General features: G+C 72.9%; 50 protein-coding genes (1 of these 50 running past the window's edge). 19 read left to right on the forward strand and 31 right to left on the reverse strand.

What is annotated here, in order from left to right; genetic code table 11:
- The 7 genes from RZ50_RS28190 to RZ50_RS28220 all read right to left on the reverse strand — a co-directional run.
- Positions 1-1,063 (reverse strand): LacI family DNA-binding transcriptional regulator (locus RZ50_RS28190; protein ID WP_254803350.1); only part of this gene is annotated, 1,063 nt, incomplete at its 3' end.
- Between the two features lie 18 nt (positions 1,064-1,081).
- Positions 1,082-2,794 carry a glycoside hydrolase family 36 protein gene (locus RZ50_RS28195; protein ID WP_196951423.1) on the reverse strand — a complete coding sequence of 571 codons (1,713 nt, stop codon included), beginning with the start codon at positions 2,792-2,794 and terminating at the stop codon, positions 1,082-1,084.
- 2 nt (positions 2,795-2,796) lie between these two features.
- Positions 2,797-3,624: a carbohydrate ABC transporter permease gene (locus RZ50_RS28200; protein ID WP_196951424.1), complete on the reverse strand. Its 828-nt coding sequence runs from the start codon at positions 3,622-3,624 to the stop codon at positions 2,797-2,799.
- Positions 3,621-4,532, reverse strand: coding sequence for a carbohydrate ABC transporter permease (locus RZ50_RS28205; protein ID WP_196951425.1), 912 nt, complete (start codon positions 4,530-4,532; stop codon positions 3,621-3,623). Before RZ50_RS28205 ends, RZ50_RS28200 begins: the two co-directional genes overlap by 4 nt.
- Positions 4,529-5,872: an extracellular solute-binding protein gene (locus RZ50_RS28210; RefSeq protein WP_196951426.1), complete on the reverse strand. Its 1,344-nt coding sequence runs from the start codon at positions 5,870-5,872 to the stop codon at positions 4,529-4,531. Before RZ50_RS28210 ends, RZ50_RS28205 begins: the two co-directional genes overlap by 4 nt.
- A gap of 201 nt (positions 5,873-6,073) precedes the next feature.
- Positions 6,074-7,300 (reverse strand): radical SAM protein, encoded by a 1,227-nt coding sequence (locus RZ50_RS28215; protein WP_196951427.1) that lies wholly within the window; start codon positions 7,298-7,300, stop codon positions 6,074-6,076.
- Between the two features lie 20 nt (positions 7,301-7,320).
- A complete protein-coding gene (locus RZ50_RS28220) occupies positions 7,321-8,052 on the reverse strand; it encodes a hypothetical protein (protein WP_196951428.1) in 732 nt (243 codons plus the stop codon).
- A gap of 323 nt (positions 8,053-8,375) precedes the next feature.
- On the opposite strand from RZ50_RS28220, the gene RZ50_RS28225 reads away from it, so the two are divergent.
- Complete coding sequence (locus RZ50_RS28225; protein ID WP_254803353.1) at positions 8,376-9,224, forward strand: helix-turn-helix transcriptional regulator; 849 nt, start codon at positions 8,376-8,378, stop codon at positions 9,222-9,224.
- On the forward strand, positions 9,221-9,436 hold the full coding sequence (locus RZ50_RS28230) for a DUF397 domain-containing protein (protein WP_196951430.1): 216 nt from the start codon (positions 9,221-9,223) through the stop codon (positions 9,434-9,436). The genes RZ50_RS28225 and RZ50_RS28230 overlap by 4 nt, the downstream gene beginning before the upstream one ends.
- A gap of 49 nt (positions 9,437-9,485) precedes the next feature.
- Here RZ50_RS28230 and RZ50_RS28235 read toward each other — a convergent pair whose 3' ends face one another.
- On the reverse strand, positions 9,486-10,070 hold the full coding sequence (locus RZ50_RS28235) for a hypothetical protein (RefSeq protein WP_196951431.1): 585 nt from the start codon (positions 10,068-10,070) through the stop codon (positions 9,486-9,488).
- A gap of 204 nt (positions 10,071-10,274) precedes the next feature.
- Here RZ50_RS28235 and RZ50_RS28240 point away from each other — a divergent pair, with 204 nt between their 5' ends.
- A complete protein-coding gene (locus RZ50_RS28240) occupies positions 10,275-10,763 on the forward strand; it encodes a hypothetical protein (RefSeq protein ID WP_196951432.1) in 489 nt (162 codons plus the stop codon).
- Positions 10,764-10,950: 187 nt separating this feature from the next.
- On the opposite strand, the gene RZ50_RS28245 is transcribed toward RZ50_RS28240, so the two are convergent.
- On the reverse strand, positions 10,951-12,357 hold the full coding sequence (locus RZ50_RS28245) for a GDSL-type esterase/lipase family protein (protein WP_196951433.1): 1,407 nt from the start codon (positions 12,355-12,357) through the stop codon (positions 10,951-10,953).
- A gap of 194 nt (positions 12,358-12,551) precedes the next feature.
- On the opposite strand from RZ50_RS28245, the gene RZ50_RS28250 reads away from it, so the two are divergent.
- Together RZ50_RS28250 and RZ50_RS28255 are read left to right on the forward strand one after the other, a co-directional pair.
- Positions 12,552-13,277, forward strand: a complete 726-nt coding sequence (locus tag RZ50_RS28250) for an alpha/beta fold hydrolase (protein WP_196951434.1) — start codon at positions 12,552-12,554, stop codon at positions 13,275-13,277.
- 139 nt (positions 13,278-13,416) lie between these two features.
- Positions 13,417-14,280: an alpha/beta fold hydrolase gene (locus RZ50_RS28255; RefSeq protein WP_196951435.1), complete on the forward strand. Its 864-nt coding sequence runs from the start codon at positions 13,417-13,419 to the stop codon at positions 14,278-14,280.
- Between the two features lie 151 nt (positions 14,281-14,431).
- Here RZ50_RS28255 and RZ50_RS28260 read toward each other — a convergent pair whose 3' ends face one another.
- On the reverse strand, positions 14,432-15,253 hold the full coding sequence (locus tag RZ50_RS28260) for a MerR family transcriptional regulator (protein WP_196951436.1): 822 nt from the start codon (positions 15,251-15,253) through the stop codon (positions 14,432-14,434).
- A 123-nt stretch (positions 15,254-15,376) separates the two neighbouring features.
- Between RZ50_RS28260 and RZ50_RS28265 the strand changes: the two genes are divergently transcribed.
- Entirely contained in the window at positions 15,377-16,156 is a 780-nt protein-coding gene (locus tag RZ50_RS28265) for a class I SAM-dependent methyltransferase (RefSeq protein WP_196951437.1), read from the forward strand.
- Between the two features lie 16 nt (positions 16,157-16,172).
- Here RZ50_RS28265 and lysA read toward each other — a convergent pair whose 3' ends face one another.
- Together lysA and RZ50_RS28275 are read right to left on the reverse strand one after the other, a co-directional pair.
- Positions 16,173-17,492, reverse strand: a complete 1,320-nt coding sequence (gene lysA / locus RZ50_RS28270) for a diaminopimelate decarboxylase (protein WP_196951438.1) — start codon at positions 17,490-17,492, stop codon at positions 16,173-16,175.
- A gap of 47 nt (positions 17,493-17,539) precedes the next feature.
- Positions 17,540-17,725 (reverse strand): hypothetical protein, encoded by a 186-nt coding sequence (locus RZ50_RS28275; RefSeq protein ID WP_196951439.1) that lies wholly within the window; start codon positions 17,723-17,725, stop codon positions 17,540-17,542.
- A gap of 301 nt (positions 17,726-18,026) precedes the next feature.
- Here RZ50_RS28275 and kdpB point away from each other — a divergent pair, with 301 nt between their 5' ends.
- Positions 18,027-20,210 (forward strand): potassium-transporting ATPase subunit KdpB, encoded by a 2,184-nt coding sequence (gene kdpB / locus RZ50_RS28280; RefSeq protein WP_196951440.1) that lies wholly within the window; start codon positions 18,027-18,029, stop codon positions 20,208-20,210.
- A 223-nt stretch (positions 20,211-20,433) separates the two neighbouring features.
- On the forward strand, positions 20,434-20,919 hold the full coding sequence (locus tag RZ50_RS28285; RefSeq protein WP_196951441.1) for a universal stress protein: 486 nt from the start codon (positions 20,434-20,436) through the stop codon (positions 20,917-20,919).
- A gap of 42 nt (positions 20,920-20,961) precedes the next feature.
- Here the strand turns inward: RZ50_RS28285 and RZ50_RS28290 are convergent, their stop codons facing one another.
- A complete protein-coding gene (locus RZ50_RS28290; RefSeq protein WP_196951442.1) occupies positions 20,962-22,203 on the reverse strand; it encodes an alpha/beta hydrolase family protein in 1,242 nt (413 codons plus the stop codon).
- Between the two features lie 517 nt (positions 22,204-22,720).
- Here RZ50_RS28290 and RZ50_RS28295 point away from each other — a divergent pair.
- Positions 22,721-23,185, forward strand: coding sequence for a hypothetical protein (locus RZ50_RS28295; RefSeq protein ID WP_196951443.1), 465 nt, complete (start codon positions 22,721-22,723; stop codon positions 23,183-23,185).
- Here the strand turns inward: RZ50_RS28295 and RZ50_RS28300 are convergent.
- The 3 genes from RZ50_RS28300 to RZ50_RS28310 form a co-directional block, all read right to left on the reverse strand.
- Positions 23,173-23,796, reverse strand: a complete 624-nt coding sequence (locus RZ50_RS28300; RefSeq protein WP_196951444.1) for a hypothetical protein — start codon at positions 23,794-23,796, stop codon at positions 23,173-23,175. The genes RZ50_RS28295 and RZ50_RS28300 overlap by 13 nt on opposite strands.
- A 165-nt stretch (positions 23,797-23,961) precedes the next feature.
- Positions 23,962-24,441: a hypothetical protein gene (locus RZ50_RS28305; RefSeq protein WP_196951445.1), complete on the reverse strand. Its 480-nt coding sequence runs from the start codon at positions 24,439-24,441 to the stop codon at positions 23,962-23,964.
- Positions 24,442-24,680: 239 nt separating this feature from the next.
- Complete coding sequence (locus RZ50_RS28310; RefSeq protein WP_254803351.1) at positions 24,681-25,583, reverse strand: alpha/beta fold hydrolase; 903 nt, start codon at positions 25,581-25,583, stop codon at positions 24,681-24,683.
- Positions 25,584-25,641: 58 nt separating this feature from the next.
- Here RZ50_RS28310 and RZ50_RS28315 point away from each other — a divergent pair, with 58 nt between their 5' ends.
- Together RZ50_RS28315 and RZ50_RS28320 are read left to right on the forward strand one after the other, a co-directional pair.
- A complete protein-coding gene (locus tag RZ50_RS28315; RefSeq protein WP_196951446.1) occupies positions 25,642-26,244 on the forward strand; it encodes a TetR/AcrR family transcriptional regulator in 603 nt (200 codons plus the stop codon).
- A 157-nt stretch (positions 26,245-26,401) separates the two neighbouring features.
- Positions 26,402-27,379, forward strand: a complete 978-nt coding sequence (locus RZ50_RS28320) for a Gfo/Idh/MocA family protein (protein WP_196951447.1) — start codon at positions 26,402-26,404, stop codon at positions 27,377-27,379.
- Positions 27,380-27,423: 44 nt separating this feature from the next.
- Here RZ50_RS28320 and RZ50_RS28325 read toward each other — a convergent pair whose 3' ends face one another.
- Positions 27,424-29,031: a metallophosphoesterase family protein gene (locus tag RZ50_RS28325; protein ID WP_196951448.1), complete on the reverse strand. Its 1,608-nt coding sequence runs from the start codon at positions 29,029-29,031 to the stop codon at positions 27,424-27,426.
- A gap of 162 nt (positions 29,032-29,193) precedes the next feature.
- Entirely contained in the window at positions 29,194-30,492 is a 1,299-nt protein-coding gene (locus RZ50_RS28330) for an MFS transporter (RefSeq protein ID WP_308272433.1), read from the reverse strand.
- A 156-nt stretch (positions 30,493-30,648) separates the two neighbouring features.
- Here RZ50_RS28330 and RZ50_RS28335 point away from each other — a divergent pair, with 156 nt between their 5' ends.
- The 3 genes from RZ50_RS28335 to RZ50_RS29990 all read left to right on the forward strand — a co-directional run bounded on the left by RZ50_RS28335 (position 30,649) and on the right by RZ50_RS29990 (position 33,507).
- Positions 30,649-31,317, forward strand: coding sequence for a metalloregulator ArsR/SmtB family transcription factor (locus tag RZ50_RS28335; protein ID WP_196951449.1), 669 nt, complete (start codon positions 30,649-30,651; stop codon positions 31,315-31,317).
- Positions 31,314-32,474 (forward strand): cysteine desulfurase family protein, encoded by a 1,161-nt coding sequence (locus RZ50_RS28340; protein WP_308272435.1) that lies wholly within the window; start codon positions 31,314-31,316, stop codon positions 32,472-32,474. Before RZ50_RS28335 ends, RZ50_RS28340 begins: the two co-directional genes overlap by 4 nt.
- Before the next feature lie 364 nt (positions 32,475-32,838).
- A complete protein-coding gene (locus RZ50_RS29990) occupies positions 32,839-33,507 on the forward strand; it encodes a transglycosylase family protein (RefSeq protein ID WP_196951450.1) in 669 nt (222 codons plus the stop codon).
- Positions 33,508-33,659: 152 nt separating this feature from the next.
- On the opposite strand, the gene RZ50_RS28350 is transcribed toward RZ50_RS29990, so the two are convergent.
- From RZ50_RS28350 to RZ50_RS28365, 4 genes are all read right to left on the reverse strand, one after another.
- Positions 33,660-34,421, reverse strand: a complete 762-nt coding sequence (locus RZ50_RS28350; protein WP_196952762.1) for a bifunctional 2-polyprenyl-6-hydroxyphenol methylase/3-demethylubiquinol 3-O-methyltransferase UbiG — start codon at positions 34,419-34,421, stop codon at positions 33,660-33,662.
- Between the two features lie 181 nt (positions 34,422-34,602).
- Positions 34,603-36,660 (reverse strand): APC family permease, encoded by a 2,058-nt coding sequence (locus tag RZ50_RS28355; protein WP_196952763.1) that lies wholly within the window; start codon positions 36,658-36,660, stop codon positions 34,603-34,605.
- Between the two features lie 277 nt (positions 36,661-36,937).
- A complete protein-coding gene (locus RZ50_RS28360; protein ID WP_196952764.1) occupies positions 36,938-38,536 on the reverse strand; it encodes a multicopper oxidase family protein in 1,599 nt (532 codons plus the stop codon).
- Positions 38,537-38,645: 109 nt separating this feature from the next.
- On the reverse strand, positions 38,646-39,101 hold the full coding sequence (locus tag RZ50_RS28365; RefSeq protein WP_196952765.1) for a DUF6153 family protein: 456 nt from the start codon (positions 39,099-39,101) through the stop codon (positions 38,646-38,648).
- Between the two features lie 265 nt (positions 39,102-39,366).
- Between RZ50_RS28365 and RZ50_RS28370 the strand changes: the two genes are divergently transcribed.
- The 4 genes from RZ50_RS28370 (at position 39,367) to RZ50_RS28385 (ending at position 42,795) form a co-directional block, all read left to right on the forward strand.
- Positions 39,367-39,780: a hypothetical protein gene (locus tag RZ50_RS28370; protein WP_196952766.1), complete on the forward strand. Its 414-nt coding sequence runs from the start codon at positions 39,367-39,369 to the stop codon at positions 39,778-39,780.
- Between the two features lie 3 nt (positions 39,781-39,783).
- Positions 39,784-41,490, forward strand: coding sequence for an alpha/beta hydrolase (locus tag RZ50_RS28375; protein WP_196952767.1), 1,707 nt, complete (start codon positions 39,784-39,786; stop codon positions 41,488-41,490).
- A gap of 273 nt (positions 41,491-41,763) precedes the next feature.
- A complete protein-coding gene (locus RZ50_RS28380; protein WP_196952768.1) occupies positions 41,764-42,312 on the forward strand; it encodes a hypothetical protein in 549 nt (182 codons plus the stop codon).
- Positions 42,313-42,387: 75 nt separating this feature from the next.
- Positions 42,388-42,795, forward strand: coding sequence for a YccF domain-containing protein (locus tag RZ50_RS28385; RefSeq protein WP_196952769.1), 408 nt, complete (start codon positions 42,388-42,390; stop codon positions 42,793-42,795).
- On the opposite strand, the gene RZ50_RS28390 is transcribed toward RZ50_RS28385, so the two are convergent.
- The 8 genes from RZ50_RS28390 to RZ50_RS28425 all read right to left on the reverse strand — a co-directional run bounded on the left by RZ50_RS28390 (position 42,789) and on the right by RZ50_RS28425 (position 53,800).
- Positions 42,789-43,247: an SRPBCC family protein gene (locus RZ50_RS28390; protein WP_196952770.1), complete on the reverse strand. Its 459-nt coding sequence runs from the start codon at positions 43,245-43,247 to the stop codon at positions 42,789-42,791. The genes RZ50_RS28385 and RZ50_RS28390 overlap by 7 nt on opposite strands.
- Positions 43,248-43,301: 54 nt before the next feature.
- Entirely contained in the window at positions 43,302-44,933 is a 1,632-nt protein-coding gene (locus RZ50_RS28395; RefSeq protein WP_308272439.1) for an AMP-binding protein, read from the reverse strand.
- Positions 44,934-45,073: 140 nt separating this feature from the next.
- Complete coding sequence (locus tag RZ50_RS28400; protein ID WP_196952772.1) at positions 45,074-45,313, reverse strand: chaplin; 240 nt, start codon at positions 45,311-45,313, stop codon at positions 45,074-45,076.
- Between the two features lie 116 nt (positions 45,314-45,429).
- A complete protein-coding gene (locus RZ50_RS28405; protein WP_196952773.1) occupies positions 45,430-45,723 on the reverse strand; it encodes a hypothetical protein in 294 nt (97 codons plus the stop codon).
- Positions 45,720-48,305 (reverse strand): Hsp70 family protein, encoded by a 2,586-nt coding sequence (locus tag RZ50_RS28410; protein WP_196952774.1) that lies wholly within the window; start codon positions 48,303-48,305, stop codon positions 45,720-45,722. The genes RZ50_RS28405 and RZ50_RS28410 overlap by 4 nt, the downstream gene beginning before the upstream one ends.
- 30 nt (positions 48,306-48,335) lie before the next feature.
- Positions 48,336-49,079 carry a nucleotide exchange factor GrpE gene (locus tag RZ50_RS29995; RefSeq protein WP_196952775.1) on the reverse strand — a complete coding sequence of 248 codons (744 nt, stop codon included), beginning with the start codon at positions 49,077-49,079 and terminating at the stop codon, positions 48,336-48,338.
- Positions 49,076-49,501: a hypothetical protein gene (locus RZ50_RS28420; RefSeq protein WP_196952776.1), complete on the reverse strand. Its 426-nt coding sequence runs from the start codon at positions 49,499-49,501 to the stop codon at positions 49,076-49,078. Before RZ50_RS28420 ends, RZ50_RS29995 begins: the two co-directional genes overlap by 4 nt.
- Before the next feature lie 168 nt (positions 49,502-49,669).
- On the reverse strand, positions 49,670-53,800 hold the full coding sequence (locus RZ50_RS28425) for a hypothetical protein (RefSeq protein WP_196952777.1): 4,131 nt from the start codon (positions 53,798-53,800) through the stop codon (positions 49,670-49,672).
- 210 nt (positions 53,801-54,010) lie between these two features.
- Between RZ50_RS28425 and RZ50_RS28430 the strand changes: the two genes are divergently transcribed.
- Positions 54,011-55,795 carry a hypothetical protein gene (locus RZ50_RS28430; protein ID WP_196952778.1) on the forward strand — a complete coding sequence of 595 codons (1,785 nt, stop codon included), beginning with the start codon at positions 54,011-54,013 and terminating at the stop codon, positions 55,793-55,795.
- A 282-nt stretch (positions 55,796-56,077) separates the two neighbouring features.
- On the opposite strand, the gene RZ50_RS28435 is transcribed toward RZ50_RS28430, so the two are convergent.
- Positions 56,078-56,207, reverse strand: the 3' portion of a protein-coding gene (locus RZ50_RS28435; protein WP_196952779.1) for a hypothetical protein. It continues 338 nt past the right edge of the window; 130 of the gene's 468 nt are visible here — the last part of the coding sequence; the start codon falls outside the window, past its right edge; the stop codon is at positions 56,078-56,080.

The following is a 56,207-nucleotide window of genomic DNA, read 5'->3' on the forward strand; positions in this document are numbered from 1 at the left end:
CACTGCTCCCCCGCACCACCAGCTCGGTGGCCAGCTCCAGCCCCGCCGCCGGCGCCGCCTCCCCGCGCACCTGGTCGAGCAGCCGCCCGACCAGCGCGGCGGCGATCGCCCGCAACGGCAACCGCACCGAGGTCAGCGCGGGGTGCAGGTGCCGGCAGAGCGGGGTGTCGTGGAAACCGGTGACCGCGACGCCGCCCGGCCCCACCGCCAGCCCCTCCGCCCGGACCGCCTCGTACACGTCCAGCGCCAGCAGGTCGCTGCCCGCCGCGAAGGCGGTCGGCCGGTCGGGGCCGCGCAGCAGCGCCCGCAGTGCCTCCACCTCCGAACGGGCCGCTGCCTCCGGCCGGGCCGCCACCACCACGGACAGGCCCAGCCGGTGGGCCTCGGCGAGGAGGCCCGCCCGCCGGGCCGCCATCCAGGGCAGTTCCTCGGCGGCCCCGAGGTAGCCGATCCGCCGGTGGCCGAGCGCCGCCAGGTGCCGCACCACCTCGGCCATCGCCGTGTCGTTGGCGATGTCCACCCAGTGCTGCGGCTGCCCCGGCGCCGTCCGCCCGAAGCTGACGAAGGGCAGGCCGAGGCCGGCCACGTGCGCGATCCGGTCGTCCTCCTCCAGCACGTCCGCCAGCACCAGCCCGTCGACCTGGCGGGCCGCCACCAGTTCGTCGACGGCGGCCGTCGGGTCCTTCGCGGGCGGCGTGGGCCGGAACAGCAGCACCCGCTGGCCCTGTTCCCCGGCCGCGTCGACCAGGGCCTCCAGGAAGCCGGCCATCAGCGGGTTGGGGTCGAGCGGGTCGTCCACCGGCGCCAGGTAGCCGATGGTGCGCCGGGCACCGCTGCGCAGTGCCCGGGCCGACTGGTCGGGCTGGTAGCCGAGTTCGCGGATCGCCGCGGTCACCCGCTCCAGCGTCTCCGGGCGGACCCGGTGCGGGGCGTTGAGCGCGTTGGAGACGGTCTGCCGGGAGACCCCGGCCGCACGGGCGACCTCCTCGATGGTGGTGGCGCCGCGACGCGGCCGGCGCGGTCCCTCGGGCATGCGCTCCTCCAGGCGTGGCCCCTCGGGCATGCGCTCCTCCAGGCGTGGTTACGGACGGCGCAGCGTCAGCAGCCCGCCGCGCGGCACCAGGATGCCCTCCGCCCGGCCGAGTTCGACCTCGCCCTGCCGCACGATACGCCCCCGGGCGTCCTGCACGGTGGCGGTCGCCGTCCCGTCGGCGCCGGTCAGCCGGACCTGCGGATCGGCGTCCGCGTTGGCGACGAGCAGGGTGCGCCAGCCCTCGCCCGAGGCGTCCACCGGGAGCGCCGCGTAGCGGGCCACCGCCACGGTCTCGGGGCCGACGGCGCTCACCATCGGGTAGCCGAGGTCCGGCCGGGCCGGGCGCAGTTCGCCGAGCTGCAGGGTGTCCAGGTGCTCGCGGAACACGCCGAGCCAGAAGGCGATCGCCTCGCGCTGGGCCGGGCTCTGCGCCGCGAGGTCGACGGAGATCTGCGGCACGGAGAACAGCACGTTGATCAGGTGGCAGGCGACCTGCTCCGGCGGCTCGCCCGGGTGCCACATCAGCATGTCGGAGTGGACCGGCACCGGCCCGGCGGCGAGCCGGACGTCGACGGTGCGCTGCCGGTTCTCCTGCGGGCTGAGCGGGCAGTCGGTGGCACGGATCATGGTGACGTACGGCCACAGGCCCGGGCTGACGTACGGCTGGCGGTACTCGACCATCGCCTCGGGGTCGGCGGCGGTGATCCGGCCGCGGATGGCGGCGAGCAGGCGCTCCACGCCCTCGTCCACCCGCGCGCAGTCCGCCTCGGGTCCGGCCTCGGGGGCCTCGGCGCGGGCGAACCAGTCGACGAAGTCGACCTTGAGGCCGTCCATGCCCCACTCCTCGACGGCACGGACGAGGCGGTCGGTGAGGAACTCGCGGACCTCCGGGTAGCGCGGGTCGGCGACGATCGCGCCCATGTGGGCGGCGTCGGCGAGGGCGTAGCGGCCGAGCTTCTGGTAGGCGGCACTGTCCTTGCCGATGAACGGCAGCGCGTACCAGAGCAGGTAGCGCACCCCGAGTCCGTGCACGCGCTCGACGTGGGCGGCGGTGTCGGGCAGCGAGACGGGCTCCCAGTCGCCGCAGTGGGCGTAGCCGCGGGTGCGGTCGGCGGTCATCCAGCCGTCGTCCACGATGATCACGTCCAGGCCGAGCCGCTTGCCGAGCGCGGCCTGGGTCTCGACGCGTTCCGGCGTGACGTCCTGGTGCATCGAGTACCAGGTGGAGTAGGCGGGCCGGCGGGCGGCGTCGGGGATGTCGACGGTGCGGCCGTCGCCCCACCAGTCGGTGAGGTCGGTGAGGCAGCGGGCGAAGTGCCGCCCCGAGGTGTCGATCCGTACGGTGAGCCGGCCCTCCGCCTGGGCCCAGAAGCGGAACTCGCCGGTCTCCTCGACCACTCCGGCCCCGGCCAGCACGTCGGGGCGCTCGGCCGCGAAGGCGCACAGCGCGACGTCGCCGGTGCCGACCAGGGCGGCGATCGGCGCGCCGTTGGCGAGGCTGGTGCGGCGCGGGGCGCTCCAGGCGGCGGGCAGCCAGCCGGTGCCGCGCGGTTCGGGGGTCCAGAAGGCGGTGGCGTCCACGCAGGGCACCCGCCACTCGATCCGCACCGGGCCGGAGCCCTCGGCGGTCACCTCCACGACGCCGTCCCCGACCGCCCGGGCGGTGCCCGTGCCGCCGACCCTCAGGTCCAGGCCCTCGGCGTGGAGCGGGCGCAGGCCGCCGCCGGCGGTGGGGGCGTGCGGTTCCCAGATCTCGGTCATGCTCAGCCTTTCGTGGCGCCGGCCAGCAGGCCGGAGATGAACTGCCGCTGGAGGACCAGGAAGAGGACCATCATCGGCAGGGTGGACAGCGCGGTGCCGGAGAGGATCGCGCCGTAGTCGGTGGTGCTCTGGTTGCCGTGCAGGGTCGCGAGGGCGACCGGAAGGGTGTGCATCTCGGGGCTGCGCAGGGCGATCAGCGGCCAGACGAACTGGTTCCAGGAGCCCAGGAAGAGGAAGATGGCGAGCGCCGCCATCACCGGCCGCATGACCGGGACGACCACGCTCCACAGCACCCTGAACTCGCCCGCGCCGTCGACCCGGGCGGCGTCCAGGAGTTCGTCCGGGAGGCTGCTCAGTGACTGGCGCATCAGGAAGATGGCGAAGGGCACGCACAGTCCGGGCAGGATGAGCGCCTGGTAGGAGTCGAGCAGCCCGAAGCTCATCATCATCTTGAACAGCGGTACCAGCATGACCTGTTCGGGCACCACGAGGGTGGAGAGCAGCAGTCCGAACAGCAGGGTGCGGCCGCGGAAGCGGAACTTGGCGAAGGCGTAGCCCGCGAGCAGGGCGACGACCAGGGCGCCGAGGGTCTGGACGCCCGCCACCAGCAGGGTGTTGCCGAGCACCCGCAGCAGGCCGACCTTCTGGTCGAGCCGGTGGAGGTTGTCGCCGAGGTGTCCGCCGGGCAGCAGTTTCGGCGGCCAGTCGAAGATCTCGGTGTCCTTGCGGGTGACGGCCATGATCAGCCAGTAGAACGGGCCGACGGACAGACCCGTGACGGCCGCGAGCAGGAAGGTCAGCGGCCAGCCGCGCAGTTTCTTGAGGTTCACCGGTCCTTCTCCCCCATCAGGCGCATCTGGACGGCGCCGAGCACCGACACCAGCAGGGTGAGCGCGTAGGCGATGGCGGAGGCGTAGCCGAAGTCGAAGTACCGGAAGCCGTTCTGGTACAGGTACATGGAGACGGTCAGGGTGGCGTTGTCCGGGCCGCCGCCGGTCAACACGTATGGTTCGTCGAAGAGTTGGAGCGTGCCGATGGTGGAGAGCACGACCGTGAAGAGCAACACCGGGCGCAGCGCGGGGACGGTGATGGCGGTGAAGCGCCGGATCGGTCCGGCGCCGTCGACCATCGCGGCCTCGTACAGCTCCCGGGGGATGGACTGGAGGCCGGCCAGGTAGATGACGGCGTTGTAGCCGGTGTAGTGCCAGGTGAGCACCAGGACGACGGCCATCCGGGCCCAGAACGGCTGCCCGAGCCAGTCGACGCCGGACAGGCCGACGGCCTCCAGCACCCGGTTGACCGCGCCGTTGTCGGTGTTGAGCAGGAAGGAGAACATCACGCCGGTGGCGACCAGGCCGGTGACGGACGGCATGAAGACGCCGAGGCGCCACACCGCGCGCCAGCGCACCAGGGCGGAGTTGATGCCGATGGCCATCAGCAGGGCGAGCCCGAGCATCAGCGGTACCTGCACGACGAGGATCTCGCCGGTGTTGCGCAGGGCGGTCCAGAACAGCGGATCGTCCAGCAGGCGGCGGTAGTTGGCCATCCCGGCGGAGCGGGTGGCGCTGCCGGAGCCGGTGGTGAAGGAGAGCAGCAGCGAGTCGACGATCGGGTAGGCCTTGAACACGCCGAAGGTGATCAGGGCCGGGGCGAGCAGCAGGTACGGCAGGGCGGTGCGGCGCCACCTGGCCGGTGCGGTCTTCCTGGCGAGGGCGGCGGGCGGGGCGGTGGCGGTCATGCGATGGTGCGCCCGGTCTGCTGGGCGAGCTGCTTGGCGGCGTCCTGGAGCACGGCGGCCGGGTCGCCGCCCTTGAGGAAGACCTTGGTCTGGGCGTCGCTGGCGAGCTTGAGGGCGCGGGCGTAGTCGCCGGAGAAGTTGGTGGGGTCGCCGCCGTCGACGGCGAGTTCGGCGAAGGTCTTCAGCGGGGACTCTCCGCCGAAGTAGGCGCTCGGCTTGGCGAACATCGGGTCGGGGTAGGCGGCGGTGAGCGCCGGGAAGACACCGCCGGCGTCGAACATGGCGTTCACGGAGGCGGGTCGGGTGAGCGCGTACTCGACGAACTTCCAGGCGGCGCGGCGGCGCGGGCTGGAGCCGGCGACGGCCAGGTGGGTGGAGTTGACCAGGGCGGTGCGCTTGCCGCCGGGGGTGACGGCCGGGGGCTTGGTGAGGCGCCAGTTGCCGCTCTGGTCGGGGAACTTGCTCTCCAGGTAGTGCGCGCCCCAGGCGGGGATCGGGGCGACGGCGAGCTTGCCGGCCTTCATCAGGTTGCGCCAGCCCTGGTCGCCGGAGGCGTCGCCGACCAGCCCGGCGTCGTGCAGGCGCTTGACGACGGTCATGGCGCGCACGGCCGCCTCCGAGCCCATGGTGACCTTGCCCTGGAGGTCGAAGTAGAAGGCGCCCTGGAGCTGCATCAGGGACTGGAGGAAGTCCAGGTCGGGGTCGGGGTTGGCGGTCTTGTTGACGCCGATCAGGAAGGTGTCGGGGTTGGCGGCCTTGTAGCGGTCGGCGACGGCGATCAGGTCGTCCCAGGTGGCGATGGCGGTGGGGTCGATGCCGGCCTTGTCGAAGTAGTCCTGGCGGTAGAAGAAGCCGAGCGGGTTGACCTCCCAGGGCAGCGCGTAGGCGTGGCCGTCCTTGCCGGTGATGCTCGGCCACAGGCCCTTGGCGAACGCGTCCTTGTGCGCGTCGGCGCCGAAGGAGGAGAGGTCGGCCAGGCCGCCGGGGAACTTCTCCAGGTAGCCGGGCAGGTAGTCGCAGCCGATGTGCAGGACGTCGCCGAGGCCCTGGCCGCCGGCCGCCAGGCCGACGGTGATCTTGTCCCAGATGGCGGGGTTGCCGATGTCCTGGACGTCGACCTTGATGCCCGGGTTGTCCTTCTCGAACGCCGGGACGACGGCCCGCAGGGCCACGGCGGCCGTGGCCCAGGACCAGACGGTGATCGTGCCGGTGTCGGCGTCCCCACCCGAGGCGCCGCCCGAGCCGGAGTCGCCGCAGGCGGCGAGGGTGCCACCGGCGGCCAGGGCCAACAGGCCGGCTCCGGAGGCGCGGAGCAGGTCGCGACGGGAAAGGTGTGACATTGCATTCCTCTCTGCGGGGTGGCGAGGATCGGTAAGGCGGCATGAGGGTGGGGGTCGATGCTCGGCCAGTTTGAACGTTCAAACACACAAAACAAACCAGAACCAAACACGCTCGAACGAGCGGACACAGCAAACGCCCACCCGCCTCGCGCCGTCAAGCCCTCGGTGCGAGGCGGGTGGGCGTTTGAGACCGTTCCGTTATCAGCCCCGCGCGGCGGCCGAGGGTTCGAACACGGTTCCCGGGGTGACCGGGATCCCCCGGGCCATCGCCTCGAAGTCCAGGATCGGGTGGGTCAGGATCTCCTCGACCTCGTCGGTCAGGAGGTTGCCCAGGATGAACTCCTCCTCCGGGCCCGACCCGAAGGTGACCACCTGCCCGCTCGACTGGATCATCCAGTTCAGCAGCTCCCGCTCGGTGCTCTCCGCGAGGTGGATCTCCCGGCCGGGGTGGTCGCGCCGGATGCCCTCCACGACCGCGCGGACGGCCTCCACCTCCACCCCGAGCCTGCGCACCGTGGCCGGTGACGCCCGCCGACCCCACCACTGGAAGATCACCCACTGGGCGACCGAGGGGTGGGACAGCACCTCGGCGGCGAGCTCCGGCAGCTGGTGGAGGTTCGCGGCACTCGCCACGGTGTGCACCCGCACCCGGTCGAAACCCTCGGCGTCGCACAGGGCGAGGGACTCCAGGAGCGCGTTCAGCAGATTGCCGTCCGGGCTGCGGCGGAAGGCGCGCTGCACGTCCGCGGTGACGGCGTCCAGCGGCAGCCGCAGCGAGGACAGGCCCCGGAGCCGCGAGAGCTTGTCGGCGGTGAGCGTGTAGCCGGTGGTGTCGAGGCCGACCTTGAGACCACTGGCGACGGCGTGGTCGACCACGTCGAAGACCGGCGGCCACAGCAGCGGATCGCCCCCGGCCAGGACCAGATCGGTGGTCCCGTGCACGGCCAGCTTCCCGACGATCCTCCTGGCCTGCGCGAGGTCGATCTGCTCGGCGGCGAACGGGTTGTAGCAGCCCTGGCAGGACATCGGGCAGCGGTTGTTGATCGACCAGTTGACCCGCCTGACGCGGCGTCCGGCGCGCGGCTGGTCGATCCGGCTCCGGATCCCGGCGACGAGCTCGGCCAGGCGCCGGGCCTGCGGGAGGGTGGCGCCGGTAAGCAGTTCCCCGGCCCGCTCGACGGCGGCCGCGGTGGCGTTGTTCTGGAGCAGCAGGAACGCCAGACGCCACCGCATGGCCTCGTCCGCCGGGTCCCGGCTCAGGGCGTGTTCCACCCGCTCGGTCAGGGCTCCGAGGTAGCCGGGGTTGAAGTTAGTTGGCTCCAGGCGCCGTTGGAACGCGTCGGTTATCGAACCGCGCTCCAGGGACCGGTCGTAGCCGGCCCGCAGCGGGTGCGGGGGCAGGATCTCCACGTGCTGCCGAGTGGACATGGGGTGCTCTCCGGTGGCTGTCAGTTCGGGACGGACGGCAGCACGGTCACCATCGAGTCGGCGGACGGCAGGCCCATGCACTCGACGAAGACCGCGTCACGGACGAGTTGCGCGATGGCGGGGTGCGTGGGGGTGTCGAGGTAGCGGGTGGTGGAGCCGAGCGGGGTGAGGTCGCGCTCGGCGATCAGGGTGCGCAGGGCGCGCGGAAGGTTGTCGAGGTCGTCGCGGATCCCTTTGAGGTCGAACCGGTCGGCCAGCCTCGTCGCGGCCCTACGGGCCTTGGCCAGATTGGTCGTCGGGTCCAGGATGGTCGCCTTCGCCAGGTAGTACGGGACGGGCTGCATCATCCAGGCGAGCGGTGCCTGCGGGTCGCCGTCGTCACCGGGAGGGCCGAATGTCGCGGGCCCGAGCCCGAGGCCGTCGCAGAACCACTCGGGCCGCATGCTGATCCGGTAGTGGGCGTGGCCGGCCAACCGGAACGCCGGGAGCCTGGCGATGACGGACGTCGTCTCGATCCGGAAGGTGTCGGAGATCCGCCGCATCCTCCGCTCCACCACGGCCCGGGTTTCCGGCACGTCGGCACCATCGGCCACGACGTGGATCAGGTCGAGGTTGGAGACGATGTCGCCGGTGGGGCCCGTGCGGTGATCGCCCCGGGCGAGCGAGCCGGTCGCCGCCACGGACATGTCGGTCACGTCCGCGAACTCGCGGGCCAGTTCCTGGAACAGCAGGGGGACGTCTTCAGGTCTCACGCGCCTCTTCCAAATCTGGTTGTACACCGATGAGTTGGGATTCAGTCGCGCAGCCTAACAGCGAGCCAACACAAATAGTCGATTTTGCAACACACATCTCACACGCTCTGACTGACCGACCGACACAAGCCGTCCCTATTCGGCCACTTCATGGTTCGCCCGGCGCACGTAGATCGGGTGGGGATCGAGCCCGATGAAGGCGACCGCCCCCACCGCGCCGAAGTGGTACAGCCGGTGGGCGATCTCCCCGGCGGCCCGGGGTCCGAACTGCTCGGCGAGACACGCGGCCTGGCGCGATGAGGGGAGGCCGGAGCGTGACCGCAATGCCCACGGTGCGCCGCCGGATGCTGGGTGCAGAGCTCCGGAGGATCCGGGAGGGCCTGCACCTCACGGTTGACGAGGTGGCGACCCGGCTCGGCTGGCACCAGTCCAAGGTCAGCCGACTGGAGAACGGCCGCTACGGCTTGCGTGCGAACGAGGTCGGGATACTGCTCGACGTCTACCAGGTCACCGACCCGGAGGCCCGCGAGGCACTCGCGACGCTGGCGCGCGAGGGAAAGCGCAGGGTGTGGTGGCAGCCGTACTCGGACGTGATCTCGCAGCGCTACGCCTCGTTCATCAGCTTCGAAGCGGAGGCTGTGGCAATCCGAAACTTCGAGTCGTCGCTGATTCCTGGACTGCTCCAGACCCCCGACTACGCACGATCTCTGATCCGACAGCTCAGGCCCGAAGCGCCAGCCGAGGTGGTCAATGCACTCGTCGATGTCAGGATGGCCCGGCAGAACGCGGCTCTTCAGCGCGAGGAGCCGCTGAAGGTCTGGGCAATCGTGGATGAGGGCGCAGTTCGCCGACGGATCGGCAGCCAAGGCACCATGGCGAAGCAACTGCAACAGTTGGTGGCCGCCTCCAGGGAGCCGAACGTGACGTTGCAAGTCGTGCCCTTCACGGCAGGAGCACATGCAGGCATACACGGCTCGTTCGCGATCCTGGAGTTTCCCGTCCGCAGCGACCTCGATGTGGTGTACACCGAGGCCCTCACGAGTAGCCTCTACCTCGAACGGGATGACGACGTCACGGCCTACGATCAGGCATTTGATCGCCTCCGGGCAGCGGCACTTGACGTTGCGCCGTCGCGTCGACTTGTCGCGCAGATTGCAAAGGAACTCGAATGATCGACACCGGCATGGACTTGAGCCGAGCCACGTGGAGGAAGAGCAGCTTCAGCGCTGACCAAGGCAACTGCATCGAGGTCGCCGACGGCTTCGCCGGGATCGTCCCCGTTCGAGACTCCAAGGACCCCAGCGGGCCGGCGCTCGTCTTCCCCACCGACGCGTGGACGGCGTTCGTCACCGCCATCAGGACCGGCGAACTCCCCACCGCCTGAACACCACTGCGCGAGAAGTCGGCCCGGCCGACTTCTCGCGCAGCTCCGATCAGATCAGCCCGTCACGGTTCTCGCACTTCAAGGCGCCGCTGGCCGTGCCCTCGACACCCGTCAGCTGCTTGATCGGCAGGTCGACGAACTTGATGGTGTCCTCGGTGCGACTGGCCGTCGCGCCGACCGTGGCGTCTCCGGCCCATACGACGGCGGTCGAATCCTCACCGGCGGTCAGCAGCAGGCCCATGTTCCCACTGCCGTCGAAGGTGACGATCGCGCTGAACTTCCGGGGCCCGGCCACCTCCGAGGTCAGGACCAGCCTTCCGGACGGGGACTTGCTCCCCAGACAGGTCCCCGCACCGAGCTGAAAGGTGCCGCCGTCGGGCCCGGCGATGGTCACGGTGTTGCCAGTGACGGCTGCCCCGCCCCCCGCTCCACCTGCCGCCTTCGCAGGGGCGGTCGTCTTCGGACCATCGGCCGGCTCCGAAGCGGCGATGCCCGATGCCGCAGCAGTCGGCGCGGCACTGTCCTGTGCGGCGGCCGTGGTGGACGACGGCGAGGCCGAACCTCCGCAAGCCGCAAGTGAAAGGGCCGAGATGCCGACGATCGCCGCAGAGTACACACGAGTCATTCGAGTCATGGACAGAACGTAACTATCTTGTGTGACAAGACATCAGCAAAACACCCACAGCTTCGTCCCCGTCCAAGGCAGCACCGAAGGCCCCAGGAACCCGCCGGCTCCGCATCCCACAGCGCGACATGATCCAACGTCACCACCCGGTGATCACTGCTGCCAGGACGACCCACGCGGCCAGTGCCGCCGCGACACCACGGGAGACCCCGCATGGCTGACTACTATCCGTACCGCATCGCGACCAGGAGAGGGGACTTGACACTGATCTGGCGGCCCGGCGAGGGCGATGCACCCGATGAGCTCGTCGTTGACGACCTCGGGAGACTCCTCGCGTTCCAAAACCCCGAGGCGCTGCGGGAACACTGCGGTCGCAACGACCGGGTGCTCACCTGGGAGGGCGAAGCCACCCTCGATCTGGCCACCGTACGGCGATGGGTCGAGCACCCTGGCCTCGGCTCGGTGTCGGCAGAACTACTGCTGGACGCATGGAACTTCTTCGAGGACCTCTCCCACAGCCTGAAGGCCGACCCGCCCCTCCCCGCCCAAGGATCAATCCACGACAGCGCCTACGAAAAGCTCTTCGGCGGTGGTGCTCTCGAACCGACTGCCGACAACGAAGCCTGGACGGACGGGGAGACCGCGGCCGTACGCGAACTCCTCCGAGCCGGGCTGGACCTCTGGGAGCGGGCCGTACCCTGAGCGGCGTCCCGTGCAGCGGCACCTCGTCCTCAACGACCTGCTTCTCGACGGCGTGGATGCGGGAGATCGCGAACAGGCCGCCGCCGAGCAGTCTGTTCGACCCGGTATGGGGGGCCGTCCCGGGAATCCTCGTCCGGTGGGGTCGGGGCTCCGGATCAGGGCTCTGATCCGGAGCCCCGACCCCCGGCTACGGCACGAACTTGCTCAGGTCGACCGCGTCGGCCATCGCCTGGTACCCGGCGTCGTTCGGGTGCAGGTGGTCGCCGGAGTCGTACGTGGGGTTGAGCGCCGGCGGGTTGCCGGGGTCCTGCATCACCTCGTCGAAGTCGATGACGCCGTCGAACGCGCCGCTCGTCAGGATCCACCGGTTCACGGTCGCACGGATCTGCTCACCGTAGGTCGTGTAGTACTTGGCGCCCTGGTAGGGCAGGATCGTTCCACCGATGATCTTCACTCCTGCCGCGTGCGCCTGGCGGATGACGTTCAGCATGCCGTTCTCCAGGTCGGTCGCCGTCAGCGGTCCGGTGCCGTTGGAGCCGATGTTGTCGCCGATGTCGTTGATGCCTTCGAGCATGATGACGTCCTTGACGTCCGGCTGGCTGAGGACGTCGTGTTGGAAGCGGCTGATCAGGGACTTGTTGTAGCCGTTGGCACCGGCATCCGTGAGGATCCGGTTGGAGCCTGTCCCTGCGTCCACCAGGCCGCGGGTGGTTCCGCCGCTGGTCGCGGCCATGCGCCGCGCGAGGTCGTCGGGCCAGCGGTGGTTGGCGCCCGGGGTGGAGCCGACCCCGTCGGTGATGGAGTCGCCGACGGCGACCAGTGTGCCGGTGGCCGTCGGCGAGGTCACGTCGAGACCGGCCAGGACGAACCACTGTTGACTGGTGGCGGGGTAGTTGCTGGTGCCGTCGTCGGTGACGTGGTTGCCGGTCGTGGAGATCCACGTGTTCTCGCGGGCCCGTTGGTGCCAGGTGTCGGCGCCGGCGGGGCTGTTGGGCAAGTAGACGCTGACGAGCAGGTCCTGGTCGGCGCCCACGCCCATCGGCACCGGGTCGCTGAAGACGTCCTGTCCTGCGGGGATGGTGACGCCGGTGGAGCCGTTGAACGTCACTGTGCGGTGGGTGCCGGTCACGGCCGTGCCCGCGGTGCTGCTCTGCTGGGCGAGGTCGACGGCTCCGACGGTCAGTGGCGAGCTGCCGTAGAGGTTGCTCAGTCGCACCCGCGGCAGGGAGCCGGACACCGAGGTGTGGGCGATCATGCGGATGGTCTGGTTGTGGAAGGTCGCCCCGTAGGTCTGGCCATAGGCCATCAGACCGTCGCTGTAGGCGCCGACCCGAGTCGGCCGGGTGAGCTTCCTGTGCAGCCATTCCTGGTTGGCCCCGCCGTTGTCGTGCCACTGCGGCACCGGAGCCCCCGGGGAGGTCGAAGCGTGCTGAACGTCCATCAGTTTCGTGCTGTGGACGTTCGCCAGGGTGTACACGCCGCCCGAGGAGACCACCGGCGTCGCAGCAGCAGCCGGCGACAAGGCCGGCGCGGCCGCGGCGAGCGCTCCCGCCACGGTCAGGAGGGTGAGCCGTGATCTGACATGACGTCTCATGGGACTCCTTTGCTTGTGAGGATGTTAATCACGCCCAGGAGACGCGCCGGCCGTTCGGCGCGCCTCCCCGCCGTCCCGGACGCGTGGACCGGCCACCGATCGTGCAGGGACCGCGCAGTATCGTCGGGAGTCCGGAGTGCGGCCACCCGGCCCGCTCGACGCCATTCGCGGCTTGGACAACGGAGGTACCACGCATGAACGTTGACACCGACCGGCCGGACTTCCTGCTCGTCCACGGCGCCTGGCACGGTGCCTGGTGCTGGGACCGGGTGCGCGCCGCGCTCGACGCCGACGGTTGGCGGTCCCATGCCGTCGACCTGCCCAGTGCCAATCCCCCGGCCGGCCACCGGAACGGCGCCCGCCCGGCGGGCATGCTGGACGACGCGGACGCCATCCGGGACAGCCTCCGGCGCATCGACGGCCCGGTGGTCGTGGTCGCCCACTCCTACGGCGGCGTCCCCACCACGGAGGCCATCGCGGATGCCCCGAACGTGGCACGGGCGGTGTACCTCGCCGGTTTCCAACTGGACGCGGGTGAGAGCATGTTCACGTTCCTCGGAGGACCCGTACCGAACGACGGCACGGGCCAGGCCCCGCCGCCCGAGGACGCCCGGCAGACGTTCTACGAAGACGTGCCCGAGGCCGATGCCGAGCGCGCCGTGGCCCGGCTGCGCCCGCAGTGCGTCCGGTCCTTCACGGAGCCGGTGACCACGGCAGGATGGCGCACCGTGCCCTCCGGCTACATCGTCTGCGACCGCGACCAGGCGCTCGATCCGTCCCGGCAGCGCGAGCTCGCCACGCGCGCCGGTTCCGTCCACCGGCTGCCGAGCAGCCACTCGCCGTTCCTCTCCATGCCCGGGCAACTCGCCTCTCTCCTGGGCCGGATCGCCACCTCCCCCCTCCCCGCCCCGCCCCGATGAACCGCCCCGTCGCACCGGGGTGCCCGCGAAACCGGGTAGTGCGGATGATCTTGCAGTGGGTAATGTGACCCGCCGGAGGCCGGGCGGCCCGTTCGCGTGCCGCCGAGGCCGCAGGGGACCGGAAAGTGAGTAGAGACAGATGCAACCGACGTTCGTACTGGTACACGGAGCCTTCGCGAACTCCTTCTCCTTCGCGCCGCTCCAGGCCGAACTCGGCCTCCTCGGACACCGTTCGGTCGCCGTCGACCTTCCGGGGCACGGGTTCGCCGCGACCTTCCCGCGGGCCTACCAGGCACCGCAGGATCTCGGAGGGCTCGCCACCGCGCCCGGGGCCATCAAGGGCGTCACGCTCGCCGACAACGCCGCGCACCTCATCGGGACACTGGAGCGGGCCAAGCGGAACGGGCCCGTCATCCTCGTCTCACACAGCCGCGGCGGCATGACGGCCACCGTCGCGGCCAACCAGCGGCCCGACCTGATCGACCGCATCGTGTACGTCTCCTCCTGGTGCCCCGTCGACCTCGACGTCAGCGCCTACTACGCCGAGCCCGAGATGGCCACGGTCGACGCCGCGGGGCTGGCCTCGGCGATCGTCGGGAACCCCGCCGAACTCGGGCTGCTGCGCTCCAACTTCCGCACCGCCGACCCCGGCGTCCTCGCGGCGTTCAAGGCGGCCTTCCTCGCCGACGGGACGGACGAGGAGTTCATGGTCTTCCTCAACACCTTCCAGCCCGACGAGAACCTCGACGTCGGCACGGCCGACGACCGGGCGCAGCCCGACAGCTGGGGGCGGATCCCCAGGACGTACGTCCGGCTGACCGAGGACACCAGCGTGCCGCTCGCCATGCAGGACCGGATGATCCGCGAGGGCGACGCGCTGACGCCGGAGAACCCCTACGACGTCCGCACGCTCACCAGCAGCCACCTGAAGTGGCTGGCCGACCCGGCACCGGCGGCCCGGGTTCTGGGGGAACTCGCCGCGCTCCTGCCTGCCGGGTCGTGATCGGAGCCGGATGAGGATCGCGCCGGTCCTTGTCGGGGCCCGGAGGCCGCCGGCCGCGTGAACCCCGCGCGGACGGACGGCCTCCGGGCCCCCAGGCCCCAAGTCCCAGACCTCAGGCTCCAAGCCCAGGCCCCAAGCCCAAGGCCCCAGGTCAGGCCCGGGTCACCGGCGCCTGGAGTTCCGTCACCCAGTCGTCGCGGTTCTCCGGGCACTCCAGGTTGATCTCCCGGGGGTATCCGGTCGACTGGTAGCCGTTGCCGTCGATCCAGCGGGCCAGGGCCTGGGACGTGGGCACCACGGCGTCCATCGAGCCGCGGTGCACGATGGTCGCCGCCTGGTCGAGGGGCGGCAGGTCGAACACCCGGAAGGCGTCGTCCTGGAGGGGCGCGGAGACCTGGACGGCGGCGTGGACCCTGATCCGGCCCTCGCCTTCCGGGGCGTCCTCGTAGTAGGCGATCCCGGGACCCGTGGGGGTGATGCCCGCCGCGTCCAGGAGGTGGAACAGCTCCTCGTAGAGGGGCGTGATGACAGGGGTGATCTCCTCGGGCTCGAAGCTCGCCGCGGTCGCGGTCAGCTCCGCCACCCGTACGGCGGGGACGTTCTTGATGACGACGTCGTTCGTGGGCATGTGCCCCTCACTCTCGATCGCTCGGAGCCTCGCCTCGACCTGCACCAGCCGCGCGGCCGCGGAGGCCATGGCGGTCTCCAGCTCGGCCTGCCGCAGCCGCAGCATGCCCCGCAGCTCCTCGGTGGCGACCTTCTCCTCCACGATGTCCCGCACCTGCTGGAGGGTGAACCCCAGGTCCTTGAGCGCGATGACGCGGTTGAGCCGGGCGAGCTGGGCGGCGACGTAGTAGCGGTAGCCGGTGGCGGGGTCGACATGGGTCGGGCGCAGCAGTCCGGTCGCGTCGTAGTGGCGCAGCATCCGGACCGAGACGCGGCCGTGCCGGGCGAAGTCTCCGATGGTGAACATGATGTCTCCGAGTTCAGCGCCTGACACGGTGTGAGGGTCAAGAACCTACTCGGTCGCGGACGAACCGCGGGAGCGGGGCGTGGGCCGGGACAAAGGCGTTGACAGTGTGGCTAGGTTCGAAGCATGAGCGGACGCGGAGCTGACGGCAGTGCGGGGGACGCGGACTACGGCACGATAGGCGGCGGGTACGCCACCTATCGACAACCGGACGCGAGGATCGGGCAGGCGATCGCCGCCGCCCTGGGCGGGGCGCGCACGGTGGTCAACGTCGGGGCCGGGGCGGGGTCGTACGAGTCGACGACGCTGGAGGTGACGGCGGTCGAGCCGTCGGCGTCGATGCGCGCCCAGCGGCCCGCGCACCTGTCGGCCGCCGTCGACGCCGTCGCCGAGCACCTGCCGTTCGACGACGGCGCGTTCGACGCGGCGATGACCATCTTCAGCGTGCACCAGTGGAGCGACTTCAGGGCGGGGCTGCGCGAGATGCGCCGGGTGGCGCGGGGCCCCGCCGTCGTGCTGACCTGCGACCCCGGTCTCGTACGGGACTTCTGGCTGTACGAGTACGCGCCGGAGGTGCTGGACACCGAGGCCCGCCGCTATCCGGCCGTCGCGGACCTGACCGAGGCCCTCGGCGGACGCACGACGGTGACCGCGGTGCCGATCCCCGTCGACTGCACCGACGGCTTCAACGAGGCGTACTACGCGCGCCCCGAGATGCTGCTCGACCCCGCCGCCCGGCAGGCGTGCTCGGCGTGGAGCTTCGTCGACGAGGAGGCGCGCGAGCGGTTCGCCGCGGATCTGCGCCGCGACCTGGACAGCGGGGCCTGGGACGCTCGGTTCGGCACCCTGCGGCAACAGCCGTTCTACGAGGGCTCGCTGGTCGTGATCACGTCCGTTCCGGCCTGACCCCCACGCAGGCGGCTCAGCGGCCGACCTCCCGCAGGCGGAAGTCCTCCACCGTCTCCCGCCGGATCAGCAGCCGGGCCCGGCCGTCCCGCACCGCCGCCACGGCCGGGCGGCCGACCAGGTTGTAGCCCGACGCCATGGACAGCTGGTACGCGCCGGCCGCCGGCACCGCGAGCAGGTCTCCCGGGCGCAGGTCGGCGGGCAGCTCGGCGTCCCGGACGAGCACGTCCCCGGCCTCGCAGTGGCGGCCGACCACGTCCATCCGGGCCGCTCCCGCCTCCGACCGGCGCCCCACCAGCCGCACGCTGTAGGGCGCTCCGTACAGCGCGGGCCGCGGGTTGTCGCTCATCCCGCCGTCCACCGCGACGAAGCAGCGGCCGTCCGCCGGGTGCTTCACCGACAGCACCCGGTACACCGCCACCGCGGCCGGGCCCACCACCGCCCGGCCCGGTTCGACGACCAGGCGCGGCACCTCCAGGCCCGCCTCGGCGCAGCGCACCGCCAGCCGGTCGGTCACCTTCACCGCGAACTCGGCGAGGTCCAGCTCGGCATCGCCGGCCAGGTACCGGATGCCGTGCCCGCCGCCGAGGTCCAGCTCGGGCAGCTCCACCCCGTGGTGCTCCCGCACCTCGGCGAGCAGCCGCACCAGCGTGTCCACGGCCTGGAGGTACGGCTCGATCGTGGTGATCTGCGAGCCCAGGTGGCAGTGCAGGCCCACCAGTTCGAGCCCTGGCTGGTCCAGCACCCGGGCGATCGCGTCGGCCGCGTCGCCGCCCTCGACCGGGAAGCCGAACTTCTGCCCGACGACCCCGGCCTGCACCACCCGGACCAGCACCTTCTGCGGCGTGTCGGCGGCGACCAGCGCGGCCAGCCGGGCGATCTCCGCCGGCCCGTCGATGACGATCCGCCCCACCCGGAGCCGCCGCGCCAGCCGCAGCTCCTCCGGGGACTTCGCGTTGCCGTGCAGCAGGATCCGCTGCGCCGGGAAGCCCGCCGACACCGCCAGCCACAGCTCGCCCGCCGAGCAGACGTCCAGGCCGAGGCCCTCCTGCTCGACCCAGTCCGCCATCGCGCTGCACAGGAAGGCCTTGGCCGCGTACAGCACCTCGGCGTGCGGCAGCGCCCGCCGGTACGCCCGGGCCCGGCTCCGCACCTCGCCCTCGTCCAGGACGTACAGCGGGGTGCCGAACCGCTCGGCCGCCTCCGCCAGCCCCACCCCGCCGACCAGCACCTCGCCACCCGGGCCGGGCCGCGCCGAGGCCGGCCAGGGGCCGCCGAGCAGGTCGGCGGGGACGGTCGCCGGGGAGGGAACTGCCGGGGCGGTGAGCTGGGTCATTGCGGCTACTCCTACGGAAGACGGAAGGTCGTTCTGGGCTGCGGGGGTCAGTCCTCGTAGTGCATCGCGAAGCGGCAGTTCGCCGCGCGGGTGTGCGCACGGTCGGCCACCGGGGCCGCCGGATCGGGCGGCTCGGGGCGGTCCTGGCGTCCACTCACGGGCGCGAGGCGGATCGTCCGCTCGTACGGCTGGTCGACCTCGACGTAGTCGATGACGGCGGTGGCGGTGGTCATGACGGGATCCCTTCGGTGGTGGGCCGTACGGCCGGACCCCTCCAGTGGAGACCCTCCGCACACCGATCGCATCCGCCCTTGACGCATGGCGTACGCCCCGACCGCGGTCCTTGACGCCTTCCTGACAGCGACCCGAAAGGCGTGTCAGGGAACTGTCAAAGTTGGCCGGTGCGCCGCCAAGCCCGCGTCAAGGGCGGCATGTTCCCGGCCGAACCGGTGGTGGGCTGTCCGCCGTCCCCGCAGCCCCACCCAACCCGCCGCCCCGCCGAGCCCGGGCGGCCCCGGAAGGTCCCCCGAGACGATGCGCCGTTCGGCCCTCACCACCCCGGACCACACCTCCGACCAGCAGAACTGGTTCCGCCGCCCGCAACCGCCCGCGCCGGAGCCGCCCCACCCGAGCCACCGGCCGCCCAGGTCCGCGGGCGGCCGCCGCCGGCTGATCACCCGCCGCCAGCTGGCCGAGGCGCTGCCCGCCACCGTCCGCAAGCTCCACCCGCGCGCCATGCTGCGCAACCCGGTGATGATGGTGGTGGAGACCGGTTCGGCGCTCACCACCATCAGCGCCGTGATCCACCCCAGCGTCTTCGGCTGGGTGATCTCCTTCTGGCTCTGGCTGACCGTGCTGTTCGCCAACCTCGCCGAGGCCGTCGCCGAGAGCCGGGGCAAGGCCCAGGCCGACTCGCTGCGCCGCGCCCAGGCGGGTACGACGGCCCGGCGGCTGCTGCACTGGCGGGTCGGCACCCGTGACCACCGCCACGAGGTCGTCCCCGCCGAGCACCTGGTGCCGCACGACATCGTCCTGGTGCCGGCCGGTGAGGTGATCCCGCAGGACGGCGAGGTGGTCGAGGGCGTCGCGAGCGTCGACGAGTCGGCGATCACCGGGGAGTCCGCGCCGGTGATCCGCGAGTCCGGCGGGGACCGCACCGGTGTCACCGGCGGCACCCGGGTGCTCTCCGACCACCTGGTCGTACGGGTCACCTCCCGCCCCGGGCAGAGCTTCGTGGACCGGATGATCGCGCTGGTCGAGGGCGCCGACCGACAGAAGACGCCGAACGAGGTCGCGCTGAACATCCTGCTGGCCTCGATGACCATCGTCTTCCTGCTCTCGGTGGTCTCGCTGCAGCCGATGGCCATCTACGCCCACGCGCCGCAGACCACGATCGTGCTGGTCGCGCTGATGGTCGCGCTCATCCCGACCACGATCGGCGCCCTGCTGTCCGCGATCGGCATCGCCGGGATGGACCGGCTGGTGCAGCGCAACGTGGTCGCCCTCTCCGGCCGGGCCGTGGAGGCCGCCGGGGACGTGGACGTGCTGCTGCTCGACAAGACCGGCACCATCACCCACGGCAACCGCCGGGCCGTCGCCCTGCACCCCCTGCCCGGCGCGACCGCCGAACAGCTCGCCGAGGCGGCCCAGTTGGCCTCCGTCGCGGACGAGACGCCGGAGGGGCGCTCACTGGTGGAACTGACGAACCGTCAGTACTGGGTGCCGCCGCGCTCCCCCGGCGAACTGGGCGAGCAGCGGCCGGTGCCGTTCACGGCGCACAGCCGGATGAGCGGCGTGGACCTGAGCTGGCCGGACGGCAGCGGCTGCCTGATCCGCAAGGGCGCGGCCGCCGCCGTCGCCCGCTGGGTGGTGGACTCGGGCGGGCGGCTGCCGATGGAGGCCAAGCCGCTGGTCGACCGGATCGCCGAGGCCGGCGGCACCCCGCTGCTGGTCGCCGTGCACGACCGGCACGGCGCCCGGGCGCTGGGCGTGGTCGAGCTCAAGGACGTGGTCAAGGAGGGCATCGCCGAACGCTTCGCCGAGCTGCGGCGGATGGGCATCCGCACCGTGATGGTCACCGGCGACAACCCGCTGACCGCCAGGGCGATCGCGGAGGAGGCCGGGGTGGACGACTTCCTCGCCGAGGCCACCCCCGAGGACAAGCTGGCCCACCTGCGGCGCGAGCAGGCCGCCGGGAACATGGTCGCGATGACCGGCGACGGCACCAACGACGCCCCCGCGCTCGCCCAGGCCGACGTCGGCGTCGCGATGAACTCCGGCACCCCGGCCGCCAAGGAGGCCGGCAACATGGTCGACCTCGACTCCAACCCGGCGAAGCTGATCGACATCATCCGGGTGGGCAAGCAACTCCTCATCACCCGGGGCGCGTTGACCACCTTCTCGATCACCAACGACGTCGCCAAGTTCTTCGCGATCATCCCCGCGATGTTCTCCGGCTCCTACCCCCGGCTGCACGACCTCAACATCATGGAGCTGCACAGCCCCACCTCGGCGATCGCCTCCGCGATCATCTTCAACGCGCTGATCATCATCGCGCTGATCCCGCTGGCGCTGCGCGGCGTGCGCTACCAGCCCGCCTCCGCGACCGACCTGCTCCGGCGCAACCTGCGGGTGTACGGGCTGGGCGGGCTGGTCCTGCCGTTCCTCGGCATCAAGGCGATCGACCTGCTGATCGAGTTCGTGCCGGGACTGGGCTGAGACGGGAGGCGGACGAGGCCTGTCAGAAGACCGTCAAGAAGTGCGCGGCGGGCGTCATGGTGGTGTCAGCGCCGGTCCGGACGGCCCGGTTCCGGGGTTCACTGGAGACATCCGAAGCGAGGAGTACCCGACCGGAACGACCCGACCGGAACCATCCGACCGGACCGCCCGACCGGACCAACGGAGCCGGAGAGTCCATCCGGAGAGACGGAGGCGAACGGCCATGACCGGGACCACCCGAGTGATCGTCGGCCTGAGCGGATCACTGAGCAGTCTGGCCGCCCTCTACCACGCCGTCGGCGAGGCGGCCCGGAACGCGGCCGTGCTGGTGCCCGTCGTCGCGTGGACGGCGAGCGACCGGGACGACCTGCGCCCGCTCTCCGAACTGGAGCACGCCGCCCGGCGGCGCCTGGACATCGCCTTCGAGCAGGCCTACGGCGGCTACCCGTCCGGGCTGGTCATCCACCCCCTGGTGGTGCGCTCCGAACCGGGGCCCGCCCTGGTCGGCGCCGTCACCGGGCCGGACGACCTGCTGGTGCTCGGCGCCGCCACCCGCCGCCGCTTCGACCGGCTGCGCGGCGGATCGGTCGCCCGGCACTGCCGGCACCGGTCGGGCTGCCGGGTGGTGGAGGTCTCCCCCTCGGCGCTGCTGACCCGGCTCGAACTGCCCGCCCGCACCGGGGCGCCGCTCCCGCTGCTGGCCCGCTGAGCCCGCTTCGCCCAGGAGCGATCCCGTCCCCCCTCGGCCGGCTCAGTGGGGGCCCGGCAGGTGGGCGCTGAGCCAGCCGAGGGAGGGCGGGATCAGCCGGTCCCAGGTGGTGAAGTTGTGGCCGCCGGTGTCCACCGTGGCCTGGGCCACCACCATCGGCGGACGGGCGGCCGCCGCGAAGGCCGTGGAGTCGGCGTAGGTCGTCCCGTCCTCCTTGCTGTCGGCGAGCAGCACCGCGAGCTCGGGCATCGGCAGGTGGGCCAGCCTCCAGTTGAGGTCGGCCTCGTCGCGGCGCTGCCGGTCACCGCCGAAGAGGTCACCGGTGGTGACGTCCTCCGCCGCCTTGAAGTAGCCGGAGAGCGAGACCGCCGCCGGGAAGGTCCGCGGGTGCGCCATGCCGAGCTTGACGGCGCAGTAGCCGCCGGTCGAGTCGCCCATGACGCCCAGGCTGCCCTCCCCGCCCAGCACCCGGTAGGTGGCCCGCAGGTCGGCGGGCACGTCGACGGTGAAGTAGCTCTGGGCCTGCGGGCCGCCCGGGACGTCCTCGCACTCGCTGTCCCGGGGCATGCTGGGCGAGGGCCGCATCAGCACCAGCACCGTCGGCTTCACCTCCCCCTTGTGCAGCAGGTCGAGCTCGGTGGCCGGGTAGCGCAGCTTGGTGACCAGGTTGGCGGCGTCCCCGGGGAAGCCGGTCATCACCAGCACGGCCGGGAAGCGCAGACCCTCGTTGCCGGGCCGGAAGTACTGCGGCGGCAGGTAGACGTACCCGTCGGTGCTCAGCCCGGTGGTGGCGCCGGGCAGCCGGACGCGGTCGAGCCGGCCGATCCGGGCGGGCTCGCGGCCGACCGATCCGGCGCCGGTGATCTCCGCCGGGCCGAGCACCTGCACCCCGGCCGGCGGACCGCCCGCGGCGCCCGTACCACCGGCCCCGCCCTGTCCGGCCTGCCCGCCCTGGCCGCTCTGACCTCCCTGGCCTCCCTGAACGCCCTGAACGCCCGGCGGGCCCGGCACGCCCGGCGAGCCCCCGGCCCCCTGGACCACGCCGAGGCTGCGCTCGCGCCCGAGCAGGTCGGACCAGCTGCTGTAGAAGACGAAGTAGTCGTTGACGGCGAACCCGAGCGTGGCCAGCAGGGTCAGCTGGGTGAGCGCGATGGTGCCGAGCCGCAGGAACATCGCGGGCCAGCTGCGGACGGCGAGCCGGGGCCAGACCCAGAGCGTGCCGAGCACCGTGAACACCACGAGCAGTGCCATCAGCGCCAGCAGCTTGTGACTGGTGAGTCCCATCTGTCCCGGCCTCCCCTACCACTGTGGACCACCGACCGGGGAAGCGAGCCCCCCACCCAGGGTGCCCGCTGAGGCACCGTACGTCACCAGCACCGATGCCCGCGCACCCCGCCCCCGAACAACCCGCCCCGCCAAGTTCGACACGGCTGTCGAACTTGGCATGACCGGGCTATGCTGTCGAAACGCCCGAAGATGAGCCCCTGCCCCCGTCGACGACCGCGCCGCCCAGGCGCGCCCGACCGGAAGGAGGCGAGACACCGGGACCCGGGACGCATGGACCGCAGCAGTCCGGGCCGCGATCGCGCCCACTCCCCCTCCACCTCCCGAACCGGTGGGTCCGCTTCCGGCGGAACTCAGGCCCCCCGATGACGTTCTGACGATGCGTCAACTCAGTGCCCGGCCCTTCACCGGCCCGGCCCCGCAGGCGTGCCCCCGGCCGCCCGGCGCCGTTGTACGGAAGGTGAACCGCCGAGCCCACCCCCGACTCCCGGCCTCCGCGCCGAGGAAGAGGTACCCCATGACGACGTCCCAACTCCTCCCGCGCCCAGGCGAGGCGGCGGCGCTGGTCACCGTCCTCGGACTGCTGGTCCTGGAGGAGATCGCCCTCGGCATGGCGGAGGAGGAGCACCGTCCGGTCATCGGCGGCATCCTGATCGGCGCCTCCTGTTCGGGCCTGCTGATGGTCGGCGCGGTCCTGTTCAGCCGCTGGCTCGACGCCCGCCGGCCGCTCCCGCTGCCGCCGCCCGGCCCGAACGGCCGCGAGTACAGCGCCCGCGCGCTCGAAGGCTTCCCGATGGAGGCCGTCCGCCCCTTACTGCTCTCCGAACAGGCGCCCCAGCTGGGACAGTTGTACTCGGCCTGGATGCTCGCCCGGGCCGGCCGCACCGCCTCCTGGATCTCCCGGCGGCTGGACATCCCGCTCGCCGCCGCCCAGCTGCTGGTCGACGCCGCCCGGGCACCGAAGCTCGATCAGAGGCGCTGACCGGGCGCGGCGTTGACCTGCGTCAGCAGGAACGGCACCAGCCCACGCTCCGCCAGCGCCGACCGCCAGGCGTCCCGCGCCTGCACCAGCTCGCCCGGCCCGTTCGCCTCCGCGGCCGACGGGCCCTCCGCCCGGGCCGCCGTACCCAGCAGCCCCAGGCCGCCGACCAGCAGGCACACCGCCGCGATCCCGGCGGCCACCCATCCGGCGTCCACCAGTGCGCGCCCCAGGACCTCCAAGTCCTCGGTCAGGCCCAGCACGTAGCCGAGCAGCAGGAAGACCACGGCGGCCGCGACGGCGACTATCGGCACGATCACGCCGAGCACGCCCCACCACCCTGAGACCCGCTCCCGCGCCGGGGTGTCGACCGGCAGCCGCGACACCGCGTCGGCGTCCGCCCGCAGCGTCGCGTAGCGCTCGTACTCCGGCGCCGCCGCGGCCAGCACGTACTCCGCGTTCTCCCGCGCCGTCCGCCGCAGCCGCTCGACCCCGCGCGCCTCCTCGCCCCTCTCCCGCAGCGCCGCCCGCACCTGCGGCATCGCCAGCGCCCTCCCGAGCTCCGTCTCGAAGTCGGCCCGATCCTGCTGCGGCAGTCGAAGCGGCCTGTCCATGCCGTGCCCCCGTTCGCTGTACACCTGTGGGCCATAGTTCTACAGCACTGTAGAACACGGGGCCAGGTCGGAGCAGCCCCATTCACCTGTGGGGTTGGGGAAGAGGAGGGGGCGCTCCGGCCAACGCCGGCCCCGCCGGGCGGGTGCGTCGCGCGGTGGCGGGCGTCAGGTGGTGACGAGCCTCACCCGGCTGGCCTCGGAGGAGGCCGACGGGCTGGCGCCGACGTTGGCGACGGTGGCGATCACGACGGCGTCGGCGTCCGGGATCCAGTTCATGGTCTTGGACTGGACGACCAGTTGACGGTGCTGCCGCTCGCCGTCGCAGATCACCTCGGCCTCGGGCGTCCGGGCGGAACCGAAGGCGATCGAGGAGGTGTCCTCCGGGTCCTTCTCCTCCACCGAGACGGTGAGCGAGCGGGCCTCGTCGGCGATCGAGCAGCGGTAGTCGACGTTCACCCGGACCCGGCCGGGGACCTTCGGATCGATCCGGATGTCACCGAGGCTGACCTCGGTGACCACCGGATCCGGCCCGTCGTCGTCGTCGAGTACGGCGTGGGCGGGCACGGCGAGGCCCGTGAGGCCGGCAAGGCCGACGAGGCCGGCAAGGGCCGTGGTGAGGACTGTCAGGACGATCCACCGTTGCACTGCGACCTCCGGGGTCTTGAGGCGTGTCGCGGCCGACGCTAACCGCCACCCCGGGAGGCCGCGCGCCGAGTCGTCCGATCGTCGGACCGGCGCCGGGGAGGACCACCCGAGCGCACCCAGGAGGACCCCACTGGCGGCCCACCCCGCCGTCGCCCGCCCGGTCCTCCACCGCTCCGACCAGGCGTGCACCGCCTCCGGGCTCCGTACGGCCGCCAGCAGCGCAGGCGAGAACAGCCGGGCTACGCGGTCTGCGACTCCTCCCGGACGGAGCCGATGAACCGCAGCAGTCGCTCGTTCACCACCTCGGGCCGCTCCAGGTTCAGGCCGTGCCCGGCGCGCTCCACGATCTCCGCCCGCACGCCCGGAATCAGCTCCGTGACCCGCTCCACCACCTGACGCGGCCGCAGCAGCGCACTGCGCTTGCCGACCAGCACCAGCGCGGGCAGCCGGATCGACCCCAACTCCTCGTCCGTGAACGGCCGGGCCGCCGGTCGACCGTTCGGCTTGTAGCTCCGCATGGCGAGCATCAGCGGCGCGATCATCTCGCGCGGCGCGCTCAGCGCCGGATTGGCCAGCAGCCTCCCGACCGCCGGGCGCAGCGGGCGCGGGGCCAGCATGCCGAACAGTCCGCCGACCATGTGGACGTAGAACCGCGCGGGGACCTTCTCGATCCCGCCCGGGTCCAGCGACGCCACGGACGCCAGACGCTCCGGCGCGTGGATCGCCTGGTTCAGCGCCAGCCAGCCCCCGTACGAAACGCCGACCAGGTGCACCCGCTCCAGCCCGAGACCGGCGAGCACCTCCCCCAGCCAGGCCGCGTTCTCCGCCGACCCGGCCGCGACGGCGCGCTGCACGCTGCGGCCGGGGTCGTCCAGCGTGGAGATCGCGTACACCGGGTGCCGCTCCCCCAGCGCCGCGATCTGCGGGTACCAGTTGGACGGATGCCCGGCGTGGCCGTGCAACAGGACGATCGGTTCTCCGCTCGTCGGGCCGTAGCGGTGCACGTGGACGGTCCCGTACGCGGTCTCGACATCCGACTCCTGGCGCGGCCCGGGCCACAGCTCCATCGCCCGGTCGTACGCCTCAAGGAACTTCGCCCGAGCCGTCTCACTGACGAAGTGTCCGACGCTGGTCCTGGTCATGACCCCTCCCTCGCTTTGATGGTATGGTTGTACCACAAAAACATCTGGAAGGAACCCGATGCCCAAGCTGGTGGATCACGAGGAGCGGCGGGCCCACATCATCGACGCCCTGCTCCGCTCAGCGGCGAGCAGCGGCCTCCACTCCGTCACCATGCGCTCCGTGGCGGTCGAAGCGGACGTCTCGGTGCGCCTCGTCCAGTACTACTTCGACACCAAGGAGCAGCTGCTCCTCGCCGCCATGACCCGCCTGGCCACCCGCATGGGCGAACGGGTCCAACAGCGCGTCCGCACGACCGGCGCCGCCACCGACCCGCGCGGCATCATCGAGGCGGTCCTGCTCGAAGCCGTCCCCACCGACGAGGAGAGCCGGGCCTTCCACCTCATCTACACCGAGTACGCGGTCCTCTCCGTCACCGACCCGGCACTCGGCGGCCGGCCCTTCCTCGCGGCCCCCGACGAGATGGAGGCCTTCCTGGCCGCCCACCTGACCGCCGCCCAGGAAGCCGGAACCGCCGACCCCCACCTCGACCCCCGCCAGGAGGCCGTCCTCCTCCTCGCCGTCTCCGCCGGCCTCGGCCTGAGCGTCCTGCTCGACCAGCGCACGGCGGAGGACGCGACCGCCGTCCTCCACTACCACCTCAGCCGCGTCTTCCCCGGCTAGGACGTTCCACCGCGATCACGATCGCGACGGGGCAGGACGGTGAAAGGGAGTACGACCGACCCGTATCGTTGGGCCGGCGGGCCGGGGTGGCCGCGCGACGATGAGACGCGAAGGCCCGGGAGCCCGGGCCCCGTGCCGGAGGAGGGGAAGAGCTCTCATGACCGATCCGATACGTGTCGGCCTGGTCGGGGTCGGCATCATCGCCGAGACCCACCTCGCCGTTCTGGCCGAACGGGACGACGTGGCGCTGGAGTTCACGGTCGACTCACGGCCGGTCGGGCCGGTCGAGTTCCGGGGCACCACGCCGCCCCACCACGGCGGCCTCGCCCAGGCGCTCGACGCACACCAGCCGGACCTGCTGGTCCTCGCCACCCCGACGGAGACGCACGCCGAGCTGACGCGCCTGGCCCTCCTCCACTCCACGGCCAGAGTGCTCGTGGAGAAGCCCCTCGTCCACGACCTCGCCTCCCTCGCGGGGCTGCGCGAACTGGACGGGAAGGCCGACGTCCAGGGCCGCGTGTTCACCGCCCACCACTTCGCCTTCTCCCCCGAGGTCGACTGGGCGGCGGATCTGCTCGCCGCGAACCCGGAGTGGGGGCCGGTCACGACCATCACCTCGGCCTTCTACGACCCGTACGTGCTTCGCCCGACGGAGGCCTTCGCCTCGTACGTCTCCAGCTGGACGGACTCCGGGGTGAACCAGCTCAGCATGCTCACCCGCTTCGTCGACCTCACCGGACTCACCTCCTCCCATCAGACGGACGGCGGCGCGAGCGCGTGGTGCACCGTGGAGTTCCGCTCCCGGGGCGAGGTGGGGACGGCCCGCCTGCGCAGCAGCTGGCTGACCGGCTCCAGCAGCAAGGAGAGCAGCCTGGTGTGCGGCCGCTCCGGCGTGGAGGTCTGGATCGACCACACCGCCATGACCGGATTCGCCGCCCGGGGCGGTGAGTTGCTGGCCGCCTTCGGCACCGACGGCCGCACCCCGCGCAAGGTCGCCCACTACCGTCCGCTCTACGCCAGCCTGCTCTCCGGCAGCCCCCATCCGGTCCTCGGCTTCGACACGGCGGCGACGATCACCGCGATCCACCGCGCGACGCCTGAGGAGTCGCCCGAGGAAACGCCCGAACAGCGGTAGGGCCCGCCGCGCGGAGCTGCGCGGCAGGCCCTGGAGGAGGCGGACTACCGTCGACCGGCCGTGGCCCTGTCGCCCCGGGAGTCGTCGTTCTCGTCCTCGCCCTGGTCGTCGCCGTTCCAGCCGTCGCTGCGGTCGCGGTACAGGGTGAAGCGGTCGAACAGCACCGGCGTCGGGAAGGGGTTGGCGGCGGTGGCCTGCGTCGAGTGGTAGTAGCTGACGGTGATGGTGGTCCGGCCGCCCGGGACCAGCCCGGGGTCCACGTCGAAGACCGCGACGCCGTAGGGGAAGTTGGTGTCCGGGTCGGTGACGGCCGACCAGTGGGCCTTCTCCTTGGCGTCCGGGTCGGCCTTGAAGGTGAGGCGCTGGGTGCGGACGGTGGCCTCGCGGACACCGTCCCCGTCGGCGGGCAGGTAGACGTCGTCGTGCCCGGCGGTGCCGCCGCCGCCCAGGATCAGGTGGACGGTGCCCTGCGAGGTGTCGATCTGGCGCAGGTCGTCGTCGGCGACGGCGGGGGTGAGCAGCCCGCCAGGCTCGGTGCCGCGCACGGGGTGGGTGCGCTCGTAGTCGTGGTCGTGGCCGGCCAGCACGAGGTCGACGGAGTAGCGGTCGAGCAGCGGCAGCAGCTTCTCCCGGATGCCCATGTCGCCACCGTGGCTGGCGGCCGAGGAGGACATCGCGAACTGGTGCAGGTTGGCGACGATCCAGTCCACCTGGCGCCCGGCCCGGGCGCGCGACAGCACCCGCTCCAGCCAGCGGAGTTGGGCACCCTCGCTGTAGTCGCTGATGTAGATGGACTGGCCGGTGGCCGGGTCGAGGCTGGCGTCGTCCTCGACGGCGATCTCGTTGCCGTCCAGGCTGACGAAGAGGACGGAGCCGACCTGGAAGCTGTACCAGTTGCCGCAGTAGTCGCGGGTGCCGTTGTCGGGCAGTTCGAAGCGGGTCAGGTAGGAGGCGTACCCGAGGTCCCCGCCGCCGGCCTCGACCTCGTGGTTGCCGGGCGCGGGCATCCACGGGCGGTTGGCGGCCGACTTGCCCATGTTGTTCATGAACGCGTTCCAGGCCTGCGGCTGGAGCTGCGGGTTGTTGTTGGCGTACGCGAGGTCGCCGTTGAGCAGGTGGAACAGCGGGGCGAACTGCTCGACCTGGCGGACGGCCGCCGCGCCGTGGATCGAGGACTTCTTGAACACGTTGTCGCCGGTGCCCAGGTCCCCGAAGCTGGTGAAGCGGAACGCGGCCCGGCCGCGCGCGGGCGCGGTGCGGAAGGTGCCGCGCACCGGGTCGGCGCCGTCGTGCAGCACCTCGTAGACGTACGTGGTGTCGGGCCGCAGGCCGTTCAGGCGGACGTGGTGGGTGAAGGTCTCGACCTTGTTGAGGCCGTCGACGTAGCTGCGGCTGTGCGCGTCCACGGTGCGGCCCGCGCCGCCCTTCGGGGTGCCGATCCGTACCCGGGGGCGCCGCACCGTGGCGGCGGTCGCCCAGGAGACGGTCATCTCGCGGGACGGCTCGTTGCCCCACTGGAGGTGGATCTGCTCAGCTCCGGGGGTGCCGGCCACGGCCGGCTGGGTCCACAGCAGGGTGGACGCGGGCAGCGCGGTGAGCGCGCCGACGGCCGTACCCGTCCGAAGGACCGTTCTGCGAGAAGGTTGTGCCACCACTGCCGCCTCCTGGGTTCCGAGAAACGCCCAGGAGGCTCCCAGTCGGACGGTACGTCCACACCACGCTCGAAGGTGTGGACGGCGAACGGCAGTTGAACGCTGGCCCACACCACTCGCCGGCCAGGGCGGCGGTGTGGACCGGCGTCAGGTCTCGGTGCGTCAGGTCCCGGCGCGTCCGACGCGCAGTGCGTCCGGCGCTTGGTGCACGGACTTCTCCTTGACCAGTCGCGCCGCGAACAGCCCGGAGGCCGCGGTGAGCACCGCCGCGGCGACGATGGTCGCGTTCAGCCCGAGCGCGTCCGCGAGCACCCCGGCGACGAGCGCACCCGCCGCGTAGCCGATGTCGCGCCAGAACCGGTAGGTGCCGAGGGCGTTGGCCCGCGAGTTCGGGTGGGCGTGGTCGGAGACGGAGGCGATCAGCGCCGGGTAGACCATCGCGGTGCCGAACCCGAGCAGCACCGCCGAGACGATCCCGGCGAGCAGCGGCCGGTCGAGCAGCACCAGGGCGAGCCCGAGGCCGACGGCCTGGACCAGCATGCCGGTGACGATCAGCGGCTTGCGCCCCAGCCTGTCGGCCAGGTGCCCGGTGGGGATCTGCCCGAAGCCCCACAGCAGCGGGTAGAGACCCTTGATCAGGCCGATCGCCGCGAGCCCGAGCCCGTGGTCGGTGAACAGCAGCGGGAAGACGCCCCAGGTGAGGCCGTCGTTGAGGTTGTTGACCAGCCCGGCCTGGCTGGCGCCGCGCATCGAGCGGTTCCGCCAGGAGGTGTCGGCGAAGGTCCGCCACAGGCCCGGGCGCTCCTGCGGGACGTCGTCGGCCGGCTCGGGGTGCTGGGCGAGCTCCAGGGCGACGTGCGCCGCGGTGTCGCGGACGACCAGGGAGAGCGCGAGGCCGGCGACGACGAAGACGACGCCGATCAGCTCGGGGGTCGGGCGCAGCCCGTACGCGGTGGCGAGGTAGCCGGTGACCAGCGCGGTCGCGCCGAGCGAGGCGTACCCGGCGGCCTCGTTGAGGCCGGTGGCGAGCCCGCGCCGGGCCGGGCCGACCAGGTCGATCTTCATGTTGACGGTCATCGACCAGGTGAGGCCCTGGTTGATGCCGAGCAGCACGTTGGCGGCCACGATCCAGCCCCAGGCGGGCGCCCAGGCCAGCACGAAGGGGACGGGGATGCCGATCAGCCAGCCCGCGATGAGCAGCTGCTTGCGGCGGAAGCGGGCGGTCAGCGCGCCGGCGGCCAGGTTGGTCAGGGCCTTGGTGACGCCGAAGGCGATGATGAAGGAGAAGACGGCGAGGTCGCTGGTCAGGTGGAAGACCTCGGAGCCGATGAGCGGCACGGTGGTGCGCTCCAGCCCGACCAGGCCGCCGACGGTGGCGGTGACCACGACCAGCAGGGTGAACTGCGGCAGGTTCTCCCGCAGACCGAGCCGCGGTATCAGGCGTTCGTCGGCGACGTTCACATCCCGACCCTCCTTCAGCAATATTCCATGGATTTTTGGATAATACCTCCCGAGCGGCCCGAACACCGACCGGCCGAAGCCGGGTACCCTATTCCATGGAACCTTGGATAAAGGTTCCCGATCCACCGCGCGGCGACGAGGCGAAGCGAGGAAGCGATGGGCAAGAACGGAGCGAAGGCGCGGCTGTACGACGCGTTCGCGGCCAGCGGGAAGGCCCTGGCCAGCGGGAAGCGCCTGGAGCTGCTCGACCTGCTCGCCCAGGGCGAGCGCACCGTGGACGCGCTCGCCAAGGCCGCCGGCCTCAACCTGACCACCGCCTCCGCCCACCTCCAGGCGCTCAAGCAGGCCGGCTTCGTCACCACCCGCCGCGAGGGCGTCCGCATCCACTACCGGCTCTCCGGCGAGGACGTCGGCGAGCTGCTCGTCCTGCTCCGCAAGGTCGCCGAGCGCCACCAGGCCGCCGTGCCGCCCGCCCTGGACGCCTACCTCGGCCGCGACGGCGCCCGCGAGGTCGGCAACGACGAGCTACGCGCCCTCGCCGAGGCCGGGGAGGTGGTGGTGCTGGACGTCCGCCCGGCGGAGGAGTACCTGGCCGGACACATCCCCGGCGCACTCTCCATCCCGGTGGGCGAACTCGCCGACCGCCTGGACGAGTTGCCCTCGGACACCGAGGTGGTCGTCTACTGCCGCGGAGAGTACTGCGTGCTCGCGTACGACGCCGTCCGACTGCTGTCCGCGCGCGGGCGGCAGGCCGTCCGGCTCAACGACGGGATGCTGGAGTGGCGCCTGGCCGAGCTGCCGGTCACCAGGGGGGCGGCGGCGTGAGCCTCCATCCGGGACTGGCCGACGGACCGGTCTACCTCGACTACAACGCCACCACCCCGGCCGACCCCCGGGTCGTCGAGGCGATGCTGCCGCACCTCACCCACTACTTCGGCAACCCGTCCAGCGGCCACTCCTACGCCGGCGAGCCGCACGCCGCCCTGGCCTGGGCCCGCAGTCAGGTGGCCGGGTTCGTCGGGGCCGCCTCCAGCGAGATCGTCTTCACCGCCTCCGGCTCCGAGGCCGACCTGCTCGCCCTGCGGGGCGCCGTGCTCGGCTCCGGCCGCCCGCACCCGCACGTGATCACCCAGGCCACCGAACACCCGGCGATCCTCGCCACCTGCCGGTCCCTGGAGCGGCTGCACGGCACCCGGGTCACCGTGCTGCCGGTCGACGGGGAGGGCCTCGTCAGCCCGGCCGACCTCGCCGCCGCGCTGGACCGGGACACCGTGCTGGTCTCCGTGATGGCCGCCAACAACGAGACCGGCGCGCTCCAGCCGATCCCCGAGCTGGCCGCCCTCACCCGGGCACACGGCGCGCTGTTCCACTGCGACGCCGCCCAGGCCGCCGGGAAGGTCCCGCTCGACGTGAACGCCCTCGGGGTGGACCTGCTCACCCTGGTCGGGCACAAGATGTACGCGCCCAAGGGCGCCGCCGCGCTGTACGTGCGCCAGGGCGTCCGGCTGGAGCCGGTCGTCTACGGCGGCGGCCAGGAGCGCGGGCTGCGGGCCGGCACCGAGAACGTCGCCCTCGCGGTGGCGCTCGGCGCGGCCGCCCAGCTGGCCGCCGGGGACCTCACCGACGGCGCCCCCGGCCGCCTCCGGGTGCTGCGCGACGAGCTGCACGGCCGGCTCGCCGCCGCCCTGCCCGGCCGGGTGTACCTGAACGGCCCCGCCGTCCGCCGGCTGCCGAACACCCTCAACCTGCGCGTCGACGGCGTGGACGGGAACCAACTCCTGGACGCGGCCCCACAGTTGGCCGCCTCCACCGGCTCCGCCTGCCACAGCGGCACCCCCACGCCCTCACCGGTGCTGACCGCGATGGGGCTGGACGCCGGGCGGGCACTCGGCGCCGTCCGGCTGTCGCTGGGCCGTTGGACCACTCCGGAGGACATCACAACGGCCGCCGGGGCCCTGATCGCGGCGGCTTCGGCGAGCTGAACCGCCCTGCCCGGCCGACCAGTTGAGGTCGGCCGGGCTCCAGCGGCTCGGAGGGGCTCACATGCCCGGCCGCCGCGCACGGCGGCCCGCCCGGCTCGGTCCACTCGGCGCGGCCCGCGCGGCGCCCTGATCGCTCGTCACCGTCGCTCCGTGCCCTTCCTCAGGAGACGCACCGGCCGCTCCAGGAGTCGGCCGCCGCCGGGGGTGACGGCCGAATGGCCGCGGGCCGCCGGGGTGGTACCGGGCCGCCGGGCGGGTGACCTCCCGGACGTGTCGGCGGCCGCACGCCCCTCCCGACGTGCATGGGTGGGAGTGCGCCGCCCGCGGGCGGCGCATGCCTTGTTCCCGAACCTGAGAGCCGCCCATGCCTCCCACCGATCGTCTGCGCCGCATCGTCCCCACCGCGCTCTGCGCCTTCGCCGTCGCCTTCACCGCCCCCGCGGCCCAGGCCGCGCCGCCGGGCCGCGACGAGGGGACCGACCCAGGGGGCCGATCGGACGGCGGGAGGTACGACTGGGACCGCGTGGCCGCCTGTGAGAGCGGCGGCGACTGGCACATCAACAACGGCAACGGCTACTTCGGCGGCCTCCAGTTCGACCAGTCCACCTGGCGCGGGAACGGCGGCCTCGAATACGCCTCGCGCGCCGACCTCGCCAGCCGCGAGGAACAGATCGCGGTGGCCCAGCACCTGGCCGACCGCCGCGGTCTCTCCCCCTGGCCGGTCTGCGGCGCCCGCGCCGCCCGCCCCCAGGAACACGCCCGCGACCACGGCTCCGTGCCGCCGCCCCCGGCCGCCCACAGCCACTCCCACACCCCCGTCTCCCACGCCCCCGCCCCCCACGCCCCCGTGGCGGACGACACCGAGGGCGAGGGCCGCACCTGGACGGTCCGGGAGAACGACACCCTCGGCGACCTCGCCCTCGACCTCGACGTCCCGGGCGGCTGGCCCGCCCTCTACGAGCTCAACCGCGAGGCCATCGGCGACGATCCGGACCTCATCCAGCCAGGGCTGGTGCTCCGCCTGCCCTCCTGACACCCCCGTCCCGCTCAACCCCACCGACCCGCCGCCCACGCCCTCCCCCATCCGGGCGTGGGCGGCGCCGTGCGGCAGGCCGGGCGCCGGCCCCCGCCGGGGCGGCGCTCCGCCGGGGACGTACCGGCGGGCCCCTCCAGCGGCTTCGAGGCCTACGGCCGCACGGCCGCCAGCACGTGCAGCCCGCGTGCGTTGGTCTCGCTGTGGCCGACCGTCAGACCTTCCGCCCGGACCTGCTGCTCGACCCAGCCGGCGGACAGCCGCAGCTTCGGGTAGCTGCTGACCCGCTGCACCCAGCCGCCGCCGTCCCGGATGTGGATCAGGTCGTGGACGAGCGCGGTGTCCTCGTCCGGGTACTCCAGGAAGCAGGTCATGATCCGGTCCTCGGTGGAGCGCACCGGCAGGAAGCGGTCCGTCCCCGTGAGCGGGCGGGTGAGGTCCCGGAAGGACAGCACCAGCCGCCCGCCCGGGGCGAGCGCGGTGGCCGCGTCGCGCAGCAGCGCCGCGACGTCCTCCCGGTGCGGGAGGTGGGTGAGGGTGTCTCCCATGCAGAGGACCGCCGCCACCGAGCCGGCCGCGGAGTGCCGCGGCAGCGCGCCCCGCAGGTCGGCCACCACGGTGCGGACGGCGTCGCCGTGTCCGGCCTTCGCCGCCGACTCGGCCAGCTCCGCCAGCAGCGGCGCGCTGGTGTCCACGGCGAGGACCTGGTCGAAGCCGAGTGCGGCGAGCGCCAGGCTCTGGGTGCCCGGCCCGGCGCCGAGGTCCACGGCGGTGCGGCCCGGCCCCTCGGGCACGACGCCGAGGCCGGCCAGCAGTTCGGCCTGCGCCTGCGCGAGGGCGGGGACGTCGCCGCCGAGCATCCAGGTGTAGTGGGCGGCGAGGAGACGGTCGTAGTGCTCGGGTGCGGTACTCATGCGGGCCTGGCCCTTTCTCGCGGCGTCCGGCGGTTCCGGATCCCCACCGCACTCTAGGAGTTCGCCCGGGTCCCCACCGCACTCCAGAAGTTCACCCGGAGACGCCGACGGCCCGCCCGGTCCTGGGAGACCGGGCGGGCCGAGGCGCAGGGTGCAGGGGCGCAGGGTGCGGGGTGCGGGGTCAGCCGACGTGGACGCGCGGGCGGCGGCTGCGGTCCGGCTCCGCCTCGCGCAGCACCTCGCGGGTGACCGGCGCGACCTCGCCCTGACCGAACAGGAAGAACCGCAAGAACTGGGCGAAGGGGTTGCCCTCGGTCCACTCGAAGTACAGGTGCGGCTGCTTGCCCGTACGGTCCCGGACGGTGAGGGCCAGTGCGGCGATCGCGTTCGGGATGCTGGAGCTCTCCAGGGTCAGCACCCGGTAGCGACCGTGCAGCACCTCGCCGTGCACGGTCAGCTCGGACTCGAAGTCGGAGGCGTCGCGGACGGTCACCTCGACGAAGACCAGGTCGTCCTCGCCGGGGATGTCGTTGTCGGCACGGATCTGGCGGATCTTGTCGCGGTACTCGGCGACGTCGCGGTTGCTCGGCTCGTTGGCGATCAGCCGCAGCGGCCGGTGGGCGTAGTCGCGGATGAAACGTTCCGCCACGTCGTCCAGCACCACATTGGTGACGCGCAGCTCGAAGGCGCGGCGCAGCCGGGACAGCAGCGAGACCAGGATGATGCCGGCGATGAAGCAGGCGCCGATCTTCAGGCCGTCCGGGCGCTCCATGACGTTCAGCACGGTGGTGTAGAGGAAGATCGCCGCGATCGCCGCGAAGGCGACGGTCCAGCCGCGCTCGCGCTTGCGGTACGCGGCGATGGTCACCGCGATGGCCGCCGAGCTGATCAGCACCAGCACGCCGGTCGCGTACGCGCCGCCCTGGGCGTCCACGTTGGCGTCGAACAGCCAGGTGACCAGGAAGCCGATCAGGGTCAGCACGATCACCATCGGCCGCACGGCGCGCGCCCAGTGCGGGGCCATGCCGTAGCGCGGCAGGTAGCGGGGCAGCAGGTTGAGCATGCCCGCCATCGCGGAGGCGCCGGCGAACCAGAGGATCGCGATGGTCGACAGGTCGTAGACGCTGCCGAAGGCGCCGCCCAGGTACTGGTGGGCGAGGTACGCCAGGGCGCGGCCGTTGGCCTGGCCGCCGGTCCTGAACTCGTCGGCCGGGATGAGCAACGTGGTGATGAAGCTGGTGGCGATGAGGAAGGCGCTCATGATCACGGCGGCGGTGGTGAGCAGCTTGCGGGTGCCGCGGATCCGGCCGGCCGGGTTCGCGTCGGTGTCGGTCGGGTCGCCCTTGATGTGCGGCATCACGGCGACGCCGGTCTCGAAGCCGGACAGGCCGAGCGCGAGCTTCGGGAAGGTCACCAGGGCCACGCCGACCATGATGATCGGATTGCCGTGCTGGGCGGTCAGCGCGTTGGTCCAGTCGGTGACCACGTGCGGGGCCTCGATGATCTTCCAGATGCCGACCGCCACCACGACCACGTTCAGCGCCAGGTAGACCCCGACGAGCCCGACGGCCAGGCCGATGGCCTCGCTGAAGCCCTTGAGGAAGACCGCGCCGAGCAGGGCCACCAGGATCAGCGTGATCAGCACCTGCTTGCCGCCGAGCATGCTGGTCAGGTGCGGGTTCTCCACCAGGTGCGCGCTCGCGTCGGCGGCGGACAGGGTGATGGTGATCAGGAAGTCCGTCGCCGCGAAGCCGAGCAGCGCGAGGACGAACAGCTTGCCCTTCCAGAACGACAGCAGCCGCTCCAGCATCGCGATCGAGCCCTCACCGCGCGGGCTCTCCTGAGCGACCCGGCGGTAGACCGGCAGCGCGCCCAGCAGGGTGACGATCACCAGCACGATCGTCGCGATCGGCGACAGCACACCGGCGGCCAGGGCGGCGATGCCCGGCTGATAGCCGAGCGTCGAGAAGTAGTCCAGGCCGGTCAGGCACATCACGCGCCACCAGCGCTGACCCGTGTGGCCACCGTGGGCGGCGTCCGGAGCGTCGGCGGCGCTCTCACCGTCGGCGCCGTTGGCGGCGGAGTCCCCCGGCTCCGCGCCCTGCTGCCGCTCCTGCGCCTGGTCGGCCCGCTTGGCGGGCTTGTCCGCGGACACGTCCTCCAGCAGCCAGCTGCGGAAGCGTATTCGCGCCGACGACGGATCCTCCGCCGTCGCCTCCGTCGAACCCGACGAAACCACCTTGCACCTCTTGTTTAAAGACCCCGTAAAAGCGCCGTCGGGCGACGGCAGTGCGACAGGCTATGCGACGGGCGTTAAGGAAACGCCATCGGCCCGCGTTAAGAAAACGTCATGGCTCGCAGGTCGCCGCAGGTGGCACGGCGCACGAAGCCAAGTGCCGGGGCGGGGAGGGGAGTCCCCGCCCCGGCGGGATCACGGGCGCATCACCGGTGGATCACCGATGGATCACGGATGAACCAGGGGTGGATCACCGGTGGATCCGGGTGCGGAAGGGCGGTCAGGCCCGGTAGCCGAGGACGGTCATCATGCCGTTCTCCGCGTGGTACACGTTGTGGCAGTGCACCATCCACAGCCCCGGGTTGTCGGCGTCGAAGTCGACGGCCAGGGTCGCGCCCGGCAGCACGATCGCGGTGTCCTTGCGCGGGCCGTCGCCGCCCAGCGCGAAGCTGTGCCCGTGCAGGTGGACGGGGTGCCACATGCTCGTGCTGTTGCGGAACTCCAGCCGGACCCGCTCCCCCGCCGCCACCGGGTAGCGCTGCGCGGGGTCGTACCTGCGGCCGTTGAACGCCCAGTCCGCCTTCGCCATGCCGCCGGTGAGCTCCAGCGCGACCGTACGGTCCGGCGCCCTCGCGGGCAGCCGCACGCTCGCGTCGGCCTTGAGCTGCGCGGCGGTGAGCAGCCTGCCGTCCAACTCGGCCGGGCGCACCGAGGCGTCGGGCGCGGCGCCGCCGCCGGTGCGCAGCACGGCCAGCGCGGTGGCGTTCTTGCCCTCGGCGAGCGCGGTGAGCGGGAAGGCGCCGTCCTTGGCGGTGACCAGGACGTCGTAGCGTTCGCCCATGCCGAGCAGCAGCGCCTGGGTGGTGGCCCGCTCGACCGGGAAGCCGTCGGTGTGAGTGACGGTCAACTCGTGGCCGCCGAGGGCGACCCGGTAGGCGGTGTCGCCGCCCGCGTTGATCAGCCGGATCCGGATCCGGTCGCCGGGCTTGGCGGCGAAGGTCTCGGGCGCGGCCGGGAGACGGCCGTTGACCAGGTGGAACGGGTACGCGACGTCACCGGCGTCGCCGCCGAGCAGCGGGCTCTGAGCGCCCATCAGCATCCGGGAGGGGCCGGCGGCTCCGCCCGTGTCCATCCCCGGCATCCCCGACATGTCGTGGCCCGAGTGGTCCATCCCGCCCATGCCCTTGGCGAGTTCGGCGAGGACGGCGTCCGGGGTGCTGCCGTCGACGCCGTCCACCCAGTCGTCCAGGACGACGACCCACTCCTTGTCGTAGCTCAGCGGCTCCTTCGGGTCCTCGACGATCAGCGGCGCGTACAGGCCGCGGTCCTGCTGGGCGCCGGAGTGCGGGTGGAACCAGTAGGTGCCCGGGTGGGAGAGCGCGAAGCGGTAGTCGAAGGAGGCGCCGGCCTTGACGGCGGCCTGGGTGACACCCGGCACGCCGTCCATGTCGTTGCGCAGCGCGAGGCCGTGCCAGTGCAGCGAGGTGGGCTGCGGCAGGTGGTTGGCGAGGGTGACGGCGAGCGTGTCACCGAGGGTGGCACGCACCTCCTGGCCGGGCAGGCGGTCGCCGTACGCCCAGCTGCGGACGGTGCGCCCGCCCAGGTCGAGGGTGGTCTCGGTGGCGGTGAGCGCGACCTTGCGCTCGGGCCCGGGGTTGCGCCTGGCCTCGGCGGCGGCGACCTCGGGGCCGGTCGGGGAGACGAAGCCGGCGGGCACGGTGGTCGGGGCGCCGGTGCCGGAGGCGTTCGTCGGCCCGTGGTTCATGGAGCCGTGGTCCATGCCCTTCATCGAGTCGGAGCCGGAACAGGCGGCGAGCAGGCCGGTCCCGGCGGCGGCGAGCGCGGCGCCGAGGACGGTACGGCGGGTGGGTGTGCGCATGGCGGAGTGCACCTCGTGCGGTGTGGTGTTGGTGTGCAGGACGTCGCGTCGGCCGGTCCGTGCGCGGGCGCGAAGGAGCGCGAGCGGGCGCGGAGCGGCGGGCGCGCGCCTACTGACGCAGCACCGAAAGCCGGGTGAGGAGCATCCGCCCGCCCCCGGGCGGGGGCAGTGCGCGAACGGCCCGCAGCAGCCGGGCCCGCACCTCGGCGGCGGCGTCGCCGCTGCGGCGCAGCAGCGGGCCGGCGACCAGCAGCACCAGGGTCCAGCCCGCCAGGACGGCGAGGCAGACCGTCATCGGGTCCATGCCGTCGGCGGAGGAGGGGTCGGCGGCCGCCGAGCCGTGGGACGGCGCGACGGCGGCCTCGTGGTGCTCCACCGTCCGCTGCGCCTGTGCCGTCACCTGCGGGCCGTGCCCCTCGTAGGCGCCGTGGCCGCTGTGGCCGCCGTGGCCGCCGGTCGGGTGGCCGAGGGTGTGCATCGTCACGATGCCGAGCAGCAGGGCGGCGAGCAGCAGCAGGCGCGGCCCCCACGGGACCGCGGAACCGAACGGCCGCTGCCGCACCATGGTCCGCCTCCCGATCGTCTCCGCCCGCCACGTACCCCCGCAGGGTATCCCGGACCACACCCGCGGACCGAGCCGGGTGCCCCACCCGCGACGGCCCGCTCCACCCGCGGCGGCGCTCGACCGGACGGCGCGGTACGGGTGTTCGGCCCCGTACCACACCCGCATGAATCCGCTCATATTCACCGAAAGGGATCCGTTAGCATGCCCCGCAGTGACCCACGACCACGGGCGCGGCGGCGCTCCGGTCCGGATGCATGGGGGACGCATGGCAGATCCCGACCTGGCCCTGGAGTTCGAGGTCAACCCGGCCGAACTGGACGGCTGCGGACAGAGCGCCCAGCACGTCGCAGGCCTCGTGCCGGACGAGACCTCGAAGATCACCGATCCGTGCGACCAGGCCGCCGCGGGTCTCCAGGGCTGGCTCACCGCCTCGGCCGTGCGCGACTGCGGCGCCAACTGGAAGGCCCTGCTGGACAGGCTCGGCGGCGACATGGGCGACGTCGGCGGCAAGCTCGCCTCGTCCGCCGGCTACTACCGGCAGGTCGAACAGGACATCCAGGCGAGCATGGGCAGCCCGTCCGCGCCGGTCCCCCACGAACCGGACCCCTTCGGCACGACCGTGCCGGAGCCCGCGCAGTTCACCGGCGCCGAACCCACCGGCGCGAAGGCGGCCGGGTAGGCGATGGACATCAAGACGCTTCACGACGCCGACCTCGTCAACCTCACCACCGCGAAGACCGCCTTCGACACCCTGGCCACCGCCTTCGGGCGGCACGTGGAGAGCTGGCAGCACGACGTGGTCGACCGGCTGGACCGCTCACAGTGGACGGGGGCCGCCGCCGGTCACGCCCAGGCCCGGATCCGCCGCCTGCACGGCGAACTCCAGGCCGCCCACCAGGAGATCGGCCTCGTCGGCAGGGCCCTCCACGACGCCGCCGAGGGCTTCGCCGCGGCCCAGGCGCACCTGGTCGGCGCCCTCGACGACGCCAGGGCCCACAGGCTGGACGTCGCCGCCGACGGCAGGATCACCTGGGACGAGGACCCCGGCTCCCCCGGCTTCGCCGGCCCCGACGCCAAGGCGCAGGCCCAACGGATCAGCGACCGGATCACCGCCGCGCTCGACGAGGCCGACCACGCGGACCGGACGATCAGCGCCCGGCTCGCCCACCTGGCCGGCAACGCGGGCAACGGCACCGGGCTCGACGCCGCCACGGCCAGGACCGACCTCGCCGCCGCCGACGCGCTCGACCAGGCCCCCGCCACCGGCACCGACCCGGCCGGCGTCAAGGCCTGGTGGAACAGCCTGACCGACGAGCAGCGCCACCGGATGGTCCTCAACCACCCCGACCGGATCGGCGCCCTCGACGGCGTCCCCGCGGTCGGCCGCGACCAGGCCAACCGGATCAACCTGCGGCGCGGCCGGCAGGACCTCCAGCACCGGCTCGACGAGCTCGGCCCCGCGCCGAGGCGGTTCCTGGGGTTCGCCAGGGGCGAGCCCGTCCCGAACCCCGAGTACGAGCGGTGGAAACACCGGCACGACGACCTGGAGGACAAGCTGAGAGGTGTGGAGGCCGTCGAGCAGCGGCTGGACACCCCGGTCGACGCCACCCACCCACCCGCCTTCCTGCTGGGCTTCGACACCGACGGCAGGGGCCACGCCATCATCGCCGTCAACAACCCCGACACCGCCGACAACGTGTCGACGTACGTCCCCGGCACCGGAGCGCGGCTCGGCGGCATCCACCGCGACATCAACCGCTCGGACCTGATGGTCGCCTCGGCCGACGCCGCCAACCGGAGGGCGGGAGACCCGGCCACCACCTCCTCGATCACCTGGGTGGGCTACGACGCGCCGCAGTCGATCATCCCCGAGGCCGCTGACGGCTCGTACGCGAGGAACGCGGAGGACGGGCTGCACCGCTTCGAGACCGGCCTGCGCGCCACCCACGAGGGCACGCCGTCGAACAACACCGTCCTGGCCCACAGCTACGGCACCACGGCCGTGGGCTACACCATGCGCGACAAGGGCCTACCGGTCGACAACGTCGTCCTGATCGCCAGCCCGGGCTGCGGTGTCGAGCACGCCGAGGAGCTGCGCATCGACCCCTCCCACGTGTACGCGGCGCAGAGCGACGGCGACGCGATCGGCTGGGCCACCGCGATCGACCCCGGCGGCGTGGCGGACAACATCGGCGACGACCTCGCCGACATGTGGGGCGGGGGCAACGGCGACCACCACCTGATCCACGGGCGGCAGACCACCGTCCCCGACTTCGGCGCGCGGATCCTGCCCGCCGATCCCGGGGCCGGACACTCCGACTACTGGAACCACGGTTCGCCCACCCTGAGGTCCATGGGCGAGGTCATCGCCGGGAAGCCGGTCTCCTGAGCGGCTTCACCCTCCGGGTCAGCCCCCCCTGCCTCTGGCCCGACAGCACTCCGCCGACCTGACCCGCGTCACCCCCGCAGGGGCCGGCGACCGGGACGATTCCGAGACCTTCCGAGCCTTGTCGGCCGCCCCGCCGGGGCGGACCCTGGAATCACCATTCGCTACGGGGGGTACGCGATGAATCGCCTTGTGGGCGCGGCGTGTTCGGCAATTCTCCTGGTCACGGTGGTCGCCTGCGCCCCCTTCGGCGACGGGGGCCCACCCCGTCACGAAGTGCCCCTGTCCGAGCCCGCGCCGCCATCCGCGCAGTGGATCGTGGACACCCTGAGCACGGTCGGCTCAAGGCCCGAGCAGTGCCCGAAACCGACCCTCGCGACCCTCGCGGTGCTCGACACCGACGGGGACTCCCGAGCGGCGGCGTTCTGGCTGGTGGACAACGTCGACGTCTGCGTCGTGACCATCCGCAACCCCATAGCCACGGGCGTCACCTTCATCCCGATCGACGACCTGACCAAAGAACGCCCGTTTCCGACCGACTCGATCCCGAACATGGCCGAGTACATCGTCACCGCCTTCCCCGGCCAGGTGGACGGCATCAGGGTGGTCGGCTCCCCCGACCACGTCCTCGGCCCCGCGCACACCCGGACGGTCGACCTCGGCGACGGCAAGTTCGTGACCTTCGTCGAGTACCGGATCGTGACACCCCAGAACGGCGACGACCTGCCCCTGTCCCTCTGCCCCGCATCCGGGGAGTGCCGCGACGCGTACATCCCGAGGCTGGTCACCGACACCCCTGAACCATCCCCGAGGAACGCCCCCTAGGGGCGTGGACACCACCCCCGCAGGGCATCGCCAGGTCGTAGCAGCGGATCCGCGGAACGTGAGAAGGTACCCCCCATGAAGCCGATCAACTTCGTCCTCAATGTCATCTGGTTGCTCTTCTGCGGAATCTGGATGGCCATCGGCTACGCGATCGCCGGAATCATCTGCTGCATCCTGATCGTGACCATTCCGTTCGGCATTGCCTCATTCAGGATCGCCGGCTTCATACTGTGGCCGTTCGGGCGGACCACCGTCGAGCGGGCCGACGCCGGGCCGGCGTCGTGCATCGGGAACGTGATCTGGTTCGTCTTCGCCGGGTGGTGGCTGGCGATCGCGCACCTGGTCACCAGCATTCCGCTCTTCCTGTCGATCATCGGGATCCCCTTCGGCTGGGCCAACCTCAAGATGATCCCGATCTCGCTGATGCCGCTCGGCCGCGAGGTCGTGCCGAGCGACCAGGCGTTCGGGGCCGCGCGCTACTGAGGCGCGCCGGGGGCGGTGAGGCGGGCCTCCAAGGCGTGGAGGTCCGCGGTGAGGGCGGTGCGGACCTGGCGGGAGATCAGCGGGGCCGCCAGGAGGTGGTGGGGGGCGGAGCCGCCGCGGACCCGGATGCGGGCGAAGGTGCCCGTCCGGGTGGGCTCGAAGGTGTAGGTCATCTGCAGGGGCCCCGGGCCGGCGACGGAGACCAGGTCGAGCATCCGCGGCGGGGCGTAGCCGGCCACCCGGAGCACGTAGTCGAAGCTCCGACCGAGGAACCGTGCCGTCCGGGTGACCTCGGCGCCGACGCCGAAGCCGCCGGTGTCGGCCTCGCGGGTGAGGGCGGCGGAGCGGATGCCCCTGGTCCACTCGGTGTCGTGGCGCCAGTCCATCGCGTAGGCGGCGACGGCTTCCGGCGGGAGGGGGATCACGCGTTCCACGGTGACGTCCAGGGGCATGGCCCCACTCTCCCGCCGGGCGCCCGGGCCCGCCTCCCGGAGGGCCCGAAGGCGCTACAGCCCGAGGATGCGGACGGCCAGTTCGCGCATCTCGACCTTGCGGATCTTGCCGGTGACCGTCATCGGGAACTCCTCGACCACGTGCACGTAGCGCGGGATCTTGAAGTGGGCGAGGCGGCCGCCGCAGTAGGTGCGCACGGCTTCGGCGGTGAGCGGCTCGGCGCCCTCGCGCATCCGGATCCAGGCCATCAGCTCCTCGCCGTACTTCGGGTCGGGGACGCCGATCACCTGGACGTCGAGGATGTCGGGGTGGGTGTAGAGGAACTCCTCGATCTCGCGCGGGTAGAGGTTCTCGCCGCCGCGGATCACCATGTCCTTGATCCGCCCGGTGATCGCCACGTACCCGTCCTCGTCCATGACGGCGAGGTCCCCGGTGTGCATCCAGCGGGCCGCGTCCACGGCCTCGGCGGTGCGCTCGGGCTCGCTCCAGTAGCCGAGCATGACGGAGTAGCCACGGGTGCACAGCTCGCCGGGCTCGCCGCGCGGGACGGTGCGGCCGGTGGCAGGGTCGACGACCTTGACCTCCAGGTGCGGCCCGACCCGGCCGACGGTGGAGACCCGCCGCTCGATCGAATCGTCGGTGCGGGTCTGGGTGGAGACCGGCGAGGTCTCGGTCATGCCGTAGCAGATGGAGACCTCCGCCATGCCCATCCGCCCGATGACCTCCTTCATCACCTCGGCCGGGCAGGGCGAGCCGGCCATGATGCCGGTGCGCAGGCTGCTGAGGTCGTAGCGGGCGAAGTCCGGGTCGGCGAGCTCGGCGATGAACATGGTCGGCACGCCGTACAGCGAGGTGCAGCGTTCGGCGGCGACGGCGGCCAGGGTGGCGCCGGGCTCGAAGGAGGGGGCCGGGATGACCATGCAGGCGCCGTGGGAGGTGGCGGCGAGGTTGCCCATGACCATGCCGAAGCAGTGGTAGAAGGGCACCGGGATGCAGATCCGGTCCTGCTCGGTGTAGTCGAGCAACTCGCCGACGAAGTAGCCGTTGTTGAGGATGTTGTGGTGCGAGAGGGTCGCGCCCTTGGGGAAGCCGGTGGTCCCCGAGGTGTACTGGATGTTGATCGGGTCGTCCGGGGCCAACTCGCCCTGGCGGGCCGCGAGTAGCGCGGGATCGGCCTGTCGGCCCGCCGTCAGCAGCGCGTCCCAGGCGGTGCTGCCGAGCAGCACCACGCGTTCCAACTCCGGACAGTTCGGCCGGACTTCCTCGATCATCGCGGCGTAGTCCGAGGTCTTGAAGCGGTCCGCCGCGACCAGCAGCCGGATCCCGGCCTGGTTCAGCACGTACTCCAACTCGTGGGCGCGGTAGGCCGGGTTGACCGTCACCAGGATCGCGCCGAGCTTGGCGGTGGCGTACTGGGTGAGCGTCCACTCGGCGCAGTTGGGGGCCCAGATGCCGACACGGTCGCCCTTAGCGATGCCGAGCTCCAGCAGGCCGAGGGCCAGCGCGTCGACGTCGGCGGCGAGTTGGGCGTACGTCCAGCGGCGGGCGGTGGGCCGGTCGACCAGGGCGTCACGCTCGGGGAAGGCGCGCACCGCGCGGTCGAGGTTCTCCCCGATGGTGTCGCCGAGCAGCGGGACGTCCGAGGTACCGGAGGCGTAGCTGCGCGGGGTCGGCGTGGTCGGCACGGGCGGACTCCTGGGTGCGACGGTGCGGGACAGGTGAACCATGCTCGCCGCCCCGGGCCCGCGCCGCCACCCCCGAACGGGGGTACGGACACGACACCGGGGCCGCCCGTCGGGTTCGACGGGCGGCCCCGGTGCTCGGGTCACTTGTTGATGCAGATGTTCCCGAAGGCCGGGTTGAGGAGACCGATGATGTCGATGCTGTTGCCGCAGACGTTGGCCTCAAGGTTGATCGGGACCTGGATCAGGTTGCCGGACAGGATGCCCGGCGAGCCGATGGCGGCACCGTTGGCGGTGGCGTCGCCGGCGGCGGCGGTGCCGGCCCCGGCGAGGACCGTCACCGCGGCGAGGGCGGTGGCGGCGAGGGTGGTACGCATACGCATTCGTCGCTCCTTGTGAGCATGTCGAGTCGAAGTGTGACGATCACACGCATCCACGATCACAAGCGATCCGCTCCTCGACACACCGGGATTGACCCATTCCGGGGAGTGTCGTCATCTCACCCCTCGTCCACCCGGCCCCCGAGACCGGCCACGCTCAGTGATTCCAGCAGCTCACGGGCCGGTTCCAGCCCTGGCTCGGCCTCCACCGCGCGGTGCAGCAGCCCGAGCGCGAGCGCCCCGTCCCCGGCCGCCAGCGCGTCCAGCGCCCGGTTGTAGTCGATCCGACCGGCGTAACGCAGCCGGAACAGCACGCTGAGGTCCTCCCGGCAGGACGGGCAGCCCAGCGTCCGAGGATCCGCCGGGACCTTGCACAGCGGGCACAGCACGTCCAGGGGCGTCACCACGCTCATCGCGGACCCGCCTCCTCCGGGCGGACCGGGCCGAGCGACTCGGCGGCCGGCTCGCTGCCCAGCTCCCGCTCCGCCTGCGCGTACAGGGCCAGCAGGTTCGACATGTGCCGGTTGACGTCCTCCATGTTCGCCGCCTCCACCGCCTCGTCCAGCCCGCGCAGCTCCGCCATGATCTGCTGGGCCAGGGCCGGTGAGACCATGTTCTGGTTGACGTAGACGTTGCACATGGTGAGCATCCGGAAGGTGTGCCCGAGCGAGTCGCACAGCTCGTCGGCCTTCTGGGCCGCGCGCATCGCGCCCTCCCAGTCGGCGGCCTCCCGGCGCAGCCGCAGCTCGGCCGCCACCGAGCGCAGCCGGTCCAGGTCGCTCGGGTCCAGGTGCTTCTCGCAGTAGTGGATGAACAGGCTCAGGTACGCCTCCGAACCGCGCACCCAGCGCTGGGCCTTGAGCTGGCGCTGGGCCCGCTCCAGCGCCGCGTCCACCGACTGGCCGCGGGTCTGCCCGGCCGCCAGGTCGTCCAGGGTGTCCATCATCCGCTGCGCCTCGCGCATCTCGGCCTCGGTGAGCTCGCCGCCCCAGCGGTCGGTGAAGGTCTCGATCTGCCGCTGCTGCTCCTCGACCTGCACCTTGAGCTCCGGGTCGAGGGTGACCCGCTCCAGCTTGACGGTCTTCTCGCCGCCTCCCTGGATCCGGACCGACAGGGTGATGGTGCGGTCCCGGTCCAGGCCGAAGGAGACCTCCACCGGGGTGCGGCCGCCGAGCCCCTCGGGCAGGCGCAGGGTCAGGTGGCCGATCAGCTCGTTCTGCTGGGCGATCTCGTGCTCGCCCTCGTAGACCGCGACCTCCAGCCGCTGCCGGCCACTGCCGGAGACCACGAACTCCCGGCTGACCGGCGAACTCGTCGGATAGCTGGTGTTCTTGGGGATGATCACGGCCAGCCGGCCGTCGTTGAGCTCGATGCCGAGGTTCTTCGGGGTGATGTCGAAGGGGTTGGTGACCTGCATCAGCTCGCCGCAGCCCGGACAGACCTCGCTGCCCGGCGGGTTGACCACGCCGCAGGAGGCGCAGCGCAGGCCGACGTCCTCGGCGGCGGTGGCAACCTTGGTGTTGCCGGGGGCGGCCGAGTTGAGCGGTTCGCCGCACAGTTCGCAGGCGGTGACGCCGGGGGCGGCCGGGGTGCCGCAGCGCGGGCAGTTGTCGCCGCGCACCACGGTGGTGGCCTGCGTCTGCTGCGGGATGCCCGGGGCGGACGGGGAGGACGGGGCCGAAGTCGTCGAACCGGCCAGGTCCTGGGCGCACTTGGGGCAGGCGTCGGCCTCGGCGTCCACCGGGAGGTGGCAGGTCGGGCAGGAGATCCTGGCGCCGCCGAGCAGCGAGGTGGCGCAGTTGACGCAGTTGGAGGCGGAGAGGTCGCCGGGGGCCCGGCACTCGGGGCACTCCACCTCGCCGACCAGCGCGGACTGCACGGCCGCGCCGAGCGCCACGCACTGCATCGGGTTGACGCCGCGCCGGATCCGGCGCGGGCCGAAGACCTCGCCGAGCCGGCGGGCGACCAGCGGGATCGCCGTCGAGCCGCCGACCAGCACCACCTCGTCGATGTCCCCGACGGTCAGGTTGGCCTGCATGATGGCCTTGTGGGTCAGTTCGATGGTCCGCTCGATGTGGGCCTCGATCAGCTCCTCGAAGCGGGCCCGCTCGAACTCGGTCTCCAGCACCAGCTGTCCGGCGCCCAGGCCGGGCAGGATGACCTCGGAGGACTCCTGGTTGGAGAGCTCGATCTTGATGGTCTCGGCGGTGGAGGCGATCTTCGGACGGTCGCGCAGGTCGGGCTGGTAGTCCGAGCCGTACTCCTCCCGGATGTCCTCCAGCAGCGCGGTGGTGATCGCCCGGTCGAAGTCGTCGCCGCCGAGCAGGTTGTCGCCCTCGATGCCGAGCACCGAGACCGAGCCAGGCACCAGCAGCAGGATGGAGATGTCGAAGGTGCCGCCGCCGAGGTCGTAGACCAGGACGGTGCGGCCCTCGTCGCCGGCCTCGGAGGTGATCCCGTACGCGAGCGCGGCGGCGGTCGGCTCGTTGATGATCCGCAGCACGTGCAGGCCGGCCATCCGGCCCGCCTCCTGGGTGGCCGCGACCTGCCGCTCGCCGAAGTACGCGGGGACGGTGATGACGGCGCGGTGGAAGGGCTCGCCGAAGCGCTGCTCGGCATCCTCCTTGAGCCGGTGCAGGATGATCGCGGAGATCTCGATCGGGGTGTAGGAGCGGCCGTTGAACCAGACGTTGACGTCGCCGTCGGTGCCCGCGGTGACCTTGTAGTCGACCTCCTTGAGGGCGGCCTGCACCTGCGGGTCCTTGAACTTGCGGCCCATGAAGCGCTTGACCGAGCGGATCACGTTGGCGCCGTCGATGGCGATCCGGCTGCGCGCGGTGGAGCCCACCAGTAGCTCGCCCTTGCGGCCGCTGCCGACCACGGAGGGCGTGGCCTCCTGGTTCTGCCGGTTGAAGATGATCTCCGGCTCGCCCCGGCGCAGGTGGGCCACCACCGAGTTGGTGGTGCCCAGGTCGATGCCGAGTGTGCGGTACATGTCGTTCCCCTCTTGCCCCTCGTGGTCTGGCTACTTCTTGCGCTTGGCCCGCTTGCCGGGCCGGCCCGCCGCCTTGCCCTGCCGGCGGACCCTGGGCGGGACCGGCCGGGGCCGGGGGCCCTCGGGGGCGGCGGGTGCCGCGGCCTCGGGTTCCGGGTCCACGGGCTCGGGCTCTGCGGGCTCGGGCTCTGCGGGCTCGTACACCGACTCGGGCTCGGCTTCCGCTTCCGGCTCCAACTCCGGTTCCAGTTCCGGCTCCGCTTCCAGTTCCGGCTCCAGCTCCGGCCCCGCCCCGGGAGCCGCCACGACCACCTGGGCCCGCCTCAGCACCTCCTCCTCCCAGAAGAACCCGGTCACCACCGTCTGCAGCACCGTCTCCGGCGCCACCCCCGCCCGGGCCTCGGTGCCGACGATCTCGGTCAGCGCCGGGTCCGCCGCGAGCCCGTCCAGCCGCATCGGGCGCACCCCGGCCTTGGCGAGCCGACCGAGCAGCCGTCGGCGGGTGGCCTCCAGGCCGGCGCCGCGCCCGTGCGCCACCAGCTCGCGGTCCAGGCCGAGGGCGGCGAGCGCGTCGTCCACCTCGACCAGGACGCCCAGGAGTTCCCGCTGAGCGGCCCGGGCCGCCTGCTTCTGCTCCGTCAGCCTGCTCCCCAGCAGTGAGGCGCGGAAGAGCAGTTGGCTGAACTTGGCGTCGAGATCGACGGACTCGGCGCCGGGCGGGACCGCCAGCCGCTGACGGCCGTCGAGCGGGGACGCGGTCGGTGTGTCGGTCATTCCGGTACCTCGATCTGCGGCAGCACGGACAGGTCGGCCGCGTAGCGGGCGGGGACGGGCGGTTCGGGGTCGGCGCCGCCGGGGGCCGGCTCGGCGAAGTCCGCGGCCAACTCGGCCCGGTGCAGGGCCAGGAAGCCGGGGGCGGGCGGCAGCGGCGGGCGTTCGATCACCAGCAGCGGTTCGGCGAGCGCGGGCGCGAGCAGGTCGGCGGCCTGGTCGACCGGCTCCGGCGGCAGCGGCTGCTGGAGGTCCGCCTCCAGCCGCCGGTCCGGATTGCGCAGCAGCGCGGCGGCGTCCTGGATCTGCTGGCGGCTGTAGCGGCCCGCCTTGAGGGCCTTGCCGACCGAGAGGTTGATCTCGCGCACCCCGGCCGTGAGCGGGATGCCCAGGACCTCGTACGGCGACGGTTCGTGCAGTGGCATGGCGGGCGGTCTCTCTCCTCACGCGTCGAACGGGCAGAACGGGTCGCACGGGTCGGTCGGGTTGAACGGCCGGGTGGCTCGGGCGGGTTGAACGGCTCGGGCGGGCCGGGACTCACGGCTCACGACCGGGAACGTCTACGACGCCATCGGCCGCCCTTCGGTTGCCGGTCAGCGGAGCCTCTTGATGCGCGCCGCCAGGGCGCGCAGCTCGCGGTCGTACGGACGGTGGTGGAGGGCCATATCGATCGCCCCCCGGGCCTCCAGGTAGCTGCCGGCATTGGCCCGGTCGACGGCGAAGGAGCTGAGGACGACGGCGAGTTCGTTGTGCAGCCTGGCCGTGTCCTCCGGATCGCCGGACAGCTCGATCGCTTCCTTCAGCAGCATGACCGCCTCGATGTAGCGGTGGCGCTCGTAGTGGCCGACCGCCTCGGCGCGCCACACGCTGACCATCAGCCGGCGGATGTCGACCGAGTCGTCGTAGGACTTGGCCCTGTGCAGCATGGCGGACTGCTCGGCGAACGGGCTGTCCTGCATGGCCTCGATGACGTGGTTGGCGAGCATCACCGCGACCCGGCGCGGGGCCTCACTCTCAAGGTCGCCGTCCCAATCCGGGTCGGCACGCAGCGCCATGGTCATCAGTTCGATGGCGGAGGCGCGGTCGTCGGCGAAGGCGGCCGAGCGGGAGAGCTGGCGCAACACGAAGGCGAGGCCGTGCCGGTGGTCCGGATCACCGGGGCTGAGGTTGATCAGCTGCTGCCACAGGTCGGCCGCCTCCATCAGCTCCTCGTCGGAGGCGTCGGGGTGGCTGAGCTGGCCGGCCCGGTTGCCGAGGGCGGCCTGGAGGAAGTGCCGGGCGGTCTGGTCGCCGGGGACGAGGTCGAGGCTCTTCCGCAGCAGGGTGAGGGCGCGCGGGTAGTCCTTCTCCTCGTTGTTGATCTTGCGGGCCCACTGGGCGTAGGTGGCACCGAGGTCGCCGCGCACCTCGCGGTCCTCCGGGGCCAACGCGTAAGCCTTCTCCAGCAGTTCGACAGCTCCGGCCTGGTCGTCGTCACTGCTCTTGAGCAGGGCGCGGGCGGCCCGCACCCCGGACTCGGCGGCGATGGCGGCCGCGTCGTCGGGCAGCACGGCGCCGGGGACGGTCCGGGCGCGGGTGAGGCTGTCCAGGGCCTCGCGCCAGTCCTGGTTGCGGTGGTGCTCCCGGGCCTGGGCGACCAGGGCGGCGCCGAGCAGTGCCTGCCAGTCCTCGCCGCGCTCGTTCTCGGCCACCGCGTCCAGTGCGGCGACGGCGGCGGCCTGGCGGCCCTGGAGGTGCAGGTAGCGCTGCGGGCCGAGTTCGCCGAACAGGCCGAGGGCCCGGGTGGGCGCGGGCGCGTCGGGGCCGTCGGGGCGCCGCCAGGCCCGTACGGCCTGCTCGAACGCCGCTGCCCAGGCGGCGAGTTCGGGCTCGGAGCGGAAGAGCCGGTCGAGGGTGGGGCCGACCGTCAGGCGGCGGGCGGGGCGGCCGGGCAGGGTGATCCGGACGTCCTCCTGGGCGAGGGCGTCGGCGGCGCGGGCCTCCATGCCCAGGCGCAGGGTCCAGGCGGTGACCTCGTCGCCGCTGCGGCCGGCGGCCCGGTCGAGGGCGCGCAGGTCCTCCCGGAGCCGGTCGGTGAGCGCGGTACGGGCGGTGGCCAGCCGCTGCGGCTCGGCCGGGCGGCCGGTGATCCGGGCGCTCTCGGCCCACAGTTCGGGCTGGTGCAGGGCGGCGACCAGCGAGCCGAGGGTCCAGGCCCAGACCTGCTCGTCGGAGGTCCCGGCCGGCGCGGCGGACGCCGCCAGCCGGTAGCCGGCCAGGCCGAGGGCGTGCAGCAGCCGGGGGTTGGCCGGGTCCTTAAGCAGCAGGGCACGGTAGCCCTGGTAGGCCTCCAGGCGGCGGCCCTCGACGGCGTGCTGGTGGGCCTCGTGCTCGCCGAGCAGGATCAGCGCGGCCGCCGTCCGCGGGTGGCCGGGGGCGAGGGTGAGGGCCTGGCGCAGGTCGGTGGCCGCCCGTCCGGGTTGCTCGGCGGCGAGCGCGGCGCCGGCCCGGCGGACCAGTACGGCGGCCCGGGCGGCCCCCGCGCCCTCGGGCAGGTCGGCCAACGCCTCGTCGAGGCGGCCGAGTTCGGCGCGCAGCAGCGCGAGGTCGAGCCGGACGGGCGCGGCGGCGGGGCCGTCACCGAGCGCCTCGGCCCAGGCCGCGAGGACGGTTTCGGCTCGCTCGGGGGTGCCGGCCCGGCGGGCGCAGTCCAGGACGGCGCGCAGGGCGGGGCCGGTGCAGCGCACGCAACGCGGGGCGGCCGTGCCGGCGGGGGTGTGCAGGTGGGCAGCGCAGGCCTCCCGGCCGCAGCCTCCGCAGGTGCCGGTGGCGGGGCGTTCGCAGGCCGCGCAGTCCCCCACCGGGTCCGCGGGGGCGGTGGCGGGGGCGGCGGACAGGAAGTGGCCGTACCACTCCAGCGCGGTGGCCCAGTTGCCGGCCCGCTCGGCGAGCAGGGCGCGCAGCCGGGCGAGCGCCGGGTCACCGGCCGGGTCGGGGGTGAGCGGGCCGAGCAGGGCGATGGTCTGCACCGGGCGGCCCGTCAACAGGGCCACGGCGGCCAGGTGGTAGCGGTCACGGAGTCCGGCGGCGGGGTCGAGCAGGGCGGTGACCGGCCCGGTGGAGCCCTCGGCGAGGGCGAGGACGGCGCGCAGCCGGGACTGCCGGTGGGTGAGGGCGCCGGGCAGGGTGTCGGCGAGGGCGAGGGCGGCGGTGGCCCGTTCGCGCGCTTCGGGGCGGTCGCGGCCGGTGACCAGCAGGTGGGCGGCCTCGCGCAGGGCGGCCTCGCGCAGCGCGGCCCGGTGGCCGGGGGCGGCGGGCTGCTCGGCGGCGGCCTGCTGCCACAGTTCGCGGGCGGCGCCCGGGTCGGTGGCGAGCCGGGTACGGGCGAGCCGGTCGCGGGCCGGGGCCCGGTGGTCGCTCAGCTCGGGGTCGTCCAGGGGTTCCCAGCGGGCGAGGGCGGCGGCCGGGTCGCCGGTGCGGGCGAGGGCCAGTCCGTGGTGGAAGGCGGCGACCCGGCTCCAGCGGGTGCCCGGTTCGGTGTCGGCCTCGGCGCGCAGGATCGGCTCCGCCTCGGCGGCCTGCCCGGCGGCGGCCAGGGCGGCGCCGAGCCGGATCCGGGCGGGGCGCCAGTCGGGGGCCTGGCCGAGGCCGGCACGGTAGTCGGCGGCGGCCTCGGCGTGCCGCTCGGCCCGCTCGTGGACCAGGGCGAGGCCGAACCGGGCCGGGGCGAAGGAGGGTTGGGCGGTCAGGGCGGCGGTGAACTGCTCCCGGGCCCGGTCGTCGGCGCCGAGCAGCAGAGCGAGCCGACCGAGGGCGTAGCGCGGGCGGGGGTCGGCCGGGTCCGCTTCGGCGGCGGCCGCGAGGTCGGCCCAGGCGGCGTCGGTGGCGCCGAGCCGCTGGCGGGCCAGGCCGCGGAAGAGCAGGGTGTCGGTGCGCAGCGCCGGGCCGCGCCCCCACGGGGAGGGCTCGCCAGGGCCCCGGCGCAGCGCCTCGTCGAAGGCGGCGACGGCGGGCTCGTCCCGGTGCAGGGTGAACAGTTCGGCGCCCCAGCGGAACCAGAGTTCGCCGCTGCCGCCGGCGGCAGCGGCGGCGGCGAGCAGGGGTTCCGCCTCGGCGGCCCGTCCGGTGGTGCGCAGCAGGGCGGCCCGGGCGAGCACCGGCCAGTCCCGGCCGGGGAGGGCGGTGAGGGCGCTGGTGGTGGCGTGCTCGCGCTGTTCGGCGTCGCCCTCGCGGCAGAGGCGCTGTAGCCAGGCCTGGGCGCGGGCTACGGCCTCGGCCTCCTCGCCGGGGTCGGCGGGGTCGGCGGGGTCGGCGGGGTCGGCGGACTGGAGGAAGGCGAGCACCGGCCCGAGGTCGCCGTCCGGGGCCTGGGTGCGTTCCTCGGCGAGGCGGCGCAGGCTCCACCGGGGCAGTTGCCGGGCCGGGTCGGCGAGCAGGGGGAAGGCCTCGCGGTGCAGGGCGAGGGCGGCCTGCTGGTCGCCGGTGGGGAGGGTGGCCTCGGCCTCGCCGAGCAGGGCGAGGCCGCGCTGGAAGCGCAGTTCCTCCGGTCCGGCGGCGAGTTGGCGGGCCAGCCGGGCGTAGCGGCGGCGGGCCTGCGGGGCCTTGCCCGCGGCGAGCCGTTCGGCGGCCGCGGCGAGGGCCTTGGCGGCACCCGCGGCGTCCGGGACGGTTCGCCTGCGCGCCAGTGCGACGGCGGCCGCACCGGCCAGTGCCACCGCGATCAGCAGCACTGCGATCAGCAGCATGCACCGTCCCCCTGTGCTCGATCGTCGCCCCACGTCATGATCAACAACCCCCGTACGATCATGAGTTGACGTTGTTTCGTGATGTTGCTCGGGCGCCCATCAGAATAGGCCCTCCTCTGGTCAGACGAACAGAAATGAGCACTATCCTGGGCAACGGATCAGCAGTACATGGCCAAGGCAACAGCAGCGGTGAGAAGCGTCGGGGGTCGCGTGTCCGAGTCTCGTTGGGTGCCCGGGCTCCGCTTCGGGCCGGAGTTCGACCCCGAGCAGTACGAACTGCTGGAGTTCCACCACCGGGGCGGCGAGGCCGAGGTGTGGCGGGCGGTGCGCACCGGCCACAACGGGATCAGGGAACTCGTCGCCGCGAAGATCATGCTGGAGCGCGACCCCTCCGAGGTGCGGCGCTGGCTCGGGCGCTGGGACGACGTCTCGCACAACGCCCACCGGCTCGGCGTCACCGACCTGGTGGTGCCCAGCTTCCTCCTCGGCCCCTCCCCGCACCGGCCCGGCGCGGCGCCCTCCGGCGGGCTGCTCGGCTACCAGATCTCGCCCTGGGTCGACGGCGTGCCGCTGCACACCTGGGCCCGCACCCAGCGCGGCGGCCCGGCGGCGGTGGCCGAGGTGCTCGGCCGGCTCTGCCGGATCGTCGACGAACTGCACCGCAAGCGCTGGGTGCACCGCGACATCTCCCCCGCCAACGTCCTGGTGGACGCCCAGGGGCAGGTCAAGCTGATCGACCTGACCTTCCTCGCCCCGCTCGACCACACCCTGACCGTCGCCGTGTTCACCCCCGGACACGTCCCACCGGAGGCCGAGCAGGTCGGCGGCTTCCCCACCACCGCCAAGGACCTCTTCGCGGTCGGCACCCTCGCCCGCACCCTGCTGCTGCCCGACCACGGCCGGCTCGACCACCGGCTCGCCGCCGAGCAGGCCCGCGCCGAGCTGCTGGCCGCCGGCTACGCCGAGGAACTGGCCCACTGGGCCTGCGAGCCGCTCGCCCGCGAGCCCGACCGCCGGCCCGCCCCGCTCGGCCCCTGGGTGGCCCGCGGCCGCGAACTCCTGCGCGCCCACCGCCCGGTGGCGCGCACCGCGGGCCTGGCCGTGCTGCCCGACCGGGCCGGCAGGCCGCTGGTGGTCACCGGCGGTGCCGACGGCACCGCGCTAGCCGGCCCCGGCCGCACCAACCACCGGCTGCCCGCGGGCCAAGGGCCGGGAGTGGTACGGGAGTTGGCGACCGGCTGGGCCGGACGCCAGGGCGAGCTGGTGGTCTGCGCCGAGGACCGCACCGGCACCCTGTGGGTCGGCACCGCCGCCGGCTGGTGGGAGGCGGCGCGCGGGGTCAGCGGCCTGGCCGGGGCGGTCAACTCGGCCGGGGAGCTGACGGTGTGGACCGCAGCCGCCGGCGCCCTGCGCTCCTACCGCTGGGCCCCCGGCCTCACCCTCACCGGCCAGGAGCACCCCGGCTGCCCCGCCGACCGGGTGCTCGCCGCCGAGGAGGAACGGCCCGGCGCCTGGCTCGTCCTGCTCGAACACCAGGAGCGGGTGCTCGGCTGGCGCCCCGGCTCCGGCGAACCGCCCGTCCCGCTCGGCCCACCGGGCGCCCTGCGCGCCGGGGCGCTGGCCCGTACCTCGGCCGGACCACAGGCCGCCACCCTGCGGGCGGACGGCTCGGCGCAGCTGCACACCCTCGGGGCGGCCGGCCCCGCCGCCGAGATCGGCGACGGGGAGCCCTCCCTCGGCATCGCCATGGTCGGCCACCGCGGCGGCCCGACCGTCGCACTCGCGGGCGCGGGCGGCGTACGGCTGCGGCTGCCTCCCGGCGGGGCGTCGCGGCGCCCGCGGTGGTGGCGGCCCACGCTGCGCCCGGCGACCCGGGTCGCCCTCGCCATGGGGGACGACTGGCGGCTCTGCCTGGCGGCGGTCGTGGAGGGCGAGTTGCAGGTGTGGCAGGAGGACGCGGCCTACCGCTGGCAGGCGGTGGAGCTGCCGGAATGATCGCTCACCGGAAGTCGGCCGCGTGGTCGAGCGCCCGGACGACGAAGGGTCGGCCGGCGAGGGGCCGGCCGGGACGGTAAGACTGAGGCCGCCCGCGCGGATAGCGCGGGCGGCCTCGTCTTCACGCGGCCCTCGGGCCGGCCGTGGCGTCACTCACGGCCGGCCCGCTCGTGGATGCCCACGAGTCGGGACGCCTCTTCGTTTCTTCGTTGCTGTGGCCCCGCTGCACGAGCCGGAAGTACTCCTCCCGCTCGGCACGGAGGGCCGTATCCCCGCCCGCGATCAACCCCCTGAGGTTCGGGGGCGCGGATACCTGGCATAGAGGTCCGCCAGATCGCCCAGCACCTGAGCCAGCGCGGCCTGGGCATCGCGCCGCGGCTGGTCGGCCGGGAGTTCCACGAGCGCCTCCCGT

The sequence above is a fragment of the Kitasatospora sp. SUK 42 genome, assembly GCF_015776785.2.
In the GTDB taxonomy this organism is placed as follows: Bacteria; Actinomycetota; Actinomycetes; order Streptomycetales; family Streptomycetaceae; genus Kitasatospora.

What these genes read in the sequence shown, in the direction of transcription:
- RZ50_RS28195 (WP_196951423.1), bottom strand. Translation starts at nt 2,794, where the DNA reads ATGACCGAGATCTGGGAACCGCACGCCCCCACCGCCGGCGGCGGCCTG.
- RZ50_RS28205 (WP_196951425.1), bottom strand. Translation starts at nt 4,532, where the DNA reads ATGACCGCCACCGCCCCGCCCGCCGCCCTCGCCAGGAAGACCGCACCG.
- RZ50_RS28210 (WP_196951426.1), bottom strand. Translation starts at nt 5,872, where the DNA reads ATGTCACACCTTTCCCGTCGCGACCTGCTCCGCGCCTCCGGAGCCGGC.
- RZ50_RS28215 (WP_196951427.1), bottom strand. Translation starts at nt 7,300, where the DNA reads ATGTCCACTCGGCAGCACGTGGAGATCCTGCCCCCGCACCCGCTGCGG.
- RZ50_RS28225 (WP_254803353.1), top strand. Translation starts at nt 8,376, where the DNA reads ATGCCCACGGTGCGCCGCCGGATGCTGGGTGCAGAGCTCCGGAGGATC.
- RZ50_RS28230 (WP_196951430.1), top strand. Translation starts at nt 9,221, where the DNA reads ATGATCGACACCGGCATGGACTTGAGCCGAGCCACGTGGAGGAAGAGC.
- RZ50_RS28235 (WP_196951431.1), bottom strand. Translation starts at nt 10,070, where the DNA reads ATGACTCGAATGACTCGTGTGTACTCTGCGGCGATCGTCGGCATCTCG.
- RZ50_RS28240 (WP_196951432.1), top strand. Translation starts at nt 10,275, where the DNA reads ATGGCTGACTACTATCCGTACCGCATCGCGACCAGGAGAGGGGACTTG.
- RZ50_RS28245 (WP_196951433.1), bottom strand. Translation starts at nt 12,357, where the DNA reads ATGAGACGTCATGTCAGATCACGGCTCACCCTCCTGACCGTGGCGGGA.
- RZ50_RS28250 (WP_196951434.1), top strand. Translation starts at nt 12,552, where the DNA reads ATGAACGTTGACACCGACCGGCCGGACTTCCTGCTCGTCCACGGCGCC.
- RZ50_RS28255 (WP_196951435.1), top strand. Translation starts at nt 13,417, where the DNA reads ATGCAACCGACGTTCGTACTGGTACACGGAGCCTTCGCGAACTCCTTC.
- RZ50_RS28260 (WP_196951436.1), bottom strand. Translation starts at nt 15,253, where the DNA reads ATGTTCACCATCGGAGACTTCGCCCGGCACGGCCGCGTCTCGGTCCGG.
- RZ50_RS28265 (WP_196951437.1), top strand. Translation starts at nt 15,377, where the DNA reads ATGAGCGGACGCGGAGCTGACGGCAGTGCGGGGGACGCGGACTACGGC.
- lysA (WP_196951438.1), bottom strand. Translation starts at nt 17,492, where the DNA reads ATGACCCAGCTCACCGCCCCGGCAGTTCCCTCCCCGGCGACCGTCCCC.
- RZ50_RS28275 (WP_196951439.1), bottom strand. Translation starts at nt 17,725, where the DNA reads ATGACCACCGCCACCGCCGTCATCGACTACGTCGAGGTCGACCAGCCG.
- kdpB (WP_196951440.1), top strand. Translation starts at nt 18,027, where the DNA reads ATGCGCCGTTCGGCCCTCACCACCCCGGACCACACCTCCGACCAGCAG.
- RZ50_RS28285 (WP_196951441.1), top strand. Translation starts at nt 20,434, where the DNA reads ATGACCGGGACCACCCGAGTGATCGTCGGCCTGAGCGGATCACTGAGC.
- RZ50_RS28290 (WP_196951442.1), bottom strand. Translation starts at nt 22,203, where the DNA reads ATGGGACTCACCAGTCACAAGCTGCTGGCGCTGATGGCACTGCTCGTG.
- RZ50_RS28295 (WP_196951443.1), top strand. Translation starts at nt 22,721, where the DNA reads ATGACGACGTCCCAACTCCTCCCGCGCCCAGGCGAGGCGGCGGCGCTG.
- RZ50_RS28300 (WP_196951444.1), bottom strand. Translation starts at nt 23,796, where the DNA reads ATGGACAGGCCGCTTCGACTGCCGCAGCAGGATCGGGCCGACTTCGAG.
- RZ50_RS28310 (WP_254803351.1), bottom strand. Translation starts at nt 25,583, where the DNA reads ATGACCAGGACCAGCGTCGGACACTTCGTCAGTGAGACGGCTCGGGCG.
- RZ50_RS28315 (WP_196951446.1), top strand. Translation starts at nt 25,642, where the DNA reads ATGCCCAAGCTGGTGGATCACGAGGAGCGGCGGGCCCACATCATCGAC.
- RZ50_RS28320 (WP_196951447.1), top strand. Translation starts at nt 26,402, where the DNA reads ATGACCGATCCGATACGTGTCGGCCTGGTCGGGGTCGGCATCATCGCC.
- RZ50_RS28335 (WP_196951449.1), top strand. Translation starts at nt 30,649, where the DNA reads ATGGGCAAGAACGGAGCGAAGGCGCGGCTGTACGACGCGTTCGCGGCC.
- RZ50_RS29990 (WP_196951450.1), top strand. Translation starts at nt 32,839, where the DNA reads ATGCCTCCCACCGATCGTCTGCGCCGCATCGTCCCCACCGCGCTCTGC.
- RZ50_RS28350 (WP_196952762.1), bottom strand. Translation starts at nt 34,421, where the DNA reads ATGAGTACCGCACCCGAGCACTACGACCGTCTCCTCGCCGCCCACTAC.
- RZ50_RS28360 (WP_196952764.1), bottom strand. Translation starts at nt 38,536, where the DNA reads ATGCGCACACCCACCCGCCGTACCGTCCTCGGCGCCGCGCTCGCCGCC.
- RZ50_RS28365 (WP_196952765.1), bottom strand. Translation starts at nt 39,101, where the DNA reads ATGGTGCGGCAGCGGCCGTTCGGTTCCGCGGTCCCGTGGGGGCCGCGC.
- RZ50_RS28370 (WP_196952766.1), top strand. Translation starts at nt 39,367, where the DNA reads ATGGCAGATCCCGACCTGGCCCTGGAGTTCGAGGTCAACCCGGCCGAA.
- RZ50_RS28375 (WP_196952767.1), top strand. Translation starts at nt 39,784, where the DNA reads ATGGACATCAAGACGCTTCACGACGCCGACCTCGTCAACCTCACCACC.
- RZ50_RS28385 (WP_196952769.1), top strand. Translation starts at nt 42,388, where the DNA reads ATGAAGCCGATCAACTTCGTCCTCAATGTCATCTGGTTGCTCTTCTGC.
- RZ50_RS28390 (WP_196952770.1), bottom strand. Translation starts at nt 43,247, where the DNA reads ATGCCCCTGGACGTCACCGTGGAACGCGTGATCCCCCTCCCGCCGGAA.
- RZ50_RS28400 (WP_196952772.1), bottom strand. Translation starts at nt 45,313, where the DNA reads ATGCGTATGCGTACCACCCTCGCCGCCACCGCCCTCGCCGCGGTGACG.
- RZ50_RS28405 (WP_196952773.1), bottom strand. Translation starts at nt 45,723, where the DNA reads ATGAGCGTGGTGACGCCCCTGGACGTGCTGTGCCCGCTGTGCAAGGTC.
- RZ50_RS28410 (WP_196952774.1), bottom strand. Translation starts at nt 48,305, where the DNA reads ATGTACCGCACACTCGGCATCGACCTGGGCACCACCAACTCGGTGGTG.
- RZ50_RS29995 (WP_196952775.1), bottom strand. Translation starts at nt 49,079, where the DNA reads ATGACCGACACACCGACCGCGTCCCCGCTCGACGGCCGTCAGCGGCTG.
- RZ50_RS28420 (WP_196952776.1), bottom strand. Translation starts at nt 49,501, where the DNA reads ATGCCACTGCACGAACCGTCGCCGTACGAGGTCCTGGGCATCCCGCTC.
- RZ50_RS28425 (WP_196952777.1), bottom strand. Translation starts at nt 53,800, where the DNA reads ATGCTGCTGATCGCAGTGCTGCTGATCGCGGTGGCACTGGCCGGTGCG.